This is a genomic window from Marinobacterium aestuariivivens (genome assembly GCF_042661465.1).
In the GTDB taxonomy this organism is placed as follows: Bacteria; Pseudomonadota; Gammaproteobacteria; order Pseudomonadales; family Balneatricaceae; genus Marinobacterium_A; species Marinobacterium_A aestuariivivens.
The window spans coordinates 3,065,963-3,119,685 of sequence record NZ_JBHSWE010000001.1; the positions used below are offsets into that span (position 1 = coordinate 3,065,963).

Consider the following 53,723-nt stretch of genomic DNA (forward strand, 5'->3'; position numbering starts at 1 on the left):
GCCGCAAGGTCCTCAGCATGGCGCAGAGTCTCGGGCAGCGGCGTGACGAGCTGACCGTCGCCGACCTGATGACACCGCGTGACAAGCTCTCCGGTCTATCGATTCAGCAGATCGAAGGCAGTCGCATCGGCGACGTGCTCAAGACTCTGCAGGATGTGGGCTCCCAGCACATGCTGGTGGTCAAACCCGATGAGTCGCTCATCTGCGGCATCATTTCCGCCAGCGATATCGCCCGCAAGCTGCACATCCCGGTGGCGATCACCGAGCGGGCGACCAGTTTCCGGGAGGTCGTCGATGTGCTGTACGGACGCAATGGCGCCGCCTGATCCCGGCGTCGGAACCCGTTCCCTTGCTGTCCGGCCCCCTCAGGGGGCGGGCCGAGATTCAATCGCTGGAGCCGATCCGCTTCGCTGTCTACGCTTTAGGGATACTTTCACACAGACAGGACAGCGATGGGACTCGAGATCGAGAAGTCCAGCTTCACCGCGCAGGAGTTTCGCCGCTTCAATCAGCGCCTCGACAACAATCTCGAGGCGCTGAAACTGCTGCTGCAGAAACCCGGATTCGGCAAGGGACCGGCCTCGCTCGGCGCCGAACTCGAACTCTATATCGTCGATCGAAACGGCCATCCGCTGTCGGTCAACCGCGAGATTCTCGGCGAGATCGACGATCCCCGGCTGACCCTCGAACTCAACCGCTACAACCTCGAGTACAACCTGACACCGGTCCCGGTCCGGGGCCGGCCCTTTCGCGGATCGAGTCGGAAATGGTGGGCATACTGCGCGAGCTCGAGCAAAAGGCGGAAGGGCACCACGGGCATGTACTGGCGATCGGCATACTGCCGACCCTGAGACGCAGCGATTTTGGCCCCCAGGTGATGAGTGAACAGCGCCGTTACCAGGCTCTGACCGAAGGCCTGGCGCGTATTCGCGGCGAAAGGTTCACGGTGCGGATCAACGGTGCCGAGCCGATCACGCTGCGGGCCAGGGATGTCACCCTCGAGGGGGCCAACACCTCGATGCAGCTGCATTACCGGGTGGCGCCGCGCCAGTTCGCCGATATCTACAACGCCATTCAGCTGGTCACGCCGGTGGTACTGGCGGTGGCCGGCAACTCCCCTTTCTACTCGGGCACAGGCTTTGGCACGAGACCCGGATCCCGCTGTTCAAGCATGCCATAGACGGCTCCACCCGCGACTGTCACGGCGCGCAGAAGGCCTCCCGGGTCGGATTCGGCACCGGCTGGGTCAGGGACGGGGCCTACGAACTCTTTGCCGAATCGGTATTGCTGCACCCGCCGATTCTGCCGATCTGCAACGACGGCGAAGATGCCCTGGCGCAGGTGCGGGACGGCGCCGTGCCGGGACTGCAGGAACTGCGGCTGCACCATGGTACCGTCTGGTCCTGGAACCGGGTGATCTATGATGACGCCGGCGACGGTCACCTGCGTGTCGAGATGCGGGCGCTGCCGGCGGGGCCCACGCCCTGCGACATGATGGCCAATGCGGCGCTGCTGGTCGGGCTGGCGGAAGGCCTGCGTGACGAGATTCGCGAGCTGATGCCGGCGCTGCCTTTCCCGATGCTGTCGCATAATTTCTACCGGGCCGCGGAGCACGGCATCAATGCGCGGCTGCTGTGGCCCTCGTTCAGCGATCGCCGGCTGGTGGAGCTTTCGGCGACGGAGCTGGTGCGCAATCTGCTGCCGCTGGCGCAGCGGGGGCTCGAGCGGATCGGCATCGCGCCCGCGGAGCGGGATGGATATATCGAACTGGTGCGCAACCGCCTGGAGCGTGGGCGAACCGGCGCGACCTGGCAGCTCGACCAGGTCGCCCGGCTGTCGCGGCGCCTGAGCCGGCAGCGGGCGCTGAAAACCATGCTGGAATGCTACCGGGCCAATGCCGGTGTCAACCGGCCCGTAGCGGAATGGACGGATATCAGGTGATGCAGGACGACAGAATCAGTATCCAGCACAATCCGGACCCGGCCGGTATCGCCCGGACACCGCAGGATTTCCTGCGTCAGCTCGACGGTCCTACCCTGATCGTCGTCGACGGCGAGGACAATGATCGCTGCCGTGCGCTCAGCACCCTGCTGCATGGCAACGAGCTCTCGGGACTTCGGGCCCTGCATGGCTGGTTGCGCCGGGGTGAACGGCCGCGGGTACGGATGCTGCTGTTCATACTGTCGGTGTCGACGGCACTGGCCGACCCGCTGTTCAGTCACCGTCAGTTGCCGGGCGAGCGGGACATCAATCGCTGTTTCCGTCCGCCTTTCGGCGACCGCCCGGGCCGGGTGGCGGAGCAGCTGCTGGAACTGCTCGAGGAATACAAGCCCGAATGCATGATCGATATTCACAACACGACCGGCATGAACCCGGCCTTCGGGGTGGCGACCCACGAGGACCCCGCCCATGAGGCGCTGGTGGCGCTTTTCACGCGTCGCCTGATCATTACCGATATCCGCCTCGGCGCGCTGATGGAGATCAGTCGGCCCGAATTTCCGGTGGTGACCATCGAGTGCGGCGGCAACCGGGATCCGGCAGCGGACCGGCTGGCGGTACAGGGGGTGCTGCGGTATCTGCAGCAGGACGAGGTGCTGCAGCTGCCGGCCGCGGGACTGCACCTGGATCTTTATCATCATCCGGTGCGGCTGGAGCTGTCCCCCGAGACCGAGATTCGCTTCGCCGACGAGCCCGACCCGGACGCCGATATCACGGTACCGCGTCACCTGGAGCGCTACAACTTCGGTCAGGTCGGCGCCGGCACTTTCCTGTTCTGGCTGGGCCCCCGGGGGCGTTCCCGGCTGCGTCTGCGGGACGCTTCGGGGGCGATGTGCTGTCGCAATACTTCAACTGCATCGGCCACTGCCTCTATGCGGCCCAGCCGATCAAGCTTTTCATGGTCACCGACAATCCCCTGATCGCGCGCAGCGACTGTCTGCTGTACGCCGCGCCGGAAACCGGTCATACCATTCTCGACAACTGAAGAGGCGCAGTTGCCCGCTGAACTTCGGCTTAAACGGCCTTGAAAAATGATCCGGCAACTCGTCGGCCATGGCGCAGTCATACGGGTACAGCTACCAAAGGAGGTGCCCTATGAAGGCTCGGTTGCTCAGTGCCGGCGCGCTGGCTCTGTGCCTCCTGACCGGTCCGGCGCAGGCCGATGTGGATGTGGGGATCTGGTTCGAGGGGGCTGCCATCCACGGCGACGGTTTCAGCCTCTATATCGGCGGACCCTATTATCGGGATCGCTACATCGTGACGCGACCGCACTATACCCGTCACTACTATCGCTACGACAAGCACCGATACCACAAACACGGATACCACAAGCGCTTCGGCCATCGCCCATACGGTTTCGACCGGCACAGAAACCGTCATGACTTCCGTCATCATCATCATCGCCGTCATGGCGGCGCAATACATGACGGTCGGCGCGGTTCGCGCATCCATGACCGCCACCACGATTCCCGCCTCCGTTATTTCCGCGATGGCCGCAGGCACTTCGATCACCGCCGCTAATAACCGGGAAATGGGTGATGGTTGAACGACCCCCGGTTCCGGAAAATGTTCTGATCCTCAGCGCACCACCAGTGCCTGAATGCCGGGGAGTTCCAGCAGGGGATGGGGCGCGGGCCGGCCGCCTGGCCAGATCCAGTCCCGAGGCAGTACCAGGGTGTCGGTCGTTGCCGGCAGCCAGCCGGTCAGCTCGGAGGGATCCTCGGTCGTCAGCGCTTCGAGGCGCAACGGTCCCTGCCCGGGCAGCAGGCCGAACAGTTCCCGCGTGCTGCGGTACGGGCAGTCGGGCAGGGCAAGGACGAGCAGGGGCTGGTGCTGGCTGCTGGCCAGTCGGGCGGCAAGCTGCAGCGCCCGACGGCTCGACGGCGCCTTGCCGCCGCAGACGACCGCGATCGTGGTTGCAGCGACGCGGGGAGGCGGCGCGAGCGACTGGGGCCGGGTGCGGGCCAGCACCAGCAGTTCGGTTTGGGCCCAGTTGTTACCAAGCCCCTCGAACCAGTGACCACGGTAAGTGCGCAGGTGCCATTGCACGGCGCTTTGCTGCGCCAGTTGCCGAAGCTGCCGCTGCAGCTCCTGCGACAGCTGCCGGCTCGCCTGCTCGAGCCGGTCTTGACTGAGCCGGCGCGAGCGCGCCGTGTGGCGTATCACTTCCTGGCAGAATGGCAGACCCGCCACGGTATGGAGGTCCTGATCCTCGATCAGCAGGGCTTCCAGATCGATGCCCAGCTCCGCTGCCAGTCGCACGAAGCGCTCCAGCCTGCCGGGATCGAAGGCACCGGCTTCGAGGGTCAGCACCAGGCGGCGGGTCACGACCGTTCTCCTGGGAGTGCTGTTTGCGGGCGGTCTCGTACCAGTCCTGCAGCTGCCGCTGTACCCGGCCATTGAGCGTTCGCGGCGGATAGAGACCGTCGCGATCCATCTCGCCGGCATCCTGTCCGGTCAGCAGCGCCAGCATCTCGTCGATTTCAGCGACCGCGTAGATATGGAAATGTCCGTCCCGGCACGCCTCGACCACCTCGCTGTGCAGCGTCAGGTGCTCGACGTTCGCCGCCGGGATGATGACACCCTGGTCGCCGCTCAGGCCGCGACTGCTGCAGAGTTCGAAGAACCCCTCGATCTTCTCGTTGACCCCGCCGATCGCCTGGATCCGGCCGTGCTGATTGACCGAGCCGGTGACCGCAAACTGTTGCTTCAGCGGCACGCCGGCAATGGCCGACAGCAGGGTGCAGAGTTCGAGGGCCGAGGCGCTGTCGCCCTCGACGGCACCATAGGACTGCTCGAACACCAGACTGGCATTGAGCGACAGCGGCGAGTTGCGGGCGTAGCGGTTGCCGAGGAAGGCCGACAGGATCAGCACCCCCTTGCTGTGGATGGCACCGCCAAGCTTGGTTTCGCGCTCGATATCGATCATCCGGCCGCTGCCGATACGGGCCGTGGCGGTGATGCGGGCGGGCCGGCCGAACCTGTGGTCCCCCATCTGGATGACCGTCAGACCGTTGCCCTGGCCGGGGACGGCGCCCTCGGTATCGATCATCAGGGTGCCACGTTCCATCTGGCGCAGCATCAGCTCGGCATACTGGCTGTTGCGGTGGCGTGCCGTGGCGACCGCCTGCGCCACATCGGCGGCCTCGATCCTGTCCTGATGACGCTGCCGGGCCCAGTAGTTCGACTCGCGCAGCAGGTCGACGATCTCGCCGCGGTGCAGTGACAGCCGCGTGCTGTCGTCGACATAGCGTGAACTCTGCTCGATCACGCGCTCGATGCCACCGCGGGCGAACGGCAGCAGTTTCTCTTCGTGGCAGAGCGCACAGATCATGCCGATATAACGTCGCAGGTTGTCGTTCTCGCGATCCAGTTCTTCGGAGAAATCGGCGTAGACCTTGAACAGCGAGGTGAAGTCCGGATCGTAGGCCTTGAGCAGGTAGTAGAGCCGGCGATCGCCTATCAGCAGGACCTTCACATCCAGCGGGATGGCCGCCGGTTCGAGGGAGCGGGTGGTCACGGCGCCGTAGAGTTTCTCCAGTGGATCGATGCGGATCTCACGGTTGCGCAGTGCGCGCTTGAGGCCTTCCAGGCGAACGGCAGCGACAGCAGCTTGCGCGCGTCGATGATCAGATAGCCGCCGTTCGCACGGTGCAGGGCGCCGGGCTGAATCATGGTGAAATCGGTGATCAGGGTGCCCATGTGGGCACTGTATTCGATACGGCCGATCAGGTTCTGGTAGCTGGGCAGATCCTCGGAGAGCACCGGGGCCCCCTGGCCGGAGGCCTTGCCCACGAGCACGTTGATCCGATAGCGGCGGAACGCCTGGGAGCGGGCCAGCTTGTGCAGGGCCGGGCGGTTTTCGCCCTTGTCCTGTGGCAGGAAGTCGTCAACGTTCTCGATCAGGTCCTGATGCACCTTGTCGAAGAACGACAGCACCTGGGGGTAGTCGCCGTAACGGCTGCGCAGCTTATGGATTTCCGGGTCGATGATCAGGTGGGTGAACTCCTGCTCCAGTTCGCGCAGTTTCTCCAGGCCCTGCTGTTGTAGCTTGGGCACCTGCTTGACCCTTTCGGTCAGTTCGGCATTGAGCTTTTCGATCGCCTCCTTGATCCGCTCCTGCTCCTCGGGGGCAGCTTGCTGAACTGGTCCGGCGTCAGCAGCTTGCCGTCACGCATCGGCCCCAGGGTATAGCCGTGGGGCGTGCGCAGCAGGGTGATCTGCTGCTCCCGTGCCTGTTCGGCGAGCTCCTGGAAACCTTTATCCTCGCGCTGCTGAAAGTCGTCCTGCAGTTCCTGTATCCGGCTGCGATAGTCGTCGCTCTGAAAGGTCGCCGGAATGCGGGTCAGCAGCGTTTCGATCAGCTGCAGCATATCCTGGCGCAGGCGGTGGCCGAGGCCCTGGGGCAGCTTCAGGCTCAGCGGCTGGTGCGGCTCGTCGAAGTTGTTGACGTAGCACCAGTCGAAGGGGCGGCGCCCCGGGCCGCTTCCTGCTTGACGATACGGGACACCAGCAGGTGTTTGCCGATGCCGGCCGAGCCACTGACGAAAAGGTTGTAGCCATTGTGGGCCATGCCGATACCGAACTGGATGGCATCGATGGCGCGGTCCTGGCCCAGTGCCGAATAGTCCGGCTGCAGGTCGTCCGTGGTCTCGAACGCGAGATCGCCCAGATCACAGGCATGGTAAAGCTGGTCGGCGCTTAGCGGCTTTCGGGGCATGGGGTCTTACTCCGCAACAGTGTGTCTTCTGTGTAGACCCTCAGGTGAGGCTTCGCAACGTACCCGGTCAGTATAGCGGCATATGGCCGGACTCAGTGCGCGGCCGCGAGCCCCTGTCTGGCCTGTTCCAGCCGCTGACGGGCCTCCTCCCTCCGTCCCTTGTCGGCGAGGCCGCGTCCCGGCCGTTCCGGCGCCTTGAGCGCCGCCTCCAGGTAGCGCACGGATTCCGCGTAGCGCTTCTGGCCGAGCAGGAAGTCGCCGTAGAAAAAGTTCGGGTCGATCCCGTCGGGATTGATCGACAGGGCTTTTTGCAGCATGGTTTCGGCCTTGTCATCATTGCCGAAGCCGATGGGCCAGCCCGGCACCTGATAATAGAGCGATCCCAGGGAGGTATAGGCCGAACCGTCCAGGGCGTCGTCGTCGAGGGTCAGGGCCTGCTCCAGCTCGCTCCTGGCTTCCTTGACATATTTCAGTGCACCGAGTCCGCCCCGGGCCCCGGCGTAACTGGCGCTGATGATCGCGGACCAGATCAGAAAGGGCGGGTCGTTCGGCCGTACGGCCAACTCCTGGCGGATCTCGTTCCTCAGGTGCGCGAACGCCTTCTCCTGTCGCTGCTCGTCGAGCTGATACTTGATCTCGGCCCAGCGTGCCTGATACTCGTTGAGCGGCGATGCGAGCAGCGGGTTGCTGGCCAGTGCCAGCAGCGCCGCGGTAAGCAGTTTCTTCATGGCTTGTCCCCTATATGATGTTTGATCGTGGCGAGCTGTTTGCTGATGGCACCGTCGACCAGGCGCGGCAACAGGGCGTTGACACGGGTAAAGACGCATTCAGGGAAGCCGATGACGCGACTCGACCGGGGTTGCCGGATCAGTTTCGACACCGCCTTTGCCACGACCTCGGGGTCATCGACCCTGTTGCCCAGTGCCCGGTTCAGCGCCACCGCCTCGGGGCTGTTGAGCGGGGTGTCGGTCGCCCGTGGAGCGAGCCAGGATACCTGGACGCCACTGTCCTCAAGTTCGCGGCCGAGGGCTTCGCTGAAGCGTTTCAGACCGCCCTTGGCCGCACCGTAGGCGACATAGCCCGGGTGGCCGATCTCTCCGAATACCGAGCCGATATTGATAATATGGCTACCGGGTTTCAGCTTCGGCAGCAGCGCGTGGACCAGTGCCATCGGCGCCAGAAGATTGGTACGCAGGAGCCGTTCCAGGTCGTTCCAGTCGCTGCCGGCGAAGGTTTCGAGGTGCTGGATGCCGGCACCGTTGATCAGGATATCGGGCACCTGGGACTGCTCGGCCAGTGCGGCCGCAATGCGTTTGCCCGAATCCGGGTCTGTGAGGTCCTGTACCAGCAGGCGATGCTGGCCCGGCAGGACGGAGGTCAGGGCCTGCAGACGTTCCGGACTGCGCGCAATCAGTGTCAGTCTGTGGCCATCCGCGGCCAGCCGGTGCGCGATGGCACGCCCGATGCCGCCTGTGGCACCGGTCAGCACGATATCCTTCATGCCGCTTCCTCCATTGGCAGGCTGCGGAACATGTCGCCGTACAGGCGATACATGCGTTGCGCCATGTGCACAATGGCGGCCTGGTCCGCCGGGTCCTCGATACGGTCCATCAGACCGGCGAAGAAGCGGATATGGGATTGGTCCAGCTCGCCGTGGGAGTACAGGTAGCGACAGGCCGAAGCCGGCAGCGACAGCGTTTCCCGGATCAGGTCGGCCAGCGGTGTGGCCAGGCTGACCGAGGTGCCTTCGAGCACCCAGACCATGCCGAACAGGCTGACCGGATTGCCGCGCTGAATGCTGTCGTAGGCGTAGGCGATCATCATTTCAGTCTCGAAACCGGGCGCCGAACGTCGCGCGGCATCGCGGTCGCCGCCCGTCGCCGCGATGTCATCGAGAATCCATTCGTGGTGGCCGTATTCTTCCTCTATGTATTCGGTAATCGCCTGTCGCAGCCATTCACGGTCATCGCCAAGGCGAGCGCCACAGGCCATCATCAGCGGCACCGTGTGTTTGACGTGATGGTAGGCGTTGTGCAGAAAGGCGAGGTAGCGCGCCCGGGTCACGCCCCCTGCTGGCAGGCGAGGATGGCCGGGGCGCTCAGCAGATACTGCCTTTGCGCCTCGGTATCCTGTTTCAAACGGTCGAAAAATCCCATGGGGTCTCCTTGAGGCGTTGGGCCAGCGCCTGGCGGCGAAGGCGGCCATTGGCGGTCAGTTCCTGTCGTTCGGTGGTGAAGGGCGCAGTCGTGGTCCTGATCGCCCCCACCCGTGCATAGTCCGGCAGATGTCGGTTGACGAGGCTGCGCAGCTGTTCCGGGTCATGACTGTCGGTGACCACCAGGGCCCCGATCCCCCGGACTTCGTCGCCATAGACATAAGCCTGTTGTACGCCGGGCAGTGCGCAGAACTCGGCTTCCAGCCATTCGGGGGCCACATTGCGTCCCATCGCCGTGACGATGGTAGCCTTGCAGCGCCCCTCGATGCTGAGATGGCCGTCGCTGTCGAGTCGGCCCCGGTCGCCAGTGGCAAGCCAGCCGTCGTTCGAGACGGGCGGCTCGCCGAGGTAGCCAAGGAAGCTGTTGCCGCGCACCTGTACCTCGTTGCCCGCCCCGATGCGGACCTCGACATGGGGCAGGACGCGGCCGACGGTGCCGGGGCGGCTGTCGCCGGGCCGGTTCATCGCCACCACCGAGGCCGCCTCGGACAGGCCATAGCCTTCGTACAGCGGCAGTCCGAGCGCCCGGGCCTGCTGTTGCAGCCGTTCGGCGGTTCGACCGCCCCCGAGGGCGAGAAAGCGGTAACGGTCCGGCAACTGCCTGCGTCGCCCGGCCATGACCACCGGCAGCAGTGCCGGTACGAGGATCAGGCTCTGGGGCTGAAGCCGGCTCAGTGCATTCAGCATGGTCGGCGCATCGATCCCGGAGGCTCCGCGAACGCCGAGCCGGTGCATGGGTTCAAGGATAACGCTCGCCCCCGAAAGCCAGGGCACGTAGAGGCCGGCCAGGTTCTCCAGCAGCAGAGCCAGCGGCAACAGGCAGAGATGGCGTTCGATTCCGGCCAGGGTCGTCGCTTCGTGCAGTGCCCGGGATACGGCCAGCAGGTTGGCCTGGGACAGGCAGACACCCTTGGGCTTGCCGGTGGTCCCGGACGTGTAGGTGATCTTGGCGGTTCCCGGCGGCAGCGGGGTGGGCTGTTGCGGCTCGAACCGGTTCAGTATACCGAGTTCGGTCTCCAGCCTGGCCGAGGCGTCCGGCATTGCCTGTGGCGCCAGTACCGCATCGAGACCGGCATCCCGGATCAGATGCCGGCGCTGCGCCGGGCTGAAGAATCCGGGAACAGGCACCAGTACGATGCCGGCGGCAAGCGCGGCCAGGTCCGCTGTGACCCAGGCCGGTTCGTTGTCGAGCAGCAGACCGAGACGGCGTATGCGGTGGCGCTCGAGAACCTGGGTGAAGGTATCCACGCTGTCCAGCAACGCCTGGCCCGGGATGATCCGGTCTTCGGTTTGCAGTGCCCGGGGGTTGCCGGCGAGGACCCGGGCCAGGTGTTCAAACAGCATCGGCAACTCCGGGCTCGACAGAACGCAGCATGCGCATCAGCAGGGGCTGCTGTTGAATGGCCAGCCAGCCGAGGGCAACGGAGCCGGCAAAGACCGCTGGCGCGTGGCTGTAGTAACGGCCCCAGTCGGCGGCCTCGTCGCCCAGCCGTTCGGGACTGGCCTGGGCCAGGAACCAGGTCGCCAGACCCAGCCGGGAAAAGGCGTGCTGCAGCTCGCGGGTAGCCGTGAAGACCACGAAGTCGACACCGCTCTGGGCCAGGTAGCGTGTCAGGCTGAGGATCATCAGGCGCGCACTGCCGGGCTCGCCGGCCAGGTTGCCGACTTCGACGATCTGGCGACGCCCAAGGCTGTTGCCGGTCACGCTGCCGAGCGCACGTTCGACCGGCCGATCCAGATACTGCTCGAGGAACAGCGAATGACTGTCGGCACTTCTGAGACCGCAGCTCGCCAGCCAGTGCCGTTCGTCGCCGAGCAGGATCTGCAGCGGCAGAAAGTGGCGTAGCCGTGCCTGGTGCACATCGGCGTAGCGGGTGCAGGCATAGCGCTTGACCCGTTCGAAGGTGGCGCTTCCTTCCGGACATCGGACGAGGCTGAGAAGGTGCGGCGCTGTCATGACCTGCATGGGGCGTTCTCCAGTGATATGGCGCTCAGCATGCGGCAGCAGTCTTAAAGGAAGCTTAAGGTCGGAAAAGCGCCCTGAACCAGGGGCTCTCGCACCGGTCGAAATCAAGGCCAGTGCAGAAAATACGCAGCGTATCTATCGCTAAAAGCGATATTTATTAACTTAAATTACCGGTGTCAAAGCGATAGTATCCGGGCCTGTAACCTCAGCTTCAAAGGAGCCGGAAATGAGAAGTCGATCGGATCGGATACGTCATGCAGTGGGGTTCGAATTGATCGGCCTGCTGCTGCTCATGCTGCTGGGCGGCTGGCTCTTCGGCCTCGATCCCCATCGGTTCGGACTGCTTGCACTGTCGTTCTCGGTGCTGGCCATGGTCTGGAACTACTACTACAACCGGCTGTTCGATCTCTGGCTGTTGCGCCGGCGGGGAAGCGTTCTCAAGCGCCAGGTCGACCGCGTGCTGCATGCGCTGCTGTTCGAGGGTGGCCTGCTGGTGGTGACCCTGCCGATTATCGCCTGGTGGCTGGAGATGACACTCTGGCAAGCGCTGGTGACCGATCTGGCGATGGTGCTGTTTTATCTGGTCTATGCCTATCTCTACAACCTGGCATACGATCGAGTGTATCCGGTGCCGCCCGGGGCGCGAAGTATCCTGTGCGAATCGTGTCGTTCTTGAGCAGTTTGTCGTGGTCGCCCGCAGAGCCCGCCGTTGCGGGCTTTTCTGTTTTCAGATCCGGGTTGTCCCGAGTTTTCCCCAAAGGTTATCCACTGTTTCTGTGTATAACGTTATCTACCGGTAGCGAAGCGAAGGGTAAAAAGCGGGGTTGTCAATCTTGACAGGAGCTGGAAATGGACCCTCTACCCGAGCCGGAAAAGCTCAATAAAACGCTGACTAATTAGGCAATTGGGGACACTGTCAAGGAAATTATTTTTGCCTGCTTCCTGGTGCTGAACGAAGATTCACCAGTGTCGGGAAGAGCCCGTTGTTACTGGCCTGAAACGGGGTGGATAAGTGTTGTGAATATCTTTTCCATAGACTTATGCACAGATTTCGTGGAAAAGATTGGCCTTGACTTGGGCGGCTGGGGGCCAGTCGTTGCGGCGGGCTGCCGGGATGCAAGGGCGTCATTGTCTTGGTCGGAACATGCTATTATTCTGGGCCTTTTACGCACCCATCCGAGGAGCCCGACTTACAATGCCGATCAAGATTCCTGACCAGTTGCCGGCGGCGGACCTGTTGCGAAGCGAAAACATCTTCGTAATGAGTGAAAGCCGCGCGATGCATCAGGATGTGCGTCCGCTCAAAGTCGTGATCCTCAACCTGATGCCGAAGAAGATCGAGACCGAGAACCAGCTGGTGCGGTTGCTCTCCAACACGCCGCTGCAGGTCGATATCGAGCTGCTGCGTATCGACAACCGTGAAAGCCGTCATACGCCGGCAGATCACCTGGACAGTTTCTATCGCAGTTTCGACGAGATTCGCGATCGCAATTATGACGGCATGATCATCACCGGTGCGCCGCTGGGGCTGGTATCGTTCGAGGACGTGCTGTACTGGGATTCGGTGCAGGAGATCATCCAGTGGTCGCGCAAGCATGTCAGCTCGACGCTGTTCCTGTGCTGGGCGGCTCAGGCCGGGCTCAAGGTGCTTTACGATCTGCCCAAGTGTACCCGTGATCAGAAACTGTCCGGTATCTACGAACAGAGCACCCTGCTGCCGAACGATCCGCTGGTGCGCGGTTTCGACGACAGCTTCCTCGCGCCCCAGTCGCGCTATGCGGACTTCCCGGTCGAGCTGATCGCGCACCAGACCGACCTGCGCATCCTGGCGGCATCGGAAAGTGCGGGCGCCTACCTGATGGCCAGCCCCGACAGGCGTCAGGTCTACCTCACCGGCCACCCCGAATACGAGGCGCTGACGCTGGCGCAGGAATATCGCCGCGACCTGCTGGCGGGACTGGAGCCTGCGTTGCCGGAAAACTACTTCCCCGACAACGACCCCGAACAGTCTCCGCGCAACCGCTGGCGCAGCCACGGCAACCTGCTGTTTTCCAACTGGCTGAACTACTACGTCTATCAGATCACGCCGTTCGACCTGAGCGTGATGGAAACGCATATAGACGAATGAGCCCCCTCGTAGGATGGGTTAGGCGCGCATTGCACGGTTTTCATCGCTCGTCAGGATCTTCGTGCGCGGCGTAACCCATCGCGGGTGCCGTCGGCAACCAATCGATCCAAAAAACGGATCGATATGACAGGTTCGCGATGCCCGTATCAAGCCGGAAACATTGAACCCCGTGCCGGTGCATCGCTTAACCCATCCTACTGAGGCGTTAACCTGATTCCATCCTTGCCGATCTCGATCAGGCGCTGCTTGAACAGGCCGCCGATCGCCATCTTGAAGGCTTTCTTGCTGCAGCCGAACAGCCGCGCAATGGTTTCCGGATCGCTTTTGTCGTGGACGGCCATGAAGCCGCCTTCGAGTTTCAGGCGGTCGAGGATCTGCCCGGCGAGTCCGTCGATCCTGTCGTAGCCCGGCTTGTCGAGGCAGAGGTCGAGCTTGCCGTCCGGGCGTACCCGCTTGACGTAGCCCTGCAGCTTCTGACCGAAGTGAACGCGGCGGAAGAGGTCGGACTGATGAATCAGTCCCCAGTGAGTGCCGTTGACGATCGCCTTGGTGCCCAGGTCCGTGCGGTTGGCAACCACCAGCTCGACGGCCTGGCCGTCGCGGAAGTCGCCCGGTTCCCGGTCGAGGAAGCGGTCGAGCTTGGCCGATGCGACAATGCGCTCGCTGCGGCTGTCGAGGAAGAGGTGCACCAGGTAGCTCTTGCCTTCCTGCATGCGCTGCTGCTGTTCGGAAAAGGGTACCAGCAGCTGCTTCGGCAGACCCCAGTCGAGAAAGGCGCCTACCGGTGTGACGTCGGCGCAGCGCAGCAGCGCGAAATCGCCGACCTGCGCCAGCGGCTTCTGGGTCGTGGCGACGAGGTAGTCCTCTGAGTCCAGGTAGACAAATACCTCGAGTTCGTCGCCGAGCTGGCAGTTCTCCGGCACATAGCGGCTCGGCAGCAGAATTTCACCCAGATCGTCACCGTCCAGGTAGACACCGAAGTCCTTCTGCTTGACGACGCTGAGGCGGTTGTAGCGACCGACTTCGGCCATGGTTCTCTCCTCCAGCCCTGTTCCTGCACATTCCTGCGCTGCCAGGACAAGACAAAAAACAACGGAGCCGGCCGGCTCCGTTGCGGGTTCGGGGTCGATGGCTCAGGAGTGCTTGGCGAGGAAGGCTTCGTCGAGCTTGAGCTGTTCGTTGCTGTTGACGCCAACGCCGCGGTTGCGGATGTTTTCGGCAATCTGCTTGGCTTCGTCCAGTGAATGCATCTGGGCGGTACCGCACTGGTAGACATTCAGTTCGGGTATCTGGTTCTGGTCCTGTACCCGGAGGACGTCGTTCATCGCCGCCAGCCAGGCTTCGGCTACACGGGCTTCGTCCGGATGACCGATCAGGCTCATGTAGAAACCGGTCCGGCAGCCCATCGGCGAGATATCGATGATTTCGACGCCGTTGCCATTGAGATGGTCGCGCATGAAGCCGGCGAACAGATGCTCGAGGGTATGGATGCCTTTTTCGCTGAGGATCTCTTCGTTGGGTCGGCAGAAACGCAGGTCGTAGACGGTGATGGTATCGCCGCCCGGTGTGGTCATGGTCTTGGCCACGCGTACCGCCGGTGCGGCCATGCGGGTATGGTCAACGGTAAAACTGTCGAGCAGTGGCATACTGGGTCCTCTTGATTCGGGTCTTGGGCCACGCGGGCCGATGGCCCATTATCCCAGTGTGTTGTGGGCAATACCACCGGCCGGCGGCGCGGATTTAAGGCCGGCTCGGTGTCTGTTCCAGCTGTAGTAGCCGGCGCTTCAGATCCAGTCCGGCCGCGAATCCGGTCAGATGGCCGGCGCGCCCGACGATACGATGACAGGGGACCAGTATCAGCAGGGGGTTGCGGCCGACGGCAGCGGCCACGGCACGCACCGCGGTTGGCTTTCCGATCGATTGCGCCAGCGCCGAATAGCTGCGGGTCTCGCCGGGCGGGATGGTCAGCAATGCCTGCCACACCCGGCACTGGAAGTCGCTGCCCGAGAAACTCAGCGGCAGCTCGAAGGTCCGGCGCAGTCCGGTGGCGTAGTCGTGCAGCTGCGTCTGCAGAATACTGAACAGGGGCAGCGCCGGTGCGGGCTGCCAGTCTTCTTGCGGTTGCGGACAGTATTTCTGCCCGCGGCGCCAGAGACCGGTCAAGCGCGCCTGCTCGGCTCGGGCCAGCATCGGCCCGAAAGGGCTGTCGAATTCGCAGTACTGAATCATGGTCGGGAGGCCTCCTCGAGTTGCAGCCACAGATGCATCACCGCATAGGCCCGCCAGGGCCGCCACGGCTCGGCCCGGGTCAGGGCTTCGGCGGGGCTGCGGGTATTCAGAGCCTTCAGCAGTCCCAGGTCCGAATGCGGGAAGGCATCGGGCCAGGACAGGGCGCGCATGGCGATATACTGGGCCGTCCAGGGGCCGATGCCCGGCAGGGCCTGGAGGCGGGCGATACGGTCGTCGATATCGATGCCCGGTTGCAGCAGCGTCGGGTCGTCGGCCGCGGCCTGCGCCAGCGTTACCAGGGCCCGGGCCCGGGCACCGACAATACCGAGCCCGGCGATGGCGTCTGCATCGAGGGTGGCGATGGCGGTCGCGTCCGGAAAGATACGGTTGAGGCCCGGCTGACCGGTCTCGACCGGATCGCCGAAGCGCTCGCAGAAGCGATGAGCCAGCGTGCGGGCGGCGGCCACGCTGACCTGCTGGCCGATGATGGCCCGCACGGCCTGTTCAAATCCGTCGAAAGCGCCGGGCAGGCGGATGCCGGGGAATATGACCAGCGCGCCAAGGCGTTCGGCGATGGCGTCTGGGTGGGCCTGAAGGTCGAACAGCCGGCGCACGCGGGTCAGCACCGGGCAGGACCGGCAACAGCGACGGCGCCAGCTGCACTTCGGCCCGGGCCTTATCCGGGTCGGGCCGGACCTCGATCCAGCCGCGGTGCTCCACCGAGCCGTGCCGCAGTCGCACGGTGCGGCGATAACCGTCGGCGTCGATCCGCTCGACACCGGGCAGTGTGCGACGCGCGAGAAACCCAAGCAGCCGGGACCAGTCCATCGGAGGCCTGTAGCCGAGGTGGAATCGGAGCTGTGCTGTTCCGGCACCGGATGCTCCCCGGCGGCGCCATTCGGTCGGCGTCATGCGGTAATGTTCGCGAAACAGGCTGTTGAAGCGCCGCAGGCTCGAGAAACCGCTGCCCAGGGCGAGTTCGGCAACGGGCAGGCGAGATTCGCTCAGCAGCTGACAGGCCAGCCGCAGACGCTGACTCTGTATATATTGCAGCGGCGAGACCCCGAGGCCCTGCTGGAACAGGCGGCGCAGATGGCGCGGAGTTATCCCCATCCGGGTCGCCAGACCATCGATACTCTGATCGCAGAGCAGGTCGCCGTCGATCTGTTCGGTGGCGTAATGCAACAGCCTGGAGGCGGCGTCGACAGGGGCATTGCCCGGGGCCTGGTCCGGGCGGCAGCGCAGGCAGGGGCGAAAGCCCTGCCGTTCGGCGGCGGCGGAGCTGGTGAAATAGCGGCAGTTCTCCGGACGCGGCGCGCGTACGCGGCAGACCGGGCGACAATAGATGCCGGTGCTGACAACGCCGACGAAAAAGCAGCCGTCGAAGCGGCTGTCGTGGGTGCGCAGCGCCTTGTAACAGAGATCGGAGTCGAGGTTCATGCGGTCACTATAACCCGGGCGCCATGCTGTTACTCGCCGGAAACGGACATCGATTTCGACGTCGCCGCCGGCCGGTCTCGGCGGTGACGGGGCCCCAGTGCGGCCCGGACGCGGGCACCTAGGAGCCTATCTGACTTAGCCGATCGTAGCGAGGGAAAGTCCGTTTTGAGTCAGTTTTTGAGCGATTTTGCGGCGAATAGTGGTTCTATTTAACAAGAAAGCGCTCAAAAAATGGCCAAAATCGGCTTTTCCGCAGTAGATCAGTGTTAAGTCCGACAGGCTCCTAGTACTGTTTCAGCTGGTTGAGCAGTCGCTGTAACGGTACGCCCAGCTTCTTGCCCAACTGTCTGGCCTGTTGCTGCAACCGTCGCGGGTTGCTGACCGGCAGACCGCCCTTGAAGGCCAGGGCGATCAGGTTGCCGCCGTTCACCGGGCAGAGCAGGCAGCGGGCGTCGAACAGGGCCTCGAGGCGGGTCAGTGCCAGCCGGTTTCCGGAATGCCCCTCGTCCCAGAGGTTGAGGACCAGAATGCCCTGGTGGTTCAGCATGCGGTGACAGTCGGCGAGAAAATCCTGGTCCAGCTGCATCTGTTGCATGCCCTCGTCGAGGAAGAGGTCGCTGAACAGTATATCGGTTCCGGTTTCGGTGCCGCCGTTCTGACGGGCGGCGTAGCATTCCGCATCGTCGATGTCGATCTGCAGACGCGGGCTCTCTTTCAGGAACAGCCAGTCGCGGGCGGTTTCCACGACCAGCGGGCGCAGCTCCACCACCTGCAATTCCAGTGTCGGATCATAGGCCTGGAGGCAGTTGCTGAGATTGCCGCCGCCGAGTCCGAAGAGGGTGACATGGCGGGGGCGGGCATATACAGCAACGCCAGCAGCATCGCCTGAACATACTCGAACACCGGCAGTGCCGGATTTTCACAGTCGATGCAGCTCTGTTCGCCGCCGTAGCCAAAGCTCAGGTAGCGCCTTGGACCGTCTTCGATGACCCGCACCGGGCCCCAGTCGTCGTAGGCGCGATGCAGTTCCCGCCCAGGCAGGGTATGTCGGATGGTTCTGTGCGACGAATCGCTGTCGGTGGCGGCGAAATACTCGAGCGGGGCAGGCATCCGGTCTCCTTGTTCGGGGTGTCGAGCCGCCAGTATACCGTGGTCTCCCGCGGCCTCCGAATCGCCGTTTCAAGGCCTGCAAACTTGCGTTTAAATTTTTTGCATGTACCGGGAACCATTTCGAATGTTCGCAGGTCTCTATCTTTGCGAGCAAGAAGTTCTCCAGCAGAGTTTCCTTTACAGCGGTCCTTCGGGGCCGTTTTTTTATGTCACGCCGCAGGCGTGACATAAAAACCGTAGGATGGGTGGAGCCACAGTGGCACTGTGCTGTCAGTACGCAGCGCCTTTGTTGCGGTGTAACCCATCAGCAATGACGAGGCGTTGCGCCCAAGATGGGTTACACGACGCCCTGACGGCGTCAGGAACGGATAACCTGTGCTCTGGCGTCGTTCCACCCATCCTACGAATGACACTCAATTTGGTGACGCCTGACAGTCAGCAGTCAAGGCGGGGCTGGCACTGGGAGAGATCGAGGCCGGCGCGGATGCCAAGATCAGGGAACTGGCTGCAGAAGCTGGAGAGGTGTTCGCTGTAACGCCTAACGCCTAACGCCTAACGCCTAACGCCTAACGCTTTACGAGGAAGGGACATCCCGGCGCTTGTGGCGCCGGGTGACCGTTTTGGTCCGCGGGGTGTTGCGGAAAGCGCGCTATTTTAGCGACCTCGAGCGAAAAGGGAAGCCTAGCGTTTGCCTAACCGGCGAATTGCCTGGGGGTGAAGTCGCCGTGGGCGAAACGCTGGCTGAAGTCGAAGCCGATGCCCTCTTCGTTGGTCAGGCTGCCGACCAGGTAGCGGCCGGACTGGAGGTCGTAGAGCGCCTCGGCCGCCAGCCAGGGCACCTGGACGTCGCGATACTGCAGCTGGTGCGCTTCGCCGACGCGCCAGAGCTCGCCGCGGCCGTCGTAATGGTCGACCACCGCGATCTGCCAGCTGTCCTCGTCGATATAGAACACCCGCTTGGCATAAATGTGCCGTTCGCCCTCCTTCAGCGTCGCCTCGACCTTCCAGACCCGGTGCAGTTCATAGCGGGTCAGGTCCGGATTGATGTGCCCGGGGCTGAGGATCTGTTCGTAGGTGAGGTCGCGGTCCGCGAGGCGGAAGCTGTTGTACGGAATATAGAGCTCCTGCTTGCCGACCAGTGTCCAGTCGTAGCGGTCCGGCGCGCCGTTGAACAGGTCCAGGTTGTCGGTGGTGCGCTGGCCGTCGGTCGCGGTGCCGGGGGCGTCGTAGGCCACTTCGGGCGCCCGGCGGACCCGTCGCTGGCCGGCATTGTAGGTCCAGGCCTGGCGTGGCTGGCTGACTTGGTCGAGAGTTTCGTGCACCAGCAGCACGTTGCCGGTGAGGCGGGCCGGTGCCTGCACTTCCTGAACGAAATAGAACAGGATATTGGCATCCTTGTCGTCCTGGCGACCGTCGGCCAGATAGGCGGGCCAGGACATTTTTTCGTTGATCTTCACTGGGGTGAAGCGGCCGTTGGCCTGCACCGGCACCTGGACGAAAGTGCGCTCCAGGGCGCCGCCGCGGTAGCGGGTCATATGGTTCCAGATCACCTCGAGACCGTTCTGCGGGATCGGGAAGGCGCTGCCTTCCTGCAGCTTCTGCACGCCATAGCCGTTTTCGGTCAGCGTTGCCCGGGTGGCGTTCTGCCGGATCGAGGCGTAGATGCTGTCCGGATAGGCGGCGCTACGATGGGACGGATAGATGTCCATGCGAAAGCTGTCCGGGTAGCGCTCGAACAGCGCCAGCTGGCCGGGCGAGAGCTTGCCGGCGTGTTCGGCGGCGTTGACGGCGGTGATGCTGAACAGCGGCTTTTCATCGGCGTAGGGGTTGGCGTAGCGGTCGCCATCGACCGCTGCCAGACCGCCGTCCCAGGCCGGGATGGTGCCCTCGGCATTACCGGCCTTCTCGGCGCCCACCGGCGTCAGGTCCTGGCCCAGGCGCGCGGCGTCCTGCTCAGGGACGGCCGCCTGGAGCGGCGGGCTGAACACGGCGGCAAGCGCGGCTGCGGTCAGAAGAGGCATCAGTTTGGTGTTCATGGGTTTGCTTCCCCTTGCTGGGTTCAGAAGGCCACCGAGGCGCTGAGCGAGACGAAATCGCGATCCTCGAGTTCGTTGAAGTCGCCGCCGAAGAAGCCATTGTAGGCGAGCTGCAGCGAGTAGCGGTTCAGGTACAGGCCGGTCAGGCTCAGGCTCAGCGTCTTCTGGTCTTCGCTGAAGGAGGCCCCCGGCTGGGGCCGTAACCCTCGAGACCGTGCCTGAAGCCGATTTCGGGGCTCAGGCTAATGCCGCCGATGGCATTGGGGTACTCGAGTCCGGCCCGCAGCACGTAACCGACGGAGTCGAGGTGACGAAACCGTCGTTGTCGCCGGCTTCGTAGCCGAAGGCGCCGTTGCGGCCGAATTTCAGCGCATCGGCACTCTCGTCCAGATCGTGGACATGGGTCCAGCCCAGCTCGCCTATCAGCGTCAGGCGGCTGGCGCCGAGCACCCGGTCGTAAAACTTGACGAAGGTGGTCTGCAGCTGGGTGACGTCGAAACTGCTGTAACCGCGGACTTCGCCGCCGGGGCCGGCCTCGGCCACCAGGCTGTCGGCGGCGGCATTGCCGATGCCGCCGATATTCTGGGTCAGGATGGCGCCGACCAGCAGCGGGCCGTTGACCTGCATCGGCAGATCGCGTTTGTGGCTGATCTCGCCGGACCAGGCGACATCGCCGAGGCTGCTGTTGAAACTGAGTCCCAGCATCTCAATATCCTCCGGGTATTCGACGAAATACTGGGAGTCGAAGGGCGCCACCACCAGTGGTGCCATGCCGGGTAGCGGCAGCATCGCCGGGGTGATCGACGAATTGATGCCGCTCGAGATCGGCAGCCGGCTATGGTACTGCGCTAGGTAGAGCCCGAACTCGGTGCTGTTGAGCTGTTCGGCGAAGTAGCGCAACGCCAGGCCGAACTGGCCGTCGTCATCGGCATCGCGATGACTGTGCTTGGACACCACCGGGTCTATGCCGACCAGGCTCCAGGGCGGCAGCGCCGAGGCGCCGAAATAGAATTCATCGTCCTGATCGAGTCCGGTCAGGCCGAGGCCCGCCAGCATCGGTGAATGGACCCGGACGCCGTCGCAGCCTTCGGCGACGAAGTCGTTGCTCGAGAAATAGGTGCCGCAGCCATCGATGGCGGTGGCCTCCCAGTCGAACTGGTAGAAGCCTTCGAGGCTCAGGTTGTCGGTCAGGCCGAGGGAGGCGAAGGCCATGTTGACCGGCAGCAGCCCCTCCTTGAGCTCGGCGCCGGCGCGGCGGAAGGCATTGACGTCGACCGGGTTGATGACGTTGATGCCACCCTGGATGAAAGTGCTTTCGCCCCAGTTGACGACCTGGCGCCCGAGGCGCAGATCCAGTGGCCGGCCATTCAGGTCGAACTCGCCGTAGGCGTAGGCGTCGAGCAGTTCGATGCCGGAGAACTGCGCGAAGTCGTTGAAGCCGCTGTCGTCGAGCTCGGCGCCGGAGTCATAGCCGTTGGCGGTATGGCCATGGGGCCGGCTGCCGTTTTCGAGTTCGTTGTCGTACCAGTATTTGCCGCGCAGGAATACGCCCAGGTTGTCGCGGCGCAGTTCGAGGTCGTGGATGCCCTTGAAAACCTGCGAAAAGGTGTCGCCCTGCTCGAAGTTCTGATTGCCGTCGTCGTAGCTGCCGGAGCCTGAGCTGGAGCCTCCGTTGGCCGGCGAGATCAAGCCGTGGTCCGGATCCTCCAGCCGCCAACTGGCACCGACCGACAGTTGGGAGTCGAAGCGCCCCTCGATATCGCCGAGCCTGAAATCGACAGCCTGGGCAGGCAGCGAGAGGCCGGCGCAGAGGGTCCAGATCAACGCGGGCAGGGGCAGGGCGCCGTGCCTCGAGCTTGCCGTGGTAAATTCGGTGAAATTTGTTGCCATTTCGGTCACCTTGGCTTTTTATTGTTGTAAATTTTTCCAGTGATACCGTTGGGTCGCTGCAAACCCCGAGCGAATTCGGCGGGTTATGGCTAGACGGCGCCCCTACGTTGGCGTCTAGTGTTCACGAACCAGAGCGGGCATAACAATGACATTAACGATCTTATTGACTGACAAATGAGACCGTTTCCGCGGCCGGACCGAAACGCTCCCCCTATTGCTACCTGGAGGTGATCCGATGGATCGCAGAATTACGGTGCCGACCGGCTATGTGCGCCATCTGCTGGCGCAGGCCGAGAACCAGGGGCTGGACGTGGCCGCCCTGCTGACGCAGGTCGGTATCAGCCCCGGTGAGATCGAGCAGCAGAACTCCTTTCCGGCAGTCCGGTTCGGGGCGCTGTACCAGCACATCATGTGGAGCGCCCAGGACGAGTTCTTCGGCATGCTGAGCAGCGACAAGGTGCCCAACGGTACCTTCCGGCTGCTCTGTCACTGCATCATTCACTGCCGTTCGCTGGAGCGGGCCCTGTGGCGGGGTGCCGACTTTTTCGATATCTGCCGCGGCCCGCTGGCGAAGCCTGAGCTGGTCCGCAGGGGCCGCTATGCCAAGGTATCGCTGGCGCCGGTGACCCATATCGAGCGGGCCGCGTTCGACGAGTTGCTGGCACGCAAGAGCGCCACCCAGGTCAGAACGTCGCTGTCGATGTGGCACCATTTCTTCAGCTGGCTGATCGGCAAGCGGCTGGAGCTGAAAGCGGTCTATTTTGCCTTCCCGGAACCGGAGGATGCGGAGTTCTATCGCACCCTGTTCCAGTCCGAGGTGCGCTTCGGGCAACACGAGAATGCCATCGTCTTTGCGCAGCATTTTCTCGACTACCCGCTGGTGCAGACGGAGGAGAGTCTGCGTGCCTTCCTGAAAACGGCGCCGTACCAGCTGATCGTCATGGTCGACAACGATCGCAGCCTGAAATCCCAGGTCGTGGCGATGATCGGCAAGGATTTCAGCCGCGAACTGCCCGGATCCGAGGAGGTGGCACAGTCGCTGAACATGTCGGTGTCTACGCTGCGCCGGCGGCTGCTCGAAGAGGGCACCTCCTACCAGAAGATCAAGGACGACTGCCGCAAGGAGGCCGCGCTCAATTACATGAATTCGCCGCAGCTGGCGATCAACGATGTCGCGGCGCTGATGGGCTTCGACGAACCCTCTGCCTTCTTCCGTTCGTTCAAGAAATGGACCGGCATGACGCCGGGCGAGTACCGCAGAAGCGATGCGTACCGGCAGCTGTATCAACGGACCTGACTTTCAATTGCCCTCAAGGCCCGGCCGAACAAAATTCGACCAATTTTCAGAAAGGCAAAAAATTTATAAGAAACAGCCTGTTAGGCTGTTGACACCAAAAATCATTCGGGTAATATACGCGCCACTCCTTCGGAGGGATGGCTGAGTGGTCGAAAGCACCGGTCTTGAAAACCGGCGGGTCGAGAGGCTCCCAGGGTTCGAATCCCTGTCCCTCCGCCATCTGAAGGAGCAATGCTGTCGTTCCCCGATAGCTCAGTTGGTAGAGCAGTAGACTGTTAATCTATTGGTCGCTGGTTCGAGTCCAGCTCGGGGAGCCACTAAAAGTTGGGTCGTTAGCTCAGTTGGTAGAGCAGTTGGCTTTTAACCAATTGGTCATAGGTTCGAGTCCTATACGACCCACCACTTCCTCCATGGAAGTGATTCCGATGCGGGTCGTTAGCTCAGTTGGTAGAGCAGTTGGCTTTTAACCAATTGGTCATAGGTTCGAGTCCTATACGACCCACCATTTTTTCCCGGACATTCCCGGTTCTGATTCAAGACGCAAACGGATTTCTCCTGTCGGACCAGGTCTGTGCTGTCGGCTTTTGGCCGGCCAGTGAGTCCATCCCGTATGGCAGAGTATCCCCTTCCTCGATACATGCGGTCCGATGTCGCGATGCGATACCGCCGGTATCGCATCTGACTCCTGATGAGCTTCCAGTCTTCAGTTAACAGTTTACAGGTCGTCGACTCAAACAACGCCGGGGCTCGGATATTGTCTACCGCTGTCCACTGGTTACTGTCCTCTGTTCACGCCCTGCTCAAACTTTCTATACTGTTGCGAAACCGGCGCGGCCGGAATTGCGAATCAACGGAGTGGGGGCGGGTTTTGAGCAGGGATACTTGGTTTCGGACTGGAATGGCCGTGTTGCTGTGCTGGCTGGTGGCCGGCTGCAGTTCGGGGTCCGGCAGGGCGGTACCGAAATGGAGCGTACGGGACCCGGTTCGAGCGTGCCGCCGGTGGCCGTCGACGAGGCCGGGCGCACTTTCCTGTACGAATGCGATGGCGTCGACGCCGTAATTCGCACGGAGTTGGACGGGGCCCTGCTGCAGCTGCCCGACCGCGAACTGAGGTTGCGCCAGGTGCCCACGGCATCGGGGGCCCGTTATGAAGGTGCGGGCCTGTTGTTCTGGAGCAAGGGTGACGAGGCGATGCTGGAGGTCGCCGGCGAGCCACGGCGCCAGTGCGTCGCCAATCCCCGGCGTGCCCCCTGGGCCGAGGCGGCGATGCGGGGCGTCGACTTTCGCGCCATCGGCAACGAGCCGGGCTGGCACCTGGAGGTTGACGATGGCAAGCGCATACAGCTGGTGACCGATTATGGCGAGCGTACGATCTATACGCCGGCACCGGCGCCGCGTTTCGAGGCCGGCATCGTGCACTACGATATCGACACCGAGGCCCACCGGTTGAAGGTGGAAATCGAGCCGGTCGCCTGCCAGGACAGCATGAGTGGCGAAGCGTTCGAGGCACGGGTGTCGGTCACGCTGGACGGTGACCGCTACCTCGGCTGTGGCCGCTATCTCGCCACCACAAGGTAGTCGCTACCGTTCGCTGCTGTAGGCCTGGTACTCGACGGCGACGATTTCGTACCAGACTTCGCTGCCGTCGGGTTTTTCCAGGGTGACTTCGTCGCCGATGCTCTTTTTCAGCAGCAGTCGCGCGAGCGGCGAGTCGACACTGATGTAATGCTGCGCGGCATCGATTTCGTCGGCACCGACGATGCGATAGCGCTTTTCCCGGTCCTCTTCGTCGGCCAGCGTCACCCAGGCGCCGAAAAATACGGTGTCGCGGTCTTCGGGGATGCGATCAACGACCGTCATGTCGTCGAGCCGCTTGGACAGGTAGCGTACCCGGCGGTCGATCTCGCGCAGCTGTTTCTTGCCATAGATGTACTCCGCGTTTTCCGAGCGATCGCCCTGGGCGGCGGCTTCGCGCACCGCTTCGGTGACCGCCGGCCTTTTGACCTTCCAGAGATATTTCAACTCCTCGTTGAGGCGCTGATAGCCCTCGGCTGTGATGTACTTGGAACTGCGCGGTTGCGGCGCACGCCACCTTCCCATACCGGACCTCGAAGCTGCTGGCTGATAATTGCTGTCAAAGGGTAAAGAATCCCGTCGGATCGCCGATACCAGAGAGACTTTCATCCGGCTGGCACGACAGACCAGGGCCCTATGCAGACCGAAGAGATTCAGAGCCGTATCCAGACCTACACCGCCAGCCTGACGCCGGCGGTGCAGTCGGGGCAGGGCGCACAGTTTTCGCTGCTGCTCAGCCTGATTTCGGTCAACCAGCAACAGTATACCCCCGCCTTAACGCCCCCGCAGCCGGGAGTGGTGAATTCCGGTTGCCCGAGCCGTTGTATCCGGATCCGCGGGAGTTCTACAGCGATGCTTTGACCGAGCGCCTCAACCGCTCGGTCAGCGAGCGTCAGCGCGGCGAGTTCGCGATGCTCTGCAGTTATGTCGATACCGGGAGCCGGACCCCGCGCAGCGGCCGGCAGGCACTGGATCAGTTCGAGCAGGTGGCGCTGATGTCGAGCGGTCGCCTGATGCTGGACCGGATCGAGCAGTCGCGGATACAGCTGTCGGCCTGAGTATTTCATATCGATCGCTCTGCGTTTAGACTCCTGCACCACGACAGGGAAAGTAGCAGGAGTTGCCAGGATGCAGGATAAATCGCAGGGACGGGCCATGGTGCTGGGCCTGGGGGCCGTGCTTTTATGGTCCACGGTCGCGACGGCCTTCAAGCTGGCGCTGGCTCATCTGACGCCGTTGCAGCTGCTGGCGATCGCTTCCCTGACGTCGGTGCTGGTGCTGGCCATTGCCGTCAGTTGGCAACGCAACTGGCCCGACGTCGCCCATGCCTGGCGCGATTATCGCTGGCGCTATCTCGGCCTCGGCTTTCTCAACCCCTTCTTTTACTACCTGGTACTGTTCAAGGCCTACGACCTGCTGCCCGCACAGCAGGCGCAGCCGCTGAACTACACCTGGGCACTGACGTTGTCACTGCTGGCGGTACCCCTGCTGGGGCAGAAACTGCACGGACGAGATCTGGTCGCGATGGCGCTCGGTTACGGCGGCGTGCTGGTGATCGCGACGCGCGGCGACCTGCTGGCGCTGGAGTTTGACAGTCCGCTCGGTGTGGCCCTGGCGCTCGGCAGTACGGTGCTCTGGGCGCTCTACTGGATTCTCAATGCCCGCACTCAGGAGCCGCCGGTCGTGGGGTTGCTGCTCTGCTTTCTGACCGGTCTGCCCTGGGTGCTGGCCGCAGCCTGGATCAGCGATGGTTGGCCCACCGGCTGGAGCGGCGTCACGGCGGCGGTTTATGTCGGCCTGTTCGAGATGGGCGTCACCTTCATGCTCTGGCTTGGCGCACTGAAAACCGCCACCCATGCCAGCCGCATCAGCAACCTGATCTTCCTGTCTCCCTTCCTGTCCCTGGCCTTTATCAGTCAGATCCTCGGCGAGCAGATCCATCCGACGGTTTACCTCGGACTGTTGCTGATTGTAGGCGGTGTGATACTGCAGCAGTGGAAGCGTCGTTGAGCCGGTCGCCGGTGTCCCGGTCCTGACCCCAGCAGGCATGCGGCTTTCGGAGCCGCTTCAATCGCCTGTGCAAAATGTCGCCATCTGTAAACAGACTGGCCGGCAAAGACGCCCGCGGGAAAAAATTAAATTTTTTTCCGCATCCGCCCTGATTTCACGATGATCTTTCAAGTAATTGAAATATATTCGTTTTATTGAAGAGTTGGTGTTTCTCGGCTGGATCCTGAAGCAGCCTGTCAAGACCTTAATCAAGGTATTTCCGGCATTTTGAGACACTGGATGGGTTTTCTCGATGTTGGTTCACTGTTGGCGAACCAAAGGAGAGGAGATCACTCCATGATCGATGCGAAAAAGAAGCTTGCGCTGCATGGCCATCTGACACTGAGTAGCATTCTGCTGGCCGGTGCCCTGTTGATCGTACCGCCGGTGCTGGATTCGGTGGGAGGTATTCCCGATCTGAATCTGGGCGGAACCGTTCATGCAAGCGATAGTGACGGTGGCGATTCCGGCGGCGATTCCGGTGGTGACGCCGGTGGTGATTCCGGCGGCGATTCCGGTGGTGACGCCGGTGGTGACGCCGGCGGCGATTCCGGTGGTGACGCCGGCGGCGATTCCGGTGGTGACGCCGGTGGCGATTCCGGCGGTGACGCCGGTGGTGATGCCGGTGGTGATTCAGGTGGCGATGCCGGTGGTGATTCAGGTGGCGATGCCGGTGGCGATGCCGGTGGCGATGCCGGTAGTGATAGCGGTGCCGACACCGGCGGTGAGTCCGACGCAGGTGACGGCGATGCAGGTTCTGATGCCGATACCGACGATACGGGAGGCGCAAGCGCTGAAGGCAGTGCTTCGGCCAGCAGTGATGGCTTCGGCGACGCCAGTGCCAGTGCCGAGGCCAGTGCAACCAGCAGTAGCGACGGTTTCGGCGACGCCAGTGCCAGTGCCGAAGCCAGTGCAACCGGCAGTAGCGACGGTTTCGGCGACGCCAGTGGCAGTGCCGAAGCCAGTGCAACCGCCAGCAGCGACGGTATGAGTGAGACCACTGCCGGTGCCGGTGCAACCGCTGCCGTCGATGGTCTGGGCGATGCAACCGCCGATGCCGGTGCAACCGCTGCCGTAGACGGTCTGGGCGATGCGAGCGCCGATGCCGGTGCTGCCGCTGCCGTAGACGGTCTGGGTGAAGCGAGCGCCGATGCCGGTGCAACCGCCACCGTCGATGGGCTGGGCGATGCGAGCGCCGATGCCGGTGCTGCCGCTGCCGTCGATGGTCTGGGTGAAGCGAGCGCCGATGCCGGTGCAACCGCCACCGTCGATGGGCTGGGCGATGCGACCGCCGATGCCGGTGCAACCGCCACCGTCGATGGGCTGGGCGATGCGACCGCCGATGCCGGTGCAACCGCCACCGTCGATGGTCTGGGTGATGTAACCGCCGATGCCGGTGCTGCCGCTGCCGTAGACGGTCTGGGTGAAGCGAGCGCCGATGCCGGTGCAACCGCCACCGTCGATGGGCTGGGCGATGCGAGCGCCGATGCCGGTGCTGCCGCTGCCGTCGATGGTCTGGGTGACGCGACCGCCGATGCCGGTGCAACCGCCACCGTCGATGGTCTGGGCGATGCGACCGCCGATGCCGGTGCAACCGCCACCGTCGATGGTCTGGGTGATGTAACCGCCGATGCCGGTGCAACTGCTGCCTTCGATGGTCTGGGTAATGCCACCGCCGATGCCGGTGCCGCTGCCACGGTCGACGGTTTGGGTGAAGCGACTGCCGGTGCCGAGGCGGTTACGACGATCGAAGGCGCTCAGGGGGCCAATGGCCTGGCTGCTAACGGTGCCGCGAATGCCAGCGCACTTGGCAGCCTCAATGCCGCCCATGCAAACCCGAATGCCCGTCTCCACGCCAATGCCAATTCCCGGGTAGGTCAGATTGCCCAGTTTGAACAGGCAGCGCAGGCCGGCGAGGCGCTGGCCGAGAATATCGAGCTGCTGGACCGCCAGGTGGCAGAGTTGGAAGCCAAGCGGGAGGTCCTCCAGGCAGTCGATATGGCCGAGCTGCAGAAGGAGATCGATGCCCGCGAGGCCGAGCTTGATCAGCTTGATCCGGAGTTGGAAGGGTACGAGCAGGAGCGTGCCGAACTCGAAGCGGAACTCCAGGCGCTCGAGGGCGAACTGGCCGCAAACGGGGAGTTCAACACCGAGCTTGAAGCGATCGAACGGCAGATAGCCGATCTCGAGGCTCAGCGAGAGGAGGTCGAGCTGAGCCGGGAACTGGCTGCCGAGGCTGAAGCTACGGCACTTTCGTCAGCGTCCAACAAGGAGGTCAACGCCGGCGTCTTCGCCACCGTCAAATCCTGGTTTACAAAGTAATACCCATCCTGCCCGAGGGGATTCATGGATGAATCCCCTCGTGGCTCCTTCGCCTTTTTGCGAAACAAGTTGTCACTTGAAGGCGGCAGTCGAGCGAGAGTCCTCGCCCGCGCATTTCTCACACTCAGGCCGGTCAATACGGCCTTTGCCAGTAGTGTCCTTTGCCGGCATCGGGCTTCGCCAAGACGGTAACGACCAATCCGATAGAACAGGAGGCTTTGGTAATGAGCGATCTCTGTCACCCCGATATCGAAATCTATATCCGGAACTGCAATTTGGAGCAGTTGGAACTATGGCTGGCGTCACGTTGCTCCGGGGTAGCCAGACTGTTTTCACAGGGACGGGTACATGAGTACCGTGGTGTGATCAATGGCACCCGGGTCCCGATACTGGTGCACGAAAAAGTCGTTGGCATCGACTGGACCTGCATCTGGTTCAGATCCAGCCATACGCCCTGGCGCAGGGACCTCGACTGCGCACTGGAAGTGGCCAGAGCCTTGCAGACCCAGGTCCGTTGTCTGACCAGCGACTGGATCCGGGGCCGGGGAGAACGAAAATGGTGGGATATCGATGCGGGTCAAATGAATGAGGTGGTATGGCAGTAGGCAGCGCAGTGCTGCAGGTTATCGACCCGATTACGACCCGGCACGAAGCGTAGACAGCAGTACTGTGTTGATATGGCGACAGCGGTGATCGCCTCTGCCATGGAATGCATAACGATTCCGGCCGGATTTCACGGCTTCCGGCTTCGTACCATCCCGACCCGATATCGGTCATATTGAGGTAATCGTTTGAATCAATGACATTTTCAACCTGCCGGTCCACTTCCGTAAAAGGAAGGCTCATTGTCTGATCGACAGGTGCCGCTATTTTTCGACACTAGCGGGCCGCTGGCGGAGGTGGTTCACTTAGCCTAAGCAGCAGAGCTCAGGAGTCTTATCATGAACCCGATCGACATAACGATGAGAGCAGGTGTCGTTGCCTTGGCGGCCGCACTGTTCGTGGCGCCACCGGTGCTCGATGCCGTGGGCGGCCTGAATACCGGGGCAACGGTCCATGCCAAGGGAGGCGAGGGCGGTAATGGCGGAGGCAATGGTGGTGGTAATGGCAACGGTGGCGGAAACGGCGGAGGCAACGGCGGCGGCCATGGGGCCGATCGCAGTGCGCAATCGAGCGTCGGCGGCGGGCATGGCTATGGTCGCGAGGCGCGCGACCAGGGGCTGGCCCGCGGTCATGACAGGGCCGGTAAATCCCTCGAGATGGAAGGGCAGCACCTTGGCAACAACCACGGCGCCATCGCCAGTGCATTGGGTGCGCTCAATGCGGCCCATGCCTCCGCCAATGCCCGACTCAATGCCGATCCCAGCTCCCGTGTCGGGCTGATCGCGCAATACGAGCAGGCCGTGCTGGAAGGACGTGAACTGAGCGCAGAGCTGGCGGAAATCGACCGGCAGCTGGCCGAGCTGAACGAGGAGCAGGCGGCACTGGGCGCCGTCGACCCCGAGGCGCTGGAACAGGAGATCGAAACCCTGGAGGCGCAGATCGCCGGGCTCGATCCCGAGTCGGAAACCTATGACGAAGACCTCGCGGCACTGGAAAGCGATCTGGCCGGTCTGCAGGAGGCGTTGGCCGACGCAGAGGGAGCCAGGCGGAAGCCGAGGTGATCGAAGCCGAGATCGTGACGCTGGAGCAGCAGCAGGCCGAGCTGGAGGCGCAACTCGCCGAAGCTGCCGAGACCGAAATCGTTTCGCTGGAGGCGGCGGCCAACAAGGAGATCAACGACGAGGTCGTGGCCGAGCTCAATTCGTTGCTGGGGATCGCCGAGGAGGAGCCCCTCGAATAGGGCCTCATGTCCATGATGAAGAGCGGCGCCTGCGGGCGCCGTTTGCATTATATGGCTCGGGGAAGCCGGTGTCGGGTTTCGGCCTTCGGCACTCTACCAACCTTGAGGTATTCGAAAGCACGGACGGAGTCAGTTATAACTGGGGAGAAATTCTGGTAGGAAGGGGGACCCTCGAGGGTCGTCATCGAAATAACGACCCGTTCCAAGCGAAGTAAGGAAGCAGAAGGTGTCCCCCAGATGAGCAAGCGTAAATTTCGCAGCACAGCTTTGCAAGATGTTGACTGGGCCAATGTCCGTGAGAAGCTGAAGAACCAGCCGGTCGTGGTGGCTGTCGATGTTGCCAAGATTGACTTCTACGCCACCCTGATGACGCCTGATCGTCAGATGCACGTCATCCTGCGCTGGAAGCACCCGCTCCAGACACGGGCCCTGGTGGAGACGCTGCAGGCGCAGCTGGCAGGCATGAACTTCGTGGTCGTCATGGAGCCGACCGGCACCTATGGCGACCCGCTATTCGATCTGCTGCATCAGGCCCGGATCCCGGTCTACCGAGCGGCCCCCAATCGCACTAATAAGGCGGCGGAACTCTACGATGGCGTGCCTAGCATGCACGATGCCAAGGCCTGCTACGTCATCGGCCGGCTGCACCTGGAAAATAACACCGAGCGCTGGATCGAGCCGACGGCACAGCAACGCGAGTTGAAAGCCGAGCTGAAGTTGTTGGAGATGTACCAGGAACGCAGCCAGCGCAGCCTGAATCGGCTGGAGGCGCTACTGGCCCGGCACTGGCCGGAGGCGCCCCACATCCTGTCACTGGACTCCGTCACGCTGCTGCAAACCTTGGCACACTACGGCTCTCCTGCCGCCGTGCGGGCAGCTCCGGAGGAGGCGCTGCAGCTGATGTGCCGAACCGGGCGCTCCGGGTTGAAGCCCGAGACCAGCGCACAGCTGCTGGCCAGTGCCGAGACCACCATTGGGAGGGCGTGCGAGGACGCCGAGCGGTACCTGCTGCAGACACTGGCCGAGGACCTGCTGGCCCAGCGTTTGGCGATTAGGGAGCTGGAGCGGCGTCTGGAGGCCCGCCTGGCCGATGATGAGATGCTGTCACGCCTGCACACCGTCGTGGGCCGTGTCACAGCCCTGATGCTGCTGGCTGAGCTAGGCTCGCCACAGGACTATCCCAGTGCGGCCCATTACCTGAAGGCACTGGGCCTCAACCTGAAAGAGCGCAGCAGCGGCAAACACAAGGGTCAGCTGAAGATCACCAAGCGCGGCCCCAGTATTGCCCGCCGCTACCTGTACTGGGCGGCGCTCAGGTGGCTCAAACACAACCGGGTGGTGAAGCATTGGGCCGAGGCAAAGGCGCAACGGGATGGTGGCAGCAAGAGCAAGGCGATCACCGCCATCATGCGCAAGCTGGTGCGGGCACTCTGGCACGTCGGGCGCGGAGCGATCTTTGATCCGAACCGCTTGTTCAATGTCGCGGCGCTACCCGCACTCAAGGCGGCCTGACGACTGAGTCGACAATGGCGCCAAACGCTACAACCGAACGGAAGCAATCGACCATGCGTTAACACCAGACGATACGAGCAACCCTTTGTGTCCTTGGGCGTGACCTTCGACCCATCCTGAGGCCCTTGCAGGCCCTTCCGGAGTCACGAGGCACGCCCCGGGATACTTCATGGACCGACATGCCCAAGGTAACTGAGTCGATGCCACCAAGCGGACATCCGATACTGAGAGGTTAGGCGTACCCCATGAAGGTCAATCCGGGACAGAAAGACCGCTCTTGGCACCCTGGCAAACAACACGGACCTCAATCTGCAGCAGTCTAACCGCAGGTCACAAATCCGTGTTGCCAAGAGACACCGTAAAACAGTGAGAAACAGGAGTTGACTAAGCTATGAGAGGGTGGGTAGAGCGATGCAGTGCACCCAGACCGTAGGGTGGAATGAGCACCGGAGGTGCAAATTCCACCGGTGCTGCCCGATTGCGATGAAGCCTGTTGTGTGCCCCGGCCAGGGTCCGATACCGCCGAGGGAACGCCACCCGGAATGCGATTCACCGGTGGAACGCCACCCGGTGGAATTCGCTTCGCTCATTCCACCCTACGGAGGCGCTCGAGGTCAGCGGAGGTCGGTCTGCCGTCCCCGGGCATTGACCGGTCGCGCCTGAATGCCGCAAGTGCGCCGGCGCTGCGCGAGCCCCAGAGGCCGTCGACGACGCCGGGACTGTAGTCGAGCCGCTGCAGCTGCCGCTGAACGTAGGAAGCGGTTGCCGGTCGACGCCGGTTTGCGCGGCCCGGCGAACACGGGTTGTCGCCTGGCTGCGCTGGGTGGCGTTGCTGGCCGCCAGCAGGCGGGCGCGTGCTTTCGCGGCCTTGTCGGCACCGGCCTGTGCGGACCGGTCCGCCCAGTACCAGGCCATGCCCGGGTCTTTCGGCAGTCCTATCCCGGCGTGGTAGCAGATGGCCAGGCGCAGCATGGCCTCGGGATGGCCTGCCGCGGCGGCACGACCGAGCCAGTAGGCGCCCCAGGCTTCGTCCTCGGGGATGCCCAGGCCATTGATATGGAGCCGCCCGAGCTGATAGGCGGCGTCCGGATGGCCGGCTTCGGCGGCCGGTTCCAGCCAGCGTACCGCGGCGCCGAAATCGCGGCCGGTGCCCCGGCCGGTCATATAGGCCATGCCAGCCATATAGGCGGCCTCGTCGGAGCCCAGGCGGGCGGCCTGCTTGAAGTGACCGAGTCCGCGGGCATAGTCCTGTTTTACGCCGACGCCCTGGGTGTAATCGAGGCCCAGGCGGTACTGCTGCGCCGCCCGCTCCGGATCATCCGGCAGGCTGCCGACCGGCAGCGGCAGGGCCGCGCAACCGGACAGCGCCAGCGCTGCCGCCAGCATCAGCGGCCGCAATCCGGCGAGGCTCAGCCTTCGGTGCGCCACTGAATCTTCTCCTGTTGGCCGTTTTCGATTCGCCACCACTCGTCCGGGTCCTGGCCGTTACTCCAGCCACCGACAATGCACCGGACCTGGGTCTCGAGTGCCTCGGCCGCTTCCAGGGCGCAATCGAGATCGCGTGTCCAGGGTGCGGTCGGACTTGAACCAGACGCTGGTCCAGGCCTTGCCGACGACCTTCTCGTGGATCATCACCGGCACTTTCGTCTCATCGACGATGCCGTCGTATTCGTGGATCAGGCCCTGGGAGAATTTCTTTTCGAAGGTCGAGCAGCGGTTTCTGAGCCACTGCTCCAGCTGCTCGAGGGAGCAGTTCTTGACGTAGATCTCGATATCGGGATGGCGCGGATCAGTCATGGGTGCGATCGTCGTTGAGGAATCGGTAGAGCCGAAGCAGGCTCAGGCAGAGGTAGCCGAAGGCTGCCAGTATGCTGCCGGTGCCGACCAGGATCAAGCCGAGCAGCGCCAGCAGTTCCCGCTGCCAGCTATCCTGCAGCAGCCGTTCCGCCAGCAGCACCAGGCCCAGTCCCGGGGCGAAGAGGCCGAAGCCGGCCAGCAGCAGGCTCAGGTTCTGCCGCGGCTTGTCGGCCCGGGCCAGCAGCCAGCGTCTGATCCTGCCCGGTTTCATCGGCGCTCACACAGCGCCAGGTTGACGTCCAGGCCGAGTTCGAGCCGGGAGAGGGCTGCCAGTGCGTCGCGCGAGGCCTGGGGCATGCGCCGGCTGTGGGGCGTCATCCCGAGCAGCGCCTGGATACTGTCGGCGCTGTCGAGGCTTAACCGGTACTGCACCCGTTCGTGCCGGCACAGCCGGAAGCGGTCGCCGAGCTGCGACAGCGGGTCGTAACCGGACGGGCGTACCTCGCGGTAGATCAGCCGGCGCAATTCAATCAGATGGTCCTCGCCGGGCCAGGCGATCAACAGCAGGCCACCCGGTTTCAGTACCCGGGCCAGTTCATCCGGCATCAGGCGGCTGAACAGCAGGCTCACGGCATCGAAGCTGGCGTCGGCGAAGGGCATTTCGGCGCCGGAGGCGACCAGCCAGCGAATCGAGCGGCTGCGCTGGCAGGCCGCGCGGACCGCGGGCTTGGAAATGTCCAGGCCGTTGAGCTCGGCCGCTATGCCACTATCCAGCAGGGCCTGTTCCAGGCGGGCGCTGTAGTAGCCCTCGCCGCAGCCCAGGTCCAGCAGTTGCGCCGGAGCCGTCCGGCCCTCGAGCGCCTCTCCCAGCAGCGCGTTGATCCGGTCCGACAGGGGGCGTAGTGGCCCTGATCGAGGAAGTCGCGCCGCGCCTGTACCATGGGGGCGTTGTCGCCCGGGTCCTTCGAGCGCTTGCGCTGTACCAGCAGCAGGTTCCAGTAGCCCTGACGGGCCTGGTCGAAACTGTGGCCGCCGGCGCAGCGCAATTGCCGCGCCTGCTGCGCCAGCGGTTCGCGGCAGACCGGACAGAGCAGCCCGATCATCGTGCCAGCAGTCGGGCAGTGATGTTTTCGTACAGATCCGACAGCGTATCGAGATCCCGGGTGCTGACGCGCTCGTTCAGCTTGTGAATGGTGGCGTTGCAGGGACCCAGTTCCACCACCTGGGCGCCGGTCGGGGCGATAAAGCGGCCGTCCGAGGTGCCGCCGGAGGTCGACAGTTCGGTCTCGATACCGGTAATGGCGCGGATCGACTCCTGACAGGCCTCGACCAGATCGCCGGCCGCGGTCAGGAAGGGCTGGCCGGACAGCACCCAGTCGATATCCCAGTCCAGTTCGTGCTGGTTGAGGATATCGCGCACCCTTGTCTTGAGCTCGTCGGCGGTGACTTCGGTCGAGAAGCGGAAGTTGAAGGCAATATCGACATGGCCGGGGACCACGTTGGTGGCGCCGGTGCCGCCGTTGATATTGGAAATCTGGAAGCTGGTGGGGGAAGAATTCGTTGCCGCCGTCCCAGACCTCGGCTGCCAGTTCCGCCAGTGCCGGTGCGGCCAGGTGAATCGGATTCTTCACCAGGTGCGGATAGGCGACATGGCCCTGGATGCCGCGCACCTTGAGGCTGCCGCTAAGAGAGCCGCGACGGCCGTTCTTGATGACATCGCCGACCCGGCTGGTGCTCGAGGGTTCGCCGACGATGCACCAGGTAATCTTCTCGCCGCGCGCCTCGAGATGATCGATCACGCGGGTGGTGCCGTTGATAAAGGGGCCTTCCTCATCGCTGGTGATCAGCAGGGCCAGGGAGCCCCTGTGATCCGGGTGATGTTCGATGAAGCGCTCGAGGGCCGTGATGAAGGCGGCCAGGCTGCCTTTCATGTCGGCGGCGCCCCGGCCGCAGAGCATGCCCTCGCTGATCTCGGGCTGGAACGGCGGGAACTCCCACTGCTCTTCGGGGCCCGTCGGGACCACGTCGGTATGGCCGGCGAAGCAGAGCACAGGACCCTCGTCCCCACGCCGTGCCCAGAAGTTCAGGGTGTCCTCGAACGGCAGTCGCTCGATTCTGAAGCCCAGGGCTTCGAGGCGGGCGATCATCAGTTCCTGGCAGCCGGCATCTTCCGGCGTTACGGAGCGCCGGCTGATCAGTTCGCTGGCCAGCTGCAGGGTGGGGGAAAGTTGGGTCATGGTCAGGCTTGAATCCGCAGTCGAATGGGAAGGCGTCAGGTAAAGCGGTATGAACCGGGCCCGCGTGGCGTTCGCGGATGCCCGGTGGGTAGTCGCCTTTTAGTTGTGCTTGTGCAGCTCGGCGTTCAGTTCGATGGCGCTCTTGTTGGTCTTGACCTCGATGCGCCCGTTCTGGGAGTTGCGGCGGAACAGCAGGTCCGGCTGACCGGCCAGCTCAGCGGCCTTGACCACACGAACCTCGTTGTTCTGGTCGTCCAGCAGGGTCACCTTGGAGCTACCGGTGACATAGAGGCCCGCTTCGACGGTGCAGCGATCGCCCAGCGGCAGACCGAGACCGGCATTGGCGCCCAGCAGGCAGTTCTCGCCGACCGAGATGACGACGTTGTTGCCACCGGACAGGGTGCCCATGGTGGAGCAGCCGCCGCCGAGGTCGGAGCCGTTGCCGACGACGACGCCGGCGGATATGCGGCCTTCGACCATGCTGACGCCGAGGGTGCCGGCATTGAAGTTGATGAAACCTTCGTGCATCACGGTGGTGCCTTCGCCGACGTGGGCGCCCAGGCGGATGCGGGCGGCGTCACCGACGCGGATGCCGGCCGGCACCACGTAGTTGGTCATTTTCGGGAACTTGTCGACCGAATGCACGTCCAGCACGCGGCCCTGGGCGCGGGCGGCCAGCTGGCGTTTGGGCAGCTCATCGAGTGCCACGGCGCCTTCGCTGGTCCAGGCGACGTTCGGCAGCTTGCCGAACATGCCGGTCAGATTGATGCCGTGGGGCTTGACCAGGCGGTGTGACAGCAGCGACAGCTTCAGGTACACCTCGGCGGTGGTCTGGGGCTCGGCGTCGGTTTCGAGGATGCAGACGACCAGCGGCTGCCGGGTGCCTTCGAGCACTTCGACGATCTCGGCCTGTGCCTCGGCATCGACCGACAGGAAGGCCGCTTCCAGTGCCTTGAGCTGGGATTCCCCGATCTCGAAAGTCTGGTTGCCGCCTTCGTAGCCGAGGGCGTCGCCGACCGCCTTGATCAGACTGTCCGGTGCGTTCAGCAGCGGGGTGTTGAAGTACACCTCGAGCCAGTCGCCGGCCGAAGATTTTGTGCCTACTCCGAGGCCGAAAGCAAAGTTGGTCATCTTGTCACTCCAGTCGTGTTTAGTTTGCGAGCAGTCGCGCATAGTCGTCGGCCCTGAAGCCGAGGTGGCGCGCGTCGCCGGTATCCAGCAGCGGGCGCTTGATCATCGCCGGCTGTGCCAGCATCAGGTCGATGGCGCCGGCTTCGTCAATGCTGTTCTTGACCTCGTCGGGTTGGGCGCGCCAGGTGGTGCCGCGCCGGTTCAGCAGGGCCTCCCAGCCCAGCTCCGCCGCCCAGGCCTCCAGCTGGCTGCGCGCGAGGCCATCGACGCGATAGTCGTGGAAGCGGTATTCGATACCGGCTTCGTCCAGCCATTTGCGCGCCTTCTTGATGGTGTCGCAGTTCTTGATTCCGTAAAGGCAGATCATAGGTCAAACCTTGTCACTGTGTTCTTGGTGCATTTGTGGGAGCCCGCTCTGTGGGCGAAATCCCACCTACAGGGACTCCACGTAGGCCCGGATACGCTCGGCCGCCTCGACACACTCCTCGAGTGTGGCGACCAGGGCCATACGCACGAAACCGGCGCCCGGCAGGCGGCCATCGACCTCGCGGGACAGGTAGCGGCCGGGCAGTACCGTGACGTTCTGCTGCTCGAACAGTCCCTGGGCGAACTTGTCGTCGTCGATCGGCGTCGGCGCCCAGAGATAGAAACTGGCGTCGGGCTGGCATACGTCCATTACCGGCGACAGGATCTCGACGACACGGGCGAACTTTTCGCGATACTTGTCGCGGTTTTCCAGCACATGAGTCTCGTCGTTCCAGGCCGCTATCGACGCCAGCTGGTGCTGCACCGGCATCGAGCTGCCGTGATAGGTGCGATAGCTCAGGAAGGGGACCAGCAGCGCGGCGTCGCCGGCGATGAAGCCCGAACGCAGCCCCGGCAGGTTGGAGCGCTTGGACAGGCTGTGGAACACCACGCAGTTGCGGTAGTCGTCACGGCCAAGCTCGGCGCAGACCTGCAGCAGACCGACCGGCGGCAGGGCCTCGTCGAAATAGATCTCCGAGTAGCATTCGTCCGAGGCGATGATGAAGTCGTATTCGTCGGACAGCGCGATCAGCTTCTTCAGCACGTCGCGGCCGATCACCGCGCCGGTGGGGTTGCCGGGCGAGCAGAGGAACAGCAACTGGCAGCGGCGCCAGACATCGGCCGGTACCGCATCGAAATCGGGAATGAAGCCGCGTTCGGCATCACAGTTGAGGAACCAGGGCTCGGCACCGGACAGGTAGGCGGCGCCTTCGTAGATCTGATAGAAGGGGTTCGGCGAGATCACCAGGGCATCGTCGCGACGATCGACGGCGGCCTGGGTGAAGGCAAAGATGGCTTCACGGGTACCGTTGACCGGCAGTACGGCACGGCTGGCATCGAGGCTGCCCGGCTTGAGCGAGAAACGACGGGTGCACCAGTCGGCGATGGCCTGGCGCAGCTCCGGCATGCCGGCGGTGGTCGGGTAGTTGGCCAGGCAGTTCAGGTTGTCGGCCAGCACCTGGGCGACGAAGGCCGGCGACGGATGCTTGGGTTCGCCGATCGACAGGGCGATATGGGCCTTGTCGGCCGGCGGCGTCACCTGGGCCTTGAGGTCGGCCAGTTTTTCGAACGGGTAGGGCTGAAGCTTCTCGAGGTCCCGGTTCATCGTAAAAAGTGTCCCAAGGTTAATGGCCTGCGCGGCGAATCGAAAAAGGTAACGGATTATAGCGAATCCGCCCCTTGCGATTAACCCCCGAGCAGAAGACAGGATGTAGGATGGGCGCAGCGATGCAATGGCACGGTATTAAACGATCACGGCACAATATGGGCATCGCCTAACCCATCATATCGATCGTCGTACAGATCGATTGGTATCGGATGGCGTCCTCCGTGAACTCGACGGGATCGAGCAGTCTGTAGCCTGGAATGAGCCTGTGAATTCCGGGTTTGCGTAACAGCTCGCTGGAATTCACCCCTTCGGGGTTCATTCCAGCCTACAGGTTCACCACCATTACCCTTGAATCCCCCTCCGTGAGCTTGGCGGGATCGAGCAGGCGCCTGAGCTCTTCCCGCGACAGGTCGGTCTCTTCGGCGGCGACGTCGATGACCGGGCGGCCCTCTGCGTAGGCTTTCTTGGCGATGGCGGCGGCTTTCTGGTAGCCGATGATCGGGTTCAGCGCTGTCACCAGTATCGGGTTGCGGGCCAGGGCGGCCTGCAGGCTCTCCTCGTTGACCTTGAAGCTGCGGATGGCCTTGTCGGCCAGCTGCCGGGCGGCGCTGGCCAGCAGCTGTTCGCTCTGCAACAGGTTGTGGGCGATCACCGGCAGCATCACGTTGAGTTCGAAGTTGCCGTGCTGGCCGCCGACGCTGATGGCGGCATCGTTGCCGATCACCTGGGCGCCGACCATCACCACGGCCTCCGGGATCACCGGGTTGACCTTGCCCGGCATGATCGAGGAGCCGGGCTGCAGGGCCTGCAGCTCGATCTCGCCGAGTCCCGCCAGCGGGCCCGAGTTCATCCAGCGCAGGTCGTTGGCGATTTTCATCAGTGCGCAGGCGCAGGCCTTAAGCTGACCCGAGAGTTCGACCGCGGTGTCCTGGCTCGACAGGGCGCAGAACAGGTTGGCCGCCGGCAGCAGCGTCAGTCCGGTGAATTCGCTCAGGCGCCGTGCCATCCGGGCCGAGAATTCCGGGTGGGCATTGATTCCGGTGCCCACGGCGGTACCGCCCTGGGCCAGGCGATGCAGACGGTCGCGGCTGTCCTCGAGTCGGCGCATCGCCAGCTGAATCTGTCCGGACCAGCCCGACAGTGCCTGCGACAGCTGCACCGGCATGGCGTCCATCAGATGGGTACGGCCGGTCTTGACCAGCCCCTCGAGCTCCTCGGCCCGGCTGTCGATGGTCACCTGCAGGTGGTGCAGCGCCGGCAGCAACGCCTCGTCGAGCACCAGGGCGGCGCTGAGATGAATGGCGGTCGGAATGACATCGTTGGAGCTCTGGCCCATATTGACATGATCGTTCGGGTTGACGGCCTCGCCGCACAGCTGCGAGGCCAGGGTGGCAATCACCTCGTTGGCATTCATGTTGGAGCTGGTGCCGGAGCCGGTCTGGAAAACGTCGACCGGAAACTGGTCGAGGTACTCGCCGGCGGCGATGGTGCGTGCAGCCTGGCTGATGGCGCCGGCGATCTCCGGTTTCAGCAGGCCGAGATCGGCGTTGCACTCCGCGGCCGCGGCCTTGATCAGCGCCAGGGCCCGTATGAAGGCGGGCGGCAGTCTCAGACCGCTGATCGGGAAGTTCTCCACCGCGCGCTGTGTCTGGGCGCCGTAAAGGGCGTCGGCCGGTACCTGGAGCTCGCCCATGCTGTCCTGTTCGATACGATATTGACTCATCTGCCGCCTCCTCCCGTCGCTGCCGCGTGGGCCACTGTTTCCGTGCAGGTCCCGGGCCGGATGGCCGCGGAACCCTCTAAATATAGCCGGCCGCAAAGCGGTCAGGGGTTGTGCGGCGCCGCAACTTCGGCTAAATGTTTGATAAAAAGAGGGAGGATAGGGATGCAGGCAGACATGCGTTTACATCCGCGGGTGGGCGTGGACCTGCCGGCGGAACTCGAGCCGTATGGCGGAGACAGCCTCGACGTGCGACTGATCAACCTCAGCGTGGGCGGTGTGCTGATCGAGGGAGGCGAGCAGCTGGACAGTCTGCTCGATGCCAGTCGTCGCCTGAAGTCGGGCACACCGGTCGAAGTCAATCTTCACTTCGGGCTGGAAGCCGGGCCGGTTCACTGTCACTGTCGTCTTGTCCACATGCAGCGTCTGGCACAGAATCGCTACCAGCTGGGCATGAAGATTCTCAGTGTCGCCGACGACAGCCTGGAGCTGCTGAGCCGCTACGTCGAGTCGCGCTTGCACTGATCAGACGAAGCGGGGGAAAATTTCATGCGTACCGGCACTGTTACTGCCCTCAACGCCCGGGGGTTTCACCGACTCCGGTATCACGAGTGGGGCAGTGCGGACAACGAGCGCGTACTGGTGTGCGTGCATGGCCTGGCCCGCAACAGTCGCGACTTTGACGAACTGGCCCGGAGTCTGTCGCGCGAGTTTCGCGTAGTCTGTCCCGATGTCGCCGGCCGCGGCGGCAGCGACTGGCTGCCGGCGCCGGACGCCTATCAGCTCGGCCAGTATCTGAACGACATGACGGTGCTGCTTGCGCGCCTCGATGTCGAGCAGGTGGACTGGATCGGCACCTCGATGGGAGGGCTGATCGGTCTCTGTCTGGCCGCCCTGCCCAACAGTCCCATCAGGACCCTGATACTGAACGATATAGGCCCCTTCGTTTCCCGCGAAGCCCTGCAGCGCATCGCCGGTTATCTGGGCGAGCGGCATTTCGACAGCCTCGAGGCCGCCGAGGCCGGCTGCGCCAGACCTATCCGGCCCTGCGCAATATCGATGACGATCAGTGGCGACGTCTGGCGCAGGCGGGCTGCCGCGAACTGCCGGACGGCCGCCTGGCGCTGCACTACGATCCGGCGATTGCCGAAAGTCTGCGCGCAAATACCGACAGCGACCTCGATCTCTGGAGCCAGTGGCAGCAGGTCCGCTGCCCGCGCCTGCTGATCTGGGGCGAGGCCTCGGACGTGCTCAGGCCCGAGACGGTCGAGCGCATGCAGCGCGAGACACCTGCCCTGGAGGTGCTGAACCTGCCCGGCATCGAGCATGCGCCGTCGCTGATGGAGCCGGCGCAGATCGAGGCCATCACCCGCTGGCTGCGCGGTCACCGTCACCTCTGATCACTTCATGGCGCCAAGGAATCCCCTATGAGTTTGCTGACCCGCTGGCCGCAAGATCAGCTCTGCCTGAGCGCCTCTGAGCGGCGTCGGGCGGTCGATGCCGTCGAGCGCGCCTTTGCCTCGACCCTCGAGTCGTTGCGGGTCGATATCGGCCTGGTTGAAATGTTCGAGGCGATCCACGTTCCTCTGGCGGCCTGGCTCGTCTGTCACCGGCGGCGGCGGGGAGGGCCGCTGGTGGTGGGGGTCAACGGTGCCCAGGGCGCCGGCAAGGCGACGCTGTTCAACCTGCTCGAGGTGACGCTGAGCGAAGGTTTCGGCCTGAGGGTGGCGGGCCTTTCGATCGATGACCTCTACAAAACCCGGGCAGAACGCGAGCGTCTCGCGGCCGAGGTGCATCCGCTGCTGCGTACCCGCGGCGTGCCCGGCACCCACGATATCGGGCTCGGCATCGAACTGCTGCATGCACTGAAGCGGGATACCGGGCAGCCGCTCCGGATACCGGTCTTCGACAAGTCGATCGACGACCGCTGTCCGGCCTCGGTCTGGCAGGAGTGGACGGGCCCGGCCGATGTGGTGGTGCTGGAGGGCTGGTGCGTCGGCGCCCGCTCACAGGAGGAGGACGACCTGAAGGCGCCGGTCAACGAACTGGAGCGGCGGGAGGATCCGGACGGTGCCTGGCGGCGCTACGTCAACGACCAGCTCCAGGGGCCTACCGCGAGCTGTTTTCACTGATCGATGTTCAGATCATGCTCAGGGTGCCGAGTATGGACGTGGTCTACGAGTGGCGTTCACTGCAGGAGCAGAAGCTCGCCGAGCGGATGCAGCACCTGTTCGATACCGGCGAGGCGACCGATCATCTGCGCATCATGGGCCAGACTGAAATCCGCCACTTTATCCAGCACTACGAGCGCCTCACCCGTTTCATGCTCGAGGAGATGCCGTCGCGGGCCGATGTCACGCTTTACCTCAACGACAACCACAAGATCGCCGATATCCGCGTCAACAGGCCGCTGCCCGGGTGCAGTGACGCGTGACGCGTGACAAGTGACGATAGCTCCCGTAACCCGTAACCCGTAACCCGTAACCCGTAACGCTTCACCTCAAATCGGCAGCAATACCGTCGACGCGGCGCCATGCACCACCCGGTTGATGGTGCGGTTCTGGGTATCGGCGATGATCCGGGCCATCATGTCCTGCAGCGCGATCAGCTTGCCGAAGGTGCGGGCAAAGCTGAGGTTCTGCACTCCGGCGTCGCTGAGCCCGTTGGCGTATAGAAAGGGTTCGCCGCTGTCGTCCTGGCTGTGGTTGAGCTGCCAGGCGATGCGCTCGAGATTGCGGGCGCTGTTGTAGAGCTTCTGCTGGTCGATCTCGTCGAGCAGGAAGAACTCGTCCTGGCCGTTGTAGGCCAGGTGCAGCATGCCGCTGATACCGACCATCAGCGCGAACACCCTGTCCCCCTCGAAGGCGGGGTCGAAGGCCAGCGGGATGGCATGGATGCCATAGCGGTTGTCCAGTTCGGCGAAGCGGGTCCGGCGCGGAAATTCGAACAGCTGGTAAAGCCGCTGGGATACGGTGGTGCCGGGCGGGGCCTTGGCCAGCTCCCTCGGGTTGCGCCGGTACAGCTTGAGCATCAGCTCGCGGCAGAGACGGTTGACCTCGGCGATATGGGCATCGGTGACCATGTCGATATCGGATTTGGCCAGGTTGCGGACCTGGAACGGGCGGGTCTCCTGGGGTGCGCAGCCGGTCAGGGACAGGGCGATCAGCAGGATCAGATACGTTATCGGTCGCATACAGCTCATAGTCTTCCCATCTGGATCGATTGTAGCCGGCCGCTGGCGTCCGTGCCGTGGCCAGCCTGGAATCAGGTGGCCGGCACGGGCGGCTCGCCCGCCGTCTCGGGCGGTTTCTCGGGCTGCTGCTCCAGCAGCCGGAAACGGCTGCCGTTGGCGACCCGCTCGCCGTCCGCCGGCGAGCGGAAGGCGATGCCGCCGCCGACCAGGCTTTCGAGCGTGGGACTGTCGAATTTCAACCCCTTGAAAAGATCCAGGTCGGCGTGAATGCCGCTGATATTCCAGAACTGGCTGCCTTCCCGTACCAGGTGCGCGTGCTCGCTGCGGACGTGGACGAAGACCTCCACGCTCTGGCCATCCCCGGAGAGCCGGTAGCCTGTGACTTCACCGACCGGCACCTGGCGATAGAAGAGGCGGCTGCCCTTCTCCAGAGCCCCCAGCTGGCCGGCATCGAGGATCAGGTTGATGCCATTGCCGTAATAGTCCTGGGGCGCATCGCTGGCGGCAACGAAGTGGCGGCTGGCTTCGGCATGCTCCGGCCCCGGGCGGACCTCGACATGGTTGCCGAACAACAGGTTGGCCGGGTGGCGAATCGCGGACAGCCTGATCTCCGGTTCGGTAATCCAGAACCAGCTGCCCTTGCGCGCCAGGAAGTGCCCTTCGCGGAAGAGTACCGCCCGGGCATCCAGGGTGCCCCTGGCGTCGTGCAGCCGTACGTCCTCGATGCGGCCCACCTCCAGTCCGCGATAGCGGATCGGCGCGCCGGCCTGAAGCTCCTGGTCGCCCGGGAACAGTATGCGGATCTCCAGTCCCTGCTCGACGCTGCTGTCGTGATCCTTGTAGAGACGGAAAACCTGTTTCGGCCCGACCGGCGCACCGCCCGGCGGTGTTTCGAAGGCGATGCCGCCGGCCACCGCCGAAGCCAGTGATTCCGTCCTCAGTTTCAGTCCCTGCCGGGGACTGACGCTCGCCGAAACCCCGCTGGCATTCCAGAATCGCGACTGGCTGCTGACGAGCTCGCGGTAGGGCTTGTCGATCAGCAGCTCGATCTCGACGTGGCTGCCGTCCCCGGCGAGCCGATAGTGACTGACCCGGCCGACCGGCAGCTGCTTGTACAGCACCGGTGACCCGACGCCGAGGGAGCCGAGGCTGTCGGCCTCGAGGCGAATCATCTTTTTCTCGGCGCGTTCGGCATACAGCAGGCGTCCGTGGCCGGAGGCCTCGTCGAAGTCCTCGTAGAGTCGGAAGCGCTGGCTCGGTTGCGCCGCCTCGGGGTCGCGGATGTCCGGTGTGAAAAAGCTGATGCCGCCGGCAACCAGGGAACGCAGCGACTCGGTTTCCAGTTCGACGCCTTCGAGACTGGCGGCGAAACGCACGCCACTGCTGTTCCAGAAACGGCTGTGGCGGGCCACCAGCTCGCGGTAATGCTCGCGGACCACGCCGTGAATCAATACCCGTTCACCCTTGTCGATGAGCTCGTAGCCGGTGACGCTGCCGACGGGCAACTGGCGATAGAGAATCGGCGAGCCGCGCGAGATCGACCCCAGGCGCTCGGTCACCAGCTCGATCGGCAGACCCTGGTAGATCGGCGGGCGTGCGGGGGCCATCTCCAGTGCCTCGAAGCGGAACTGCTCCTGACCGGTGCCCGGTTCCAGCTCGATATGGCTGCCCTTGACCAGGGAGCGCCAGTCGCCGAGGCTGTCGAGGCTCAGCTGGGGGCGTTCGAGCCAGAAGCGGCTGCCGCTGCGCAGCAGGTTGCGCGCCCGCGGGTCGATCAGCAGTTGGGCGCGCAACTGGCTGAAATCGTCGCTCAGGTGCAGCGACCGAACGCGGCCGACGCGGATGCCCTGGCTGATGACATCGGTTCCCTCGCTGAGGGCGGCGGTGCCGGGAAACAGCAGTTCGACCTCGATGCCGTCCTCGGCCGCCTCGAAATCGGCGTAGAGCTTGAACTGGTCGCCACTGTCGGCCGGAGGGGATTCGAAGGGGGCGTTGAAGAAATGGATGCCGCCGGCGATGATCGCGGCCAGGGAGCCAAAACGCACATCGATCTTGGGCAGGTCCGCCTTGACCTGGATGCCGCTGGCGTTCCAGAAGCGGGAGTTCTTTTTCACCAGGTGGGTGTAGCGCGGCTCGATATAGAGGTCGATCAGAATATCGTCGCCGGTTTCCGACAGGCGATAATCGACCACCTCGCCGACATCGATGTGGCGGTAATAGACGCGCGAGCCGCGATTGAGGGATTCGGCGCTGTCGGCGAACAGGGTGATATAGAGCCCCTCGTCGTCCTTGGTCGGCGGCGGCGGCTCCTTGCGGGCGCGAAAATGCCGTGCCGGTGGGCCTTCACCGGGCTTGACGCCGATATAGTAGCCCGAGAGCAGGGTCTCGAGGCCGCGTACCCCGGACAGCGAAACCTGGGGTTTTACCAGCCAGAACTCGCTGTCCTCGTGCAGCAGCTGTTCGGCTTCGGGGGCAACCTGGATGATCGCGGTGACGGTGCGCAGGTCCTCGTTCAGGCGCAGCGACGTCAGGGTACCGCCGGGCAGTCCCTTGTACAGCAGCTTGGTCTTGTTGATCTCCAGCCCCTCGGCCGAGTCGAAGACCACCTGAATCTCGATGCCGGCTTCGCGGTAGTTCTTGTATACCAGCCAGCCGGCAATCAGTGCTGCCAGCAGCGGCAGAATCCACACCGCCGAGGGGCCTCGATGTTTGCGGATCAGGGCCGGGGGGCTGGGCGTTTCGGTCATGCTACAGCCTCGACGGTTTTCAGGTGCCGGTTGGGGGCATATCGGTTGCGACTCGCTATGGTGTGGTACGGTGCCTGGCGCCAGTAACGGCAGAATCCCCTCATACAAGAAGATGGCCCTCGATGCCTGCGTACCAGGGCGGGCGGTGGACTGGGCGTATCACTCATTTACGGCCTCGGTGCATTCACTGTTCCTTGTGCGAGCCTAGCGGATTGCGCGGCCCATGGCGATCATCCGGCCGCCTGCGATGCCTGCAGATGGCGGTCCCAGATCAGCCGGGTGTCGAATTTCTGCGCCGCCACCATGGTGCAGATCACGACGGCGGCGAAGGCGGTGGCGCCATGGTTGCCGATGATATGGGTCAGGTTGCCGAGCTGGACCAGGGCCACCAGGATACCGACCACGAAGATATCCAGCATCGACCAGCGCCCGACCCATTCGACGAAGCGGTACATCAGCATCTTCTGGCGCAGGTTGGTGGTCCAGCCCAGCTGCACCGTCAGCAGCAGGATCAACATGCCGACCAGCTTGCCGACCGGAATAATGACGCTGGCCACCAGTACCACCAGGGCGATCCAGAACAGGCCATGCTGGGTCAGCTCGACGACGCCCTCGAGAATGGTGCTCGGCTCGCCCCGTCCGAGGGTGCGCACCGTCATGATCGGCAGCATATTGGCGGGGATCAGCAGAAAACCGGCGGTCAGGACCAGAGACCAGGTCCAGGCCAGGGAGTGGGGTGTACGGGGGTGCAATCGCCCATGGCAGCGGGGGCAGTGCAGCTCCTCCATGGCGGCCGGGCACAGCAGATGACAGTCGTGACAGTTGATCGGTTGCTCGCCGGGCCGGATGTCAGGCAGGGGATTTGGATGTCGCTCGCCGATCAGGCGCCAGAACAGATCGCGATCCAGCATGGTGGAGCTCAGGATGGTGATCAGGATCAGGGCCGCCAGGCTGTAAACGCCGAGCCCGGGTTCGACGCTGGCGACATCGATCAGCTTCACCACCGACACCAGGATACCCAGCAGGTAGACTTCCAGCATGCCCCATTCGTCGAGGTACTGATAGCTGCGCAGCGCCAGGGCGGTGCCGCGCCAGAGGCCGCCACCCTGCAGCGAGGCGCTGACGTAGAACAGCAGCAGCAGTTTCGTCAGCGGCACCAGCATCGCGAACAGCAGAATCAGCAGCGCCACCAGCCAGAGGCCGTCGGCATAGAGGGACATGGCACTGGAAAAGATGGTCTGGCTCTGGCGCAGGCCGAGGGCCTCGAGGCTCAACAGTGGATAGAGATTGGCCGGCAGAAACAGGATCAACCCCGCGATGGCCAGCGCCAGGGTGCGCTCGACACTGTTGTGGCGAGCCGAGATCAGCGTGGAACCGCAGCGCGGACAGCGTGCCGAGTGGCCTGGCGGGACCCGTGGCCGGGCCAGCAGCAGATCGCAGTGATGGCAGGCGATCATTTTGTCCATACTATGTAAGGCTTCCCGATTACAACCGACACTATAGCCTTTGCACAAAGGCTGTATGTTCATCCATTGAGCGTACCAGTATGCCAGATTCCGTCCCCAAGCCCATATCCGAATGGCTGCGGCAACAGCGACGTCCGGCCGTGGCCCGGGTCACGCGTCTTGGCGGTAGTCGCGGCTCCGTCGTCAGCCGGCTCGACCTGCATGACGGCAGCCGCCTGCTGCACAAGTGCTATCGTGCCGATGCCGCCGAGGCGGTGGCGGCCGAGGCGCGTGGCCTCGAAGATCTTGCGCGAACCGGGCCGGTCGCGGTGCCGGCGGTGCTTTACCAGTATGGCGATTCACTGTTGCTGGAATATATCGACGGTGCCGCGCCGGCCGACGACTTCTGGGCACGGCTCGGTGAAGGTCTGGCCGCGCTGCATCTGAAGCCCAAACCGGCTTTCGGCTACGGTATCGATTCGTTTTGCGGCGGTACCCGCCAGCCGAACATGAAACTGTCCGATGGTTATCGCTTCTTTGCCGAGCGCCGGCTGCTCCATGGGGCCCAGCTCTGTTTCGGGCGTCGACTGCTGAGCCGGGACGAGGTGCAGCAGCTGGAGTCAATCGCCGCGCGACTGGAGCAGTGGTTGCCGCAGGACGATCCGCGGCTGCTGCATGGCGATCTCTGGTCCGGCAATGTACTGGCGGGCGCCCGGGGCCAACCGGTGCTGATCGACCCGGCGGTCTACTGGGGCTGGGCCGAGACGGACCTGGCGATGACCCGGCTGTTCGGCGGTTTCGATCCGGCATTCTACGAGGCCTACCAGGGTGTCAGACCGCTGTTGCCGGGCTGGGAGCAGCGCGCCGAACTGTACAACCTCTGGCACCTGCTCAATCATCTCTATCTGTTCGGCGGCGGCTACAAAGCGGCGGTTCGTGATCTATGTCGTCGTTATGGCCGCTGATCTGTTGTAACGTGCGCGCGGGTTGCCTGTGACTAGCGACAGGTGACAAGTGACGCGTTACGCCTTAGGCGTTACGCGCTAGGATAGGCACCTACCCCTTTCGAAAGCCGGATCCCTGCCTGGGGGTGACGGACACAGAGGAAAACCAATGACAGACAACACGGGCAACTACAAGGCGCTGCGACGGGAGTATCAGGCCAAGTCGCTGGGGCGTGCGGACCTGCAGCAGGACCCGGTCGACCAGTTCAGCCGCTGGCTCGAAGAGGCACGCGAGGCGCTGCCCGATGACGCCACATCGATGACACTGGCCACCGCCGATGCCGACGGCACGCCGTCGGCCCGGATCGTGTTACTGAAGCATTTCGACGCCGAAGGCTTCTGCTGGTACACCGACTACCGCAGCCGCAAGGGGCGGGAACTGGCGGCCAATCCCCGGGCCGAGCTGCTGTTCTACTGGCCGGCGCTGGAGCGCCAGGTGCGTATTACCGGCACTGTCGAGCGGCTGCCGGAAGCATACGGCGAGACCTATTTCAATGAGCGCCCCGTCGGCAGCCGTCTCAGCGCCGCGGCTTCGCACCAGAGTGCCGTGATCGAAAGCCGGGCGCTTCTGGACGAGCGGGTCGAGCAGCTGCGCTCAGCCTGCCCCGACGGCAGGATTCCGAAACCGCAGGACTGGGGCGGCTACCGTCTGCGGCCGCTGCGCTTCGAGTTCTGGCAGGGGCGGGCAAGCCGGCTGCACGACCGCTTCAGTTTCCGGCTCGAGGACGGTCGCTGGATTGTCGAGCGGCTGCAGCCATGACGGAACTGAGCCTGCACAGCGTCGAGCCCGGGGAGCCGGCCGGCGCAGCCGTTATCTGGCTGCACGGTCTGGGTGCGGATGGCTCGGACTTTGTTCCGGCGGTGCCGCTGCTCGAGCTGCCGCCGTCGCAACCGGTGCGCTTCCTGTTTCCCAATGCGCCGGTGCGCCCCGTGACAGTCAACGGCGGCTGGCCGATGCCGGCCTGGTACGACATTCTGGAAATGAATATCGAAAGGCGCATCGACGAGGCGTCGCTGGATCACTCGGCACAGCAGATCGGCGTTCTGATCGAACGGCAGCTAGCGCAGGGCATCCCCGCCGAGCGCATTTTCCTGATCGGCTTTTCCCAGGGGGAGCCGTTGCCTATCATACGGCCCTGCGTTATGAAAAAACGCTCGGGGGCGTGGTGGCGCTCTCGACCTACCTGGCGACCAGGGCGCGGCTGCATGAGGAGCTTCATCCGGCCAACAGGTCGCTGCCGCTGCTCCTGTGCCATGGCGATTACGACGATGTGGTGCCGCTGACGCTCGGACTGCGGGCGCGGGATGAGCTGCAACAGCTGGGACTGATGCCTGAATGGCAACAGTATCCGCTGGCCCACGAAGTCAGCGCCGCCGAACTGAAACGGGTGGGCGACTGGCTCACCGAACAACTGCAGAGGAACTCTGGATGAAAGTCGCTGAAAATGCGGTCGTCAGCTTCCACTACCGGCTCTACGACGAGGAGCGCAATCTGATCGACGATACCCGCGATGGCGCGCCGCTGCCCTACCTGCATGGGCACGCCAATATCATCGCCGGGCTGGAGCAGGCGATGGCCGGACACGAGGCCGGCGAGACCCTGCGTCTGCGGGTGCCGCCGCAGCTGGGCTACGGACTCTATGACGAGGACAAGGTGCGAACCCTCGAACCCTCGTTCTTCGACGGACTGGGCAAGGTCGAGGTCGGCATGAGCTGTCAGCTCGAAGACGATGAAGGCAATATGGAGCTGGCGGAAGTGATCGAGATCGACGACGAGGGGGTCACGGTCGACAGCAACCATCCCTATGCCGGCCGCACCCTGGACTTCGAGGTCGAAATCGTCGAGGTACGGGCCGCGACCGACGCGGAGCTCGCGAAGGGGCGCATCGACCCCGCATGATGATGTCGCTGGTGCGCCGCGGCGCCGTACTGCTCGTCGGCTGTCTTTTGCTGGCAGGGTGCGGGCGGGAGCCTTCGCTCGATTACCTGCCGCCCGGAACCCCGGTGCTGGCATTCGGCGACAGTCTGACGTACGGCACCGGAGCCTCGCCGGCCGAAAGCTATCCGGCCCGGCTGGCCGGTCTTACCGGCTGGGCGATGGTCAATGCCGGCGTGCCGGGCGAGCTAGCCGAGCAGGGCCTGCCCCGGCTGCAACGCCTGCTGGAGACCGAGTCGCCGGCACTGGTGCTTCTCTGTCATGGCGGCAACAATCTGCTGCGCGGTCAGCCGGAGAGCCGCGTTCGCGAGACGCTCGCGCGGATGATCGAACTGGCCCGCGAGCAGGGCGCCCAGGTCGTGCTGATCGGGGTGCCGAAGCCGTCGCTGCTGGTCAGAACCGCCGGCCTCTACGAAGAACTGGCCGATGAGTACGGGCTGGTGTTTCTGCCCGACGCCATCGCCGACACCCTGTCGGAACCTTCCCTCAAGTCCGATCAGATCCATCCCAATGCCGCCGGCTATGCCCGCATTGCCGACGAGCTCCTGAACCTTCTTCAGTCAGCCGGCGCGCTCTATTAACCTGGCTGACAACTAGGTTCCCTACCTATTTGTCAGTCACGCCACGGAAACGGGCGCAGGTGCGCGGACATGCTGGTTTCCGTGGCGCTCGCATTGGCCTGCGGCCAATGATGAAGCGTCCCTGCTTCATGTATTAACCCGCCGGGTTAATAACTACATCTTCTCGCGCCATTTCAGGTCGCCAATCTGCACGTTGAGCCACTCGAAGCCGATACGACGGGCGACCGCGGCCGCGCCATCGAGACTCTTGAACTCGCGCTCGTCCTTGCTGCGCTGCAGGTTCAGCGTCACCAGCTCGTTCTCCCGGGTGACGAACTTCAGCGTCCAGCCCCGGGCCATCGATACCGGAATGGCCTGACAGGAATCGAACACACCTGCCTTGAAAAGAAGTTTAATTTCCCTTTCCTGCACTGTCTTAATTCCTATTTGATGTATCAATTATTTTTAGTGATCAGTATATAACCAGTTTTGTTCTGTGACAAATCCAAAAGACTTTTTGTTTTTATTTAACTTGTTGTTTTATAAAGGTTTTATATTGGCGTTCGGACAGGTCGCGCTCGGGGGATGGTTTTGTAAGTTATTGATTCAAAAAGCGGATCGGCTGAGCGCCGCCAGTGCCAGGCGTCGGATAAACATATTTTTGAAATTTCATAAAAAATTCATGACTTATCATAAAACAAATATTGATAATTCATTTTTTGCTATCGAGTGACGAACAGACAGGTCCACCCTCCGCTTCACAGACGCAGGCGCGAGTGCCCTGGAGTGCAGGTTTTAGTGGGGGCCTTATGGGTCTTACGGGTTGATGGCGGGGGGCTCGGGGTCGATGTCGTGGCGGGAATGGGAGGGGGTGTTGAATACTGTTTGACCAGCTGCGCTTTCTGGCTAAAATGGCGCGCCTTCCAGCCGAGAAGGGTGCTGGAGGGCATCCGCGGCGGCTCCCTGGACCGTCCGGAGGACCCATCAATACAGGCGTTGTCGCCTTTTGGAATCCGCGCTATGCACTGCCATCATTTCGCCGCCGGACGGTGTCGCTCCTGTACCCATCTGCCGACGCCCTATGCCGATCAGCTGGCATGGAAACAACAGCATGCCCGTGAGTTGCTGGCTGCCTGGCCCGATGCGAAATGGCTGTCGCCGGTGAGCAGCCGCGAGCGCGGTTTTCGCAACAAGGCCAAGATGGTCGTCAGTGGCAGCTGGGAGGCTCCGGTACTGGGTACGCTCGGCATGGCCGGACGTGGCGAGGATCTGCGTGACTGTCCACTTTATCCCGAAGCGCTGGCCTGCGCATTCGAACCGCTGATACGTTTTATCCGGCTGGCACGTATCGCCCCCTACGAACTGGCGAGCCGAAGCGGCGAGCTGAAGTACCTGCTGCTGACGCTGTCCGTTCAGTCCGGTGAGCTGATGATACGTTTCGTGCTGCGTTCCCAGGAGGCGGTCGGCCGCATGCGCAAGCATCTGGCGACGCTGCAGGACGAGTTGCCGCAGCTGCGGGTACTCTCGGTGAATCTGCAGCCCGAGCACAAGGCGGTGCTGGAAGGTGAAAGGGAGATACTGCTCAGCGGCAGCCGCACTCTGCAGATGCGGCTCAATGGGCTGCCGTTACATCTGCGGCCGCAGAGCTTCTACCAGACCAATGACGAGGTTGCCGCCGCACTCTATGCCCAGGCGCGGGACTGGTGCGACGAGCTCCAGCCCGGCGCGATCTGGGACCTGTTCTGCGGCGTTGGCGGCTTTGCATTGCATTGCGCGGCGCCGGGGCGTCGGGTGACCGGAATCGAGATCAGCACCGAGGCGATCCAGAGTGCCTGTCAGAGCCGTGACGAGCTGGCGCTGGCGGATGTCGAATTCCGCGCGCTGGATGCGGCCGACTTCGCCGCCGGGCAGACAGAGGTGCCGCCGCTGGTGATTCTGAACCCTCCCCGGCGCGGCATCGGTCCCGGGCTCTGTGCTTTCCTCGAAGCCT

General features: G+C 63.5%; 57 protein-coding genes, 4 tRNA genes and 6 pseudogenes (2 of these 67 running past the window's edge). 32 read left to right on the forward strand and 35 right to left on the reverse strand.

Features of this window, described 5'->3' with window-relative positions; all coding sequences use genetic code 11:
* The 6 genes from ACFQDL_RS15865 to ACFQDL_RS15890 form a co-directional block, all read left to right on the forward strand.
* Positions 1-326 carry the 3' portion of a CBS domain-containing protein gene (locus tag ACFQDL_RS15865; RefSeq protein ID WP_379909892.1) on the forward strand. 262 nt of this gene lie to the left of the window's left edge, so 326 of the gene's 588 nt are visible here — the last part of the coding sequence; its start codon lies off the left edge, out of view; its stop codon occupies positions 324-326.
* A gap of 126 nt (positions 327-452) precedes the next feature.
* A complete protein-coding gene (locus tag ACFQDL_RS15870; RefSeq protein ID WP_379909893.1) occupies positions 453-851 on the forward strand; it encodes a hypothetical protein in 399 nt (132 codons plus the stop codon).
* The gene (locus ACFQDL_RS15875; RefSeq protein ID WP_379909895.1) at positions 767-1,180 is read left to right on the forward strand and encodes a glutamate-cysteine ligase family protein; all 414 of its coding nucleotides are present in this window, start codon (positions 767-769) and stop codon (positions 1,178-1,180) included. The genes ACFQDL_RS15870 and ACFQDL_RS15875 overlap by 85 nt, the downstream gene beginning before the upstream one ends.
* 104 nt (positions 1,181-1,284) lie before the next feature.
* A complete protein-coding gene (locus ACFQDL_RS15880; protein ID WP_379909896.1) occupies positions 1,285-1,941 on the forward strand; it encodes a hypothetical protein in 657 nt (218 codons plus the stop codon).
* Positions 1,941-2,918, forward strand: a complete 978-nt coding sequence (locus ACFQDL_RS15885) for a M14 family metallopeptidase (protein ID WP_379909897.1) — start codon at positions 1,941-1,943, stop codon at positions 2,916-2,918. The genes ACFQDL_RS15880 and ACFQDL_RS15885 overlap by 1 nt, the downstream gene beginning before the upstream one ends.
* Positions 2,919-3,093: 175 nt before the next feature.
* Positions 3,094-3,519 (forward strand): hypothetical protein, encoded by a 426-nt coding sequence (locus ACFQDL_RS15890; RefSeq protein ID WP_379909899.1) that lies wholly within the window; start codon positions 3,094-3,096, stop codon positions 3,517-3,519.
* A gap of 57 nt (positions 3,520-3,576) precedes the next feature.
* Here the strand turns inward: ACFQDL_RS15890 and ACFQDL_RS15895 are convergent, their stop codons facing one another.
* From ACFQDL_RS15895 to ACFQDL_RS15940, 10 genes and pseudogenes are all read right to left on the reverse strand, one after another.
* On the reverse strand, positions 3,577-4,047 hold the full coding sequence (locus tag ACFQDL_RS15895; RefSeq protein ID WP_379909900.1) for a hypothetical protein: 471 nt from the start codon (positions 4,045-4,047) through the stop codon (positions 3,577-3,579).
* Positions 3,995-5,332 (reverse strand): Lon-insertion domain-containing protein, encoded by a 1,338-nt coding sequence (locus ACFQDL_RS15900; protein WP_379913114.1) that lies wholly within the window; start codon positions 5,330-5,332, stop codon positions 3,995-3,997. Before ACFQDL_RS15900 ends, ACFQDL_RS15895 begins: the two co-directional genes overlap by 53 nt.
* Before the next feature lie 108 nt (positions 5,333-5,440).
* Positions 5,441-6,057, reverse strand: a pseudogene (locus tag ACFQDL_RS15905) (AAA family ATPase); the annotation flags it as partial.
* A gap of 17 nt (positions 6,058-6,074) precedes the next feature.
* The gene (locus tag ACFQDL_RS15910) at positions 6,075-6,371 is read right to left on the reverse strand and encodes a hypothetical protein (protein WP_379909901.1); all 297 of its coding nucleotides are present in this window, start codon (positions 6,369-6,371) and stop codon (positions 6,075-6,077) included.
* 44 nt (positions 6,372-6,415) lie between these two features.
* Positions 6,416-6,718 carry a DEAD/DEAH box helicase family protein gene (locus ACFQDL_RS15915; protein WP_379909902.1) on the reverse strand — a complete coding sequence of 101 codons (303 nt, stop codon included), beginning with the start codon at positions 6,716-6,718 and terminating at the stop codon, positions 6,416-6,418.
* A gap of 92 nt (positions 6,719-6,810) precedes the next feature.
* Positions 6,811-7,446 (reverse strand): tetratricopeptide repeat protein, encoded by a 636-nt coding sequence (locus ACFQDL_RS15920; RefSeq protein ID WP_379909903.1) that lies wholly within the window; start codon positions 7,444-7,446, stop codon positions 6,811-6,813.
* Positions 7,443-8,219, reverse strand: a complete 777-nt coding sequence (locus tag ACFQDL_RS15925) for an SDR family oxidoreductase (RefSeq protein ID WP_379909904.1) — start codon at positions 8,217-8,219, stop codon at positions 7,443-7,445. Before ACFQDL_RS15925 ends, ACFQDL_RS15920 begins: the two co-directional genes overlap by 4 nt.
* Positions 8,216-8,782 carry a TenA family transcriptional regulator gene (locus ACFQDL_RS15930; RefSeq protein WP_379909905.1) on the reverse strand — a complete coding sequence of 189 codons (567 nt, stop codon included), beginning with the start codon at positions 8,780-8,782 and terminating at the stop codon, positions 8,216-8,218. The genes ACFQDL_RS15925 and ACFQDL_RS15930 overlap by 4 nt, the downstream gene beginning before the upstream one ends.
* Before the next feature lie 70 nt (positions 8,783-8,852).
* A complete protein-coding gene (locus ACFQDL_RS15935; RefSeq protein WP_379909906.1) occupies positions 8,853-10,277 on the reverse strand; it encodes an AMP-binding protein in 1,425 nt (474 codons plus the stop codon).
* On the reverse strand, positions 10,267-10,899 hold the full coding sequence (locus tag ACFQDL_RS15940) for a thermostable hemolysin (protein ID WP_379909907.1): 633 nt from the start codon (positions 10,897-10,899) through the stop codon (positions 10,267-10,269). Before ACFQDL_RS15940 ends, ACFQDL_RS15935 begins: the two co-directional genes overlap by 11 nt.
* A 226-nt stretch (positions 10,900-11,125) precedes the next feature.
* Here ACFQDL_RS15940 and ACFQDL_RS15945 point away from each other — a divergent pair, with 226 nt between their 5' ends.
* The gene (locus ACFQDL_RS15945) at positions 11,126-11,575 is read left to right on the forward strand and encodes a PACE efflux transporter (RefSeq protein WP_379909908.1); all 450 of its coding nucleotides are present in this window, start codon (positions 11,126-11,128) and stop codon (positions 11,573-11,575) included.
* Positions 11,576-12,094: 519 nt separating this feature from the next.
* On the forward strand, positions 12,095-13,027 hold the full coding sequence (gene metA, locus ACFQDL_RS15950; RefSeq protein WP_379909909.1) for a homoserine O-acetyltransferase MetA: 933 nt from the start codon (positions 12,095-12,097) through the stop codon (positions 13,025-13,027).
* A gap of 194 nt (positions 13,028-13,221) precedes the next feature.
* On the opposite strand, the gene ACFQDL_RS15955 is transcribed toward metA, so the two are convergent.
* The 9 genes and pseudogenes from ACFQDL_RS15955 to ACFQDL_RS15995 form a co-directional block, all read right to left on the reverse strand.
* Positions 13,222-14,058 (reverse strand): CvfB family protein, encoded by an 837-nt coding sequence (locus tag ACFQDL_RS15955; RefSeq protein ID WP_379909910.1) that lies wholly within the window; start codon positions 14,056-14,058, stop codon positions 13,222-13,224.
* A 102-nt stretch (positions 14,059-14,160) separates the two neighbouring features.
* Positions 14,161-14,673 (reverse strand): S-ribosylhomocysteine lyase, encoded by a 513-nt coding sequence (luxS, locus tag ACFQDL_RS15960; protein WP_379909911.1) that lies wholly within the window; start codon positions 14,671-14,673, stop codon positions 14,161-14,163.
* Positions 14,674-14,767: 94 nt separating this feature from the next.
* Complete coding sequence (locus ACFQDL_RS15965) at positions 14,768-15,256, reverse strand: methylated-DNA--[protein]-cysteine S-methyltransferase (protein ID WP_379909912.1); 489 nt, start codon at positions 15,254-15,256, stop codon at positions 14,768-14,770.
* Positions 15,253-15,753: a DNA-3-methyladenine glycosylase family protein gene (locus ACFQDL_RS15970; RefSeq protein WP_379913116.1), complete on the reverse strand. Its 501-nt coding sequence runs from the start codon at positions 15,751-15,753 to the stop codon at positions 15,253-15,255. Before ACFQDL_RS15970 ends, ACFQDL_RS15965 begins: the two co-directional genes overlap by 4 nt.
* Before the next feature lie 75 nt (positions 15,754-15,828).
* Positions 15,829-16,696 (reverse strand): annotated as a pseudogene (locus tag ACFQDL_RS15975) (bifunctional transcriptional activator/DNA repair enzyme AdaA); the annotation flags it as partial.
* Positions 16,697-16,979: 283 nt separating this feature from the next.
* On the reverse strand, positions 16,980-17,465 hold the full coding sequence (locus ACFQDL_RS15980; protein ID WP_379909913.1) for a class I SAM-dependent methyltransferase: 486 nt from the start codon (positions 17,463-17,465) through the stop codon (positions 16,980-16,982).
* Positions 17,411-17,806, reverse strand: coding sequence for a hypothetical protein (locus tag ACFQDL_RS15985; RefSeq protein ID WP_379909914.1), 396 nt, complete (start codon positions 17,804-17,806; stop codon positions 17,411-17,413). Before ACFQDL_RS15985 ends, ACFQDL_RS15980 begins: the two co-directional genes overlap by 55 nt.
* A 692-nt stretch (positions 17,807-18,498) precedes the next feature.
* The gene (locus ACFQDL_RS15990) at positions 18,499-19,842 is read right to left on the reverse strand and encodes a DUF1329 domain-containing protein (RefSeq protein ID WP_379909915.1); all 1,344 of its coding nucleotides are present in this window, start codon (positions 19,840-19,842) and stop codon (positions 18,499-18,501) included.
* Positions 19,843-19,865: 23 nt separating this feature from the next.
* Positions 19,866-21,732 (reverse strand): annotated as a pseudogene (locus ACFQDL_RS15995) (DUF1302 domain-containing protein).
* A 235-nt stretch (positions 21,733-21,967) separates the two neighbouring features.
* On the opposite strand from ACFQDL_RS15995, the gene ACFQDL_RS16000 reads away from it, so the two are divergent.
* From ACFQDL_RS16000 to ACFQDL_RS16025, 6 genes are all read left to right on the forward strand, one after another.
* The gene (locus tag ACFQDL_RS16000; protein WP_379909916.1) at positions 21,968-23,029 is read left to right on the forward strand and encodes an AraC family transcriptional regulator; all 1,062 of its coding nucleotides are present in this window, start codon (positions 21,968-21,970) and stop codon (positions 23,027-23,029) included.
* 131 nt (positions 23,030-23,160) lie between these two features.
* Positions 23,161-23,248, forward strand: a tRNA-Ser gene (locus ACFQDL_RS16005).
* Positions 23,249-23,270: 22 nt separating this feature from the next.
* Positions 23,271-23,346 (forward strand) — tRNA-Asn (locus ACFQDL_RS16010).
* Positions 23,347-23,355: 9 nt separating this feature from the next.
* A tRNA-Lys gene (locus ACFQDL_RS16015) sits at positions 23,356-23,431 on the forward strand.
* A gap of 27 nt (positions 23,432-23,458) precedes the next feature.
* A tRNA-Lys gene (locus ACFQDL_RS16020) sits at positions 23,459-23,534 on the forward strand.
* A gap of 377 nt (positions 23,535-23,911) precedes the next feature.
* The gene (locus ACFQDL_RS16025; RefSeq protein WP_379909917.1) at positions 23,912-24,607 is read left to right on the forward strand and encodes an MliC family protein; all 696 of its coding nucleotides are present in this window, start codon (positions 23,912-23,914) and stop codon (positions 24,605-24,607) included.
* 3 nt (positions 24,608-24,610) lie between these two features.
* Here the strand turns inward: ACFQDL_RS16025 and greB are convergent, their stop codons facing one another.
* Entirely contained in the window at positions 24,611-25,129 is a 519-nt protein-coding gene (gene greB / locus ACFQDL_RS16030; protein WP_379909918.1) for a transcription elongation factor GreB, read from the reverse strand.
* Between the two features lie 284 nt (positions 25,130-25,413).
* On the opposite strand from greB, the gene ACFQDL_RS16035 reads away from it, so the two are divergent.
* The 7 genes from ACFQDL_RS16035 to ACFQDL_RS16065 all read left to right on the forward strand — a co-directional run bounded on the left by ACFQDL_RS16035 (position 25,414) and on the right by ACFQDL_RS16065 (position 32,330).
* Entirely contained in the window at positions 25,414-25,662 is a 249-nt protein-coding gene (locus ACFQDL_RS16035) for a hypothetical protein (RefSeq protein WP_379909919.1), read from the forward strand.
* Positions 25,663-25,732: 70 nt separating this feature from the next.
* Positions 25,733-26,614 (forward strand): DMT family transporter, encoded by an 882-nt coding sequence (locus ACFQDL_RS16040; protein ID WP_379909920.1) that lies wholly within the window; start codon positions 25,733-25,735, stop codon positions 26,612-26,614.
* Positions 26,615-26,950: 336 nt separating this feature from the next.
* Positions 26,951-28,975: a coiled-coil domain-containing protein gene (locus ACFQDL_RS16045; RefSeq protein ID WP_379909921.1), complete on the forward strand. Its 2,025-nt coding sequence runs from the start codon at positions 26,951-26,953 to the stop codon at positions 28,973-28,975.
* A 224-nt stretch (positions 28,976-29,199) separates the two neighbouring features.
* Positions 29,200-29,580, forward strand: coding sequence for a hypothetical protein (locus tag ACFQDL_RS16050; RefSeq protein WP_379909922.1), 381 nt, complete (start codon positions 29,200-29,202; stop codon positions 29,578-29,580).
* 336 nt (positions 29,581-29,916) lie between these two features.
* Complete coding sequence (locus tag ACFQDL_RS16055) at positions 29,917-30,639, forward strand: hypothetical protein (protein WP_379909923.1); 723 nt, start codon at positions 29,917-29,919, stop codon at positions 30,637-30,639.
* Positions 30,636-30,818, forward strand: a complete 183-nt coding sequence (locus ACFQDL_RS16060) for a hypothetical protein (protein WP_379909924.1) — start codon at positions 30,636-30,638, stop codon at positions 30,816-30,818. Before ACFQDL_RS16055 ends, ACFQDL_RS16060 begins: the two co-directional genes overlap by 4 nt.
* Before the next feature lie 237 nt (positions 30,819-31,055).
* Positions 31,056-32,330: an IS110 family RNA-guided transposase gene (locus tag ACFQDL_RS16065; RefSeq protein ID WP_379909925.1), complete on the forward strand. Its 1,275-nt coding sequence runs from the start codon at positions 31,056-31,058 to the stop codon at positions 32,328-32,330.
* A gap of 586 nt (positions 32,331-32,916) precedes the next feature.
* Here the strand turns inward: ACFQDL_RS16065 and ACFQDL_RS16070 are convergent.
* The 11 genes and pseudogenes from ACFQDL_RS16070 to ACFQDL_RS16120 form a co-directional block, all read right to left on the reverse strand.
* Positions 32,917-33,285 (reverse strand): peptidoglycan-binding domain-containing protein, encoded by a 369-nt coding sequence (locus ACFQDL_RS16070; RefSeq protein WP_379913118.1) that lies wholly within the window; start codon positions 33,283-33,285, stop codon positions 32,917-32,919.
* Positions 33,219-33,716, reverse strand: a pseudogene (locus tag ACFQDL_RS16075) (tetratricopeptide repeat protein); the annotation flags it as partial. The pseudogene ACFQDL_RS16075 and the gene ACFQDL_RS16070, both read right to left, overlap by 67 nt.
* A 99-nt stretch (positions 33,717-33,815) precedes the next feature.
* Complete coding sequence (locus tag ACFQDL_RS16080) at positions 33,816-34,127, reverse strand: hypothetical protein (protein ID WP_379909926.1); 312 nt, start codon at positions 34,125-34,127, stop codon at positions 33,816-33,818.
* Positions 34,120-34,398, reverse strand: a complete 279-nt coding sequence (locus ACFQDL_RS16085; RefSeq protein WP_379909927.1) for a hypothetical protein — start codon at positions 34,396-34,398, stop codon at positions 34,120-34,122. Before ACFQDL_RS16085 ends, ACFQDL_RS16080 begins: the two co-directional genes overlap by 8 nt.
* Positions 34,395-35,000, reverse strand: coding sequence for a methyltransferase domain-containing protein (locus ACFQDL_RS16090; protein WP_379913120.1), 606 nt, complete (start codon positions 34,998-35,000; stop codon positions 34,395-34,397). The genes ACFQDL_RS16085 and ACFQDL_RS16090 overlap by 4 nt, the downstream gene beginning before the upstream one ends.
* Positions 34,886-35,230 carry a putative RNA methyltransferase gene (locus ACFQDL_RS16095; protein ID WP_379909928.1) on the reverse strand — a complete coding sequence of 115 codons (345 nt, stop codon included), beginning with the start codon at positions 35,228-35,230 and terminating at the stop codon, positions 34,886-34,888. Before ACFQDL_RS16095 ends, ACFQDL_RS16090 begins: the two co-directional genes overlap by 115 nt.
* A pseudogene (gene dapE / locus ACFQDL_RS16100) lies at positions 35,227-36,364 on the reverse strand (succinyl-diaminopimelate desuccinylase). The gene ACFQDL_RS16095 and the pseudogene dapE overlap by 4 nt, the downstream one beginning before the upstream one ends.
* Positions 36,365-36,463: 99 nt before the next feature.
* Positions 36,464-37,495 carry a 2,3,4,5-tetrahydropyridine-2,6-dicarboxylate N-succinyltransferase gene (gene dapD, locus ACFQDL_RS16105; protein ID WP_379909929.1) on the reverse strand — a complete coding sequence of 344 codons (1,032 nt, stop codon included), beginning with the start codon at positions 37,493-37,495 and terminating at the stop codon, positions 36,464-36,466.
* Positions 37,496-37,514: 19 nt separating this feature from the next.
* Positions 37,515-37,862, reverse strand: coding sequence for an ArsC family reductase (locus tag ACFQDL_RS16110; RefSeq protein ID WP_379909930.1), 348 nt, complete (start codon positions 37,860-37,862; stop codon positions 37,515-37,517).
* 66 nt (positions 37,863-37,928) lie between these two features.
* Positions 37,929-39,125 carry a succinyldiaminopimelate transaminase gene (gene dapC / locus ACFQDL_RS16115; RefSeq protein WP_379909931.1) on the reverse strand — a complete coding sequence of 399 codons (1,197 nt, stop codon included), beginning with the start codon at positions 39,123-39,125 and terminating at the stop codon, positions 37,929-37,931.
* A 328-nt stretch (positions 39,126-39,453) separates the two neighbouring features.
* Positions 39,454-40,851, reverse strand: coding sequence for a class II fumarate hydratase (locus ACFQDL_RS16120; RefSeq protein ID WP_379909932.1), 1,398 nt, complete (start codon positions 40,849-40,851; stop codon positions 39,454-39,456).
* Between the two features lie 162 nt (positions 40,852-41,013).
* Between ACFQDL_RS16120 and ACFQDL_RS16125 the strand changes: the two genes are divergently transcribed.
* Genes ACFQDL_RS16125 through ACFQDL_RS16145 form a run of 5 tightly spaced genes read left to right on the forward strand, consistent with a single transcriptional unit; the run spans position 41,014 to position 43,282 of the window.
* Positions 41,014-41,373: a PilZ domain-containing protein gene (locus tag ACFQDL_RS16125; RefSeq protein ID WP_379909933.1), complete on the forward strand. Its 360-nt coding sequence runs from the start codon at positions 41,014-41,016 to the stop codon at positions 41,371-41,373.
* A gap of 24 nt (positions 41,374-41,397) precedes the next feature.
* Complete coding sequence (locus tag ACFQDL_RS16130; RefSeq protein ID WP_379909934.1) at positions 41,398-42,075, forward strand: alpha/beta fold hydrolase; 678 nt, start codon at positions 41,398-41,400, stop codon at positions 42,073-42,075.
* A gap of 20 nt (positions 42,076-42,095) precedes the next feature.
* On the forward strand, positions 42,096-42,248 hold the full coding sequence (locus tag ACFQDL_RS16135) for a hypothetical protein (protein WP_379909935.1): 153 nt from the start codon (positions 42,096-42,098) through the stop codon (positions 42,246-42,248).
* A 27-nt stretch (positions 42,249-42,275) separates the two neighbouring features.
* Complete coding sequence (locus tag ACFQDL_RS16140) at positions 42,276-42,980, forward strand: hypothetical protein (protein WP_379909936.1); 705 nt, start codon at positions 42,276-42,278, stop codon at positions 42,978-42,980.
* 32 nt (positions 42,981-43,012) lie between these two features.
* The gene (locus tag ACFQDL_RS16145) at positions 43,013-43,282 is read left to right on the forward strand and encodes a hypothetical protein (RefSeq protein ID WP_379909937.1); all 270 of its coding nucleotides are present in this window, start codon (positions 43,013-43,015) and stop codon (positions 43,280-43,282) included.
* 66 nt (positions 43,283-43,348) lie between these two features.
* Here the strand turns inward: ACFQDL_RS16145 and ACFQDL_RS16150 are convergent, their stop codons facing one another.
* The 3 genes from ACFQDL_RS16150 to ACFQDL_RS16160 all read right to left on the reverse strand — a co-directional run bounded on the left by ACFQDL_RS16150 (position 43,349) and on the right by ACFQDL_RS16160 (position 48,254).
* Positions 43,349-44,041, reverse strand: a complete 693-nt coding sequence (locus ACFQDL_RS16150) for a hypothetical protein (protein WP_379909938.1) — start codon at positions 44,039-44,041, stop codon at positions 43,349-43,351.
* A 71-nt stretch (positions 44,042-44,112) separates the two neighbouring features.
* Complete coding sequence (locus tag ACFQDL_RS16155) at positions 44,113-46,788, reverse strand: PqiB family protein (RefSeq protein ID WP_379909939.1); 2,676 nt, start codon at positions 46,786-46,788, stop codon at positions 44,113-44,115.
* A gap of 230 nt (positions 46,789-47,018) precedes the next feature.
* Entirely contained in the window at positions 47,019-48,254 is a 1,236-nt protein-coding gene (locus ACFQDL_RS16160; RefSeq protein ID WP_379909940.1) for a paraquat-inducible protein A, read from the reverse strand.
* Positions 48,255-48,334: 80 nt separating this feature from the next.
* Between ACFQDL_RS16160 and ACFQDL_RS16165 the strand changes: the two genes are divergently transcribed.
* From ACFQDL_RS16165 to ACFQDL_RS16185, 5 genes and pseudogenes are all read left to right on the forward strand, one after another.
* The gene (locus ACFQDL_RS16165; RefSeq protein WP_379909941.1) at positions 48,335-49,198 is read left to right on the forward strand and encodes a fructosamine kinase family protein; all 864 of its coding nucleotides are present in this window, start codon (positions 48,335-48,337) and stop codon (positions 49,196-49,198) included.
* 148 nt (positions 49,199-49,346) lie between these two features.
* The gene (gene pdxH, locus ACFQDL_RS16170; RefSeq protein ID WP_379909942.1) at positions 49,347-49,997 is read left to right on the forward strand and encodes a pyridoxamine 5'-phosphate oxidase; all 651 of its coding nucleotides are present in this window, start codon (positions 49,347-49,349) and stop codon (positions 49,995-49,997) included.
* Positions 49,994-50,670: pseudogene (locus tag ACFQDL_RS16175) on the forward strand (alpha/beta hydrolase). Before pdxH ends, ACFQDL_RS16175 begins: the two are co-directional and overlap by 4 nt.
* Positions 50,667-51,137, forward strand: a complete 471-nt coding sequence (locus ACFQDL_RS16180) for an FKBP-type peptidyl-prolyl cis-trans isomerase (RefSeq protein ID WP_379909943.1) — start codon at positions 50,667-50,669, stop codon at positions 51,135-51,137. The pseudogene ACFQDL_RS16175 and the gene ACFQDL_RS16180 overlap by 4 nt, the downstream one beginning before the upstream one ends.
* Positions 51,134-51,754 (forward strand): GDSL-type esterase/lipase family protein, encoded by a 621-nt coding sequence (locus tag ACFQDL_RS16185; RefSeq protein ID WP_379909944.1) that lies wholly within the window; start codon positions 51,134-51,136, stop codon positions 51,752-51,754. The genes ACFQDL_RS16180 and ACFQDL_RS16185 overlap by 4 nt, the downstream gene beginning before the upstream one ends.
* 153 nt (positions 51,755-51,907) lie before the next feature.
* On the opposite strand, the gene ACFQDL_RS16190 is transcribed toward ACFQDL_RS16185, so the two are convergent.
* Entirely contained in the window at positions 51,908-52,126 is a 219-nt protein-coding gene (locus tag ACFQDL_RS16190; RefSeq protein ID WP_379909945.1) for a hypothetical protein, read from the reverse strand.
* A gap of 543 nt (positions 52,127-52,669) precedes the next feature.
* Between ACFQDL_RS16190 and rlmC the strand changes: the two genes are divergently transcribed.
* Positions 52,670-53,723: the 5' portion of a 23S rRNA (uracil(747)-C(5))-methyltransferase RlmC gene (gene rlmC, locus ACFQDL_RS16195; RefSeq protein ID WP_379909946.1), read on the forward strand. It continues 161 nt past the right edge of the window; the window shows 1,054 of its 1,215 coding nt (coding positions 1-1,054); the start codon lies at positions 52,670-52,672; the stop codon falls past the right edge of the window.

What these genes read in the sequence shown, in the direction of transcription:
- ACFQDL_RS15870 (WP_379909893.1), top strand. Translation starts at nt 453, where the DNA reads ATGGGACTCGAGATCGAGAAGTCCAGCTTCACCGCGCAGGAGTTTCGC.
- ACFQDL_RS15875 (WP_379909895.1), top strand. Translation starts at nt 767, where the DNA reads ATGGTGGGCATACTGCGCGAGCTCGAGCAAAAGGCGGAAGGGCACCAC.
- ACFQDL_RS15885 (WP_379909897.1), top strand. Translation starts at nt 1,941, where the DNA reads ATGCAGGACGACAGAATCAGTATCCAGCACAATCCGGACCCGGCCGGT.
- ACFQDL_RS15890 (WP_379909899.1), top strand. Translation starts at nt 3,094, where the DNA reads ATGAAGGCTCGGTTGCTCAGTGCCGGCGCGCTGGCTCTGTGCCTCCTG.
- ACFQDL_RS15900 (WP_379913114.1), bottom strand. Translation starts at nt 5,332, where the DNA reads ATGATCTGTGCGCTCTGCCACGAAGAGAAACTGCTGCCGTTCGCCCGC.
- ACFQDL_RS15910 (WP_379909901.1), bottom strand. Translation starts at nt 6,371, where the DNA reads ATGCTGCAGCTGATCGAAACGCTGCTGACCCGCATTCCGGCGACCTTT.
- ACFQDL_RS15915 (WP_379909902.1), bottom strand. Translation starts at nt 6,718, where the DNA reads ATGCCCCGAAAGCCGCTAAGCGCCGACCAGCTTTACCATGCCTGTGAT.
- ACFQDL_RS15920 (WP_379909903.1), bottom strand. Translation starts at nt 7,446, where the DNA reads ATGAAGAAACTGCTTACCGCGGCGCTGCTGGCACTGGCCAGCAACCCG.
- ACFQDL_RS15925 (WP_379909904.1), bottom strand. Translation starts at nt 8,219, where the DNA reads ATGAAGGATATCGTGCTGACCGGTGCCACAGGCGGCATCGGGCGTGCC.
- ACFQDL_RS15935 (WP_379909906.1), bottom strand. Translation starts at nt 10,277, where the DNA reads ATGCTGTTTGAACACCTGGCCCGGGTCCTCGCCGGCAACCCCCGGGCA.
- ACFQDL_RS15940 (WP_379909907.1), bottom strand. Translation starts at nt 10,899, where the DNA reads ATGCAGGTCATGACAGCGCCGCACCTTCTCAGCCTCGTCCGATGTCCG.
- ACFQDL_RS15945 (WP_379909908.1), top strand. Translation starts at nt 11,126, where the DNA reads ATGAGAAGTCGATCGGATCGGATACGTCATGCAGTGGGGTTCGAATTG.
- metA (WP_379909909.1), top strand. Translation starts at nt 12,095, where the DNA reads ATGCCGATCAAGATTCCTGACCAGTTGCCGGCGGCGGACCTGTTGCGA.
- ACFQDL_RS15955 (WP_379909910.1), bottom strand. Translation starts at nt 14,058, where the DNA reads ATGGCCGAAGTCGGTCGCTACAACCGCCTCAGCGTCGTCAAGCAGAAG.
- luxS (WP_379909911.1), bottom strand. Translation starts at nt 14,673, where the DNA reads ATGCCACTGCTCGACAGTTTTACCGTTGACCATACCCGCATGGCCGCA.
- ACFQDL_RS15965 (WP_379909912.1), bottom strand. Translation starts at nt 15,256, where the DNA reads ATGATTCAGTACTGCGAATTCGACAGCCCTTTCGGGCCGATGCTGGCC.
- ACFQDL_RS15985 (WP_379909914.1), bottom strand. Translation starts at nt 17,806, where the DNA reads ATGCCTGCCCCGCTCGAGTATTTCGCCGCCACCGACAGCGATTCGTCG.
- ACFQDL_RS15990 (WP_379909915.1), bottom strand. Translation starts at nt 19,842, where the DNA reads ATGAACACCAAACTGATGCCTCTTCTGACCGCAGCCGCGCTTGCCGCC.
- ACFQDL_RS16000 (WP_379909916.1), top strand. Translation starts at nt 21,968, where the DNA reads ATGGATCGCAGAATTACGGTGCCGACCGGCTATGTGCGCCATCTGCTG.
- greB (WP_379909918.1), bottom strand. Translation starts at nt 25,129, where the DNA reads ATGGGAAGGTGGCGTGCGCCGCAACCGCGCAGTTCCAAGTACATCACA.
- ACFQDL_RS16040 (WP_379909920.1), top strand. Translation starts at nt 25,733, where the DNA reads ATGCAGGATAAATCGCAGGGACGGGCCATGGTGCTGGGCCTGGGGGCC.
- ACFQDL_RS16045 (WP_379909921.1), top strand. Translation starts at nt 26,951, where the DNA reads ATGATCGATGCGAAAAAGAAGCTTGCGCTGCATGGCCATCTGACACTG.
- ACFQDL_RS16050 (WP_379909922.1), top strand. Translation starts at nt 29,200, where the DNA reads ATGAGCGATCTCTGTCACCCCGATATCGAAATCTATATCCGGAACTGC.
- ACFQDL_RS16055 (WP_379909923.1), top strand. Translation starts at nt 29,917, where the DNA reads ATGAACCCGATCGACATAACGATGAGAGCAGGTGTCGTTGCCTTGGCG.
- ACFQDL_RS16065 (WP_379909925.1), top strand. Translation starts at nt 31,056, where the DNA reads ATGAGCAAGCGTAAATTTCGCAGCACAGCTTTGCAAGATGTTGACTGG.
- ACFQDL_RS16080 (WP_379909926.1), bottom strand. Translation starts at nt 34,127, where the DNA reads ATGACTGATCCGCGCCATCCCGATATCGAGATCTACGTCAAGAACTGC.
- ACFQDL_RS16085 (WP_379909927.1), bottom strand. Translation starts at nt 34,398, where the DNA reads ATGAAACCGGGCAGGATCAGACGCTGGCTGCTGGCCCGGGCCGACAAG.
- ACFQDL_RS16095 (WP_379909928.1), bottom strand. Translation starts at nt 35,230, where the DNA reads ATGATCGGGCTGCTCTGTCCGGTCTGCCGCGAACCGCTGGCGCAGCAG.
- dapD (WP_379909929.1), bottom strand. Translation starts at nt 37,495, where the DNA reads ATGACCAACTTTGCTTTCGGCCTCGGAGTAGGCACAAAATCTTCGGCC.
- ACFQDL_RS16110 (WP_379909930.1), bottom strand. Translation starts at nt 37,862, where the DNA reads ATGATCTGCCTTTACGGAATCAAGAACTGCGACACCATCAAGAAGGCG.
- dapC (WP_379909931.1), bottom strand. Translation starts at nt 39,125, where the DNA reads ATGAACCGGGACCTCGAGAAGCTTCAGCCCTACCCGTTCGAAAAACTG.
- ACFQDL_RS16120 (WP_379909932.1), bottom strand. Translation starts at nt 40,851, where the DNA reads ATGAGTCAATATCGTATCGAACAGGACAGCATGGGCGAGCTCCAGGTA.
- ACFQDL_RS16125 (WP_379909933.1), top strand. Translation starts at nt 41,014, where the DNA reads ATGCAGGCAGACATGCGTTTACATCCGCGGGTGGGCGTGGACCTGCCG.
- ACFQDL_RS16130 (WP_379909934.1), top strand. Translation starts at nt 41,398, where the DNA reads ATGCGTACCGGCACTGTTACTGCCCTCAACGCCCGGGGGTTTCACCGA.
- ACFQDL_RS16140 (WP_379909936.1), top strand. Translation starts at nt 42,276, where the DNA reads ATGAGTTTGCTGACCCGCTGGCCGCAAGATCAGCTCTGCCTGAGCGCC.
- ACFQDL_RS16145 (WP_379909937.1), top strand. Translation starts at nt 43,013, where the DNA reads ATGGACGTGGTCTACGAGTGGCGTTCACTGCAGGAGCAGAAGCTCGCC.
- ACFQDL_RS16150 (WP_379909938.1), bottom strand. Translation starts at nt 44,041, where the DNA reads ATGCGACCGATAACGTATCTGATCCTGCTGATCGCCCTGTCCCTGACC.
- ACFQDL_RS16155 (WP_379909939.1), bottom strand. Translation starts at nt 46,788, where the DNA reads ATGACCGAAACGCCCAGCCCCCCGGCCCTGATCCGCAAACATCGAGGC.
- ACFQDL_RS16160 (WP_379909940.1), bottom strand. Translation starts at nt 48,254, where the DNA reads ATGGACAAAATGATCGCCTGCCATCACTGCGATCTGCTGCTGGCCCGG.
- ACFQDL_RS16165 (WP_379909941.1), top strand. Translation starts at nt 48,335, where the DNA reads ATGCCAGATTCCGTCCCCAAGCCCATATCCGAATGGCTGCGGCAACAG.
- pdxH (WP_379909942.1), top strand. Translation starts at nt 49,347, where the DNA reads ATGACAGACAACACGGGCAACTACAAGGCGCTGCGACGGGAGTATCAG.
- ACFQDL_RS16180 (WP_379909943.1), top strand. Translation starts at nt 50,667, where the DNA reads ATGAAAGTCGCTGAAAATGCGGTCGTCAGCTTCCACTACCGGCTCTAC.
- ACFQDL_RS16185 (WP_379909944.1), top strand. Translation starts at nt 51,134, where the DNA reads ATGATGATGTCGCTGGTGCGCCGCGGCGCCGTACTGCTCGTCGGCTGT.